Raw genomic sequence first — 57,671 nt, forward strand, 5'->3', positions numbered from 1 at the left:
ACAACGCGACCCGCCTGGTTCGACTGGGTCTGGCCCGGTATCTCGATCTGGACCGCACCAGTCATATCCGGATTGCCGAGTACACGAAGGAGCTTTTGACCTCTCCCTCGGTCGAAGAGACCTGTCGCCACTACCGGGAGGTGCTCGAGTCGGAGAACGGTCTGGAGAAGACGCTCGATGTGCTCGAAGCGCTGATCCGACGCGGAGTGAGCACCGCCTGAGTTCGCGGCAGCCGGGCCCGAACCGCGGGCGGGGCCGCCAGCATTGAGGCGGGCCCCACCTGGTGCCGGCAACACGCCAGCGCATTCCTGGAGTCATTCCGAGGCGAGGAAATAGTCCAGAGCGGCCCGGTAACCGTGAAAGCCGAGTCCGGCGATCATGCCGACACAGGCGGGAGCCGTCAGGGAAAGGTGGCGAAAGGGTTCGCGCTTGTGGATGTTCGAAATGTGGACTTCGATGACGGGCAGACCGCTGCCCTGAATGGCATCGCGCAGCGCCACACTGGTGTGGGTGAGGCCGGCCGCGTTCAGGACGATGCCATTGAATCCACGATCTGCATACACGGCGATCCGGTCAATCAGCTCGCCTTCGTGGTTGGACTGGAAGAAATCGAGTTCGACCTTCCTGCCGGCGACGTGGCCGCGGAGCATCGATTCCAGGTCCCCGAGAGTGGCGGTGCCATAGACCTCCGGTTCGCGCTTTCCGAGACGGTCGAGGTTGGGGCCGTTGATGACCGCGATCTGCTTCATGGATCAGTTGAAAAGGCAAATGCGGGCCATTGACAACCTTCTTCGTGCGGCCCGCCCGGCGGTCGTGCCCTACCGAGGAATTCTCTGGGGGATTTGCCGGCTCACAACGGGCAGCCGGACTCGATGAACTCCCAGGTGATGCCGAAGTGCAGGGCCGCTTCTTCGGCCAGCGCGGCGACGCCGTAGGTCTCGGTAGCGTAGTGGCCGCAGCAATAGAGATTCCAACCGGCTTCCTGGGCCTGGTTGTAGTGGTGCTGTCGCAGCTCGCCCGTGATCAGGGTGGTGACCCCGGCGGAAGCCAGTTCGGCGAGTGCGCTGCCTCCGCCGCCCGTCACGATGGCCAGGCGATCCGGATTCTCGGGTCCGAACTCCATCCGGGAAATCCCCGGCGAAAAGAGGGTCTCAAGGCGTTCCCGCAACTCGTTCCGATCGTAGGGGCATTCGGCGATCACTCCGAGGTCCCTTCCCTCGAAGGGCATGAAGGTATCGACGGGTTTCAGACCGAGCCGAAAGGCGAGCAGGGCATTGTTGCCGATCTCGGGATGGGCATCCAGGGGCAGATGGCACCCGTAGAGAGCGCAGTCGGCATCGAGCAGGGTCTTGACCTTCCGGAAGTTGACGCCGGTCAGCGGGAGGGGCGGCGTCCAGAAAAGGCCATGGTGGACGATCAGGAAGTCGACCCGTTTCTCGACCGCCTTCTGAAACGGAACGAGGCCGGCGTCAACCGAAGCCCCGATACAGGAGACGCGCCCGGTATTGGCGACCTGGAGTCCGTTGAAGGCTCCGGGAAAATCGGGAAACCCGGGGGTTCCGGTCCGTTCATTACAGAAAGCCACGACTTCTTCGAGAGTGGTCATTGCCGGGGCAGACTGGCGGATTGCCGACCGGTTGACGACCGAAAAAAGCGCACGCACCAGTCCTCCACGGTCGCGCGGGAGTGCGACCCGATCGACCCGAGGCGGACTTCGAGGGCGGCGTTCCTATAACCTGGGCAGGCCGCCTCCACCGCCGGACCCGCTCATGCCCGGCATATTGCCCATCTGGCGCATCATCTTCTTCATGCCGCCACCCTTCATCTTCTTCATCATTTTCCGCATCTGGGTGAACTGCTTGATCAGCTGATTCACGTCGCTGCTTTTCGTCCCGGAGCCCTGGGCGATACGCAGGCGCCGGCTTCCGTTCAGGAGGTTCGGGTTGAGACGTTCCTGACGGGTCATCGACTGGACGATGGCCTCGGCCTTCTTCATCCGGTCCTCGGCGTCGTTGCCGATCTTGACCCCGCTCATGCCCGGAAGCATGCCCATGATCCCCTCAAGCGGTCCCATCTTCTTGAGCTGCTTCATCTGGGCGAGGAAGTCCTCGAAATTGAAATCCGCTTTCCGGAGCTTCTCCGCCATCCGCTCCGCTTCCTTCTGATCGATGTTCTCCTGGGCCTTCTCGACCAGGGAAACGACGTCGCCCATGCCGAGGATCCGCGAGGCCATCCGATCCGGGTGAAAGACTTCGAAGTCGGCGGTTTTTTCTCCCACGCCGAGAAACTTGATCGGGCAGCCGGTCACCTCCTTCATGGAAAGCGCCGCACCGCCCCGGGCATCGCCGTCCATCTTGGTCAGGATGAGACCGGTAAGAGGAACGGCCTCGTTGAAGACCTTCGCGACATTGACCGCTTCCTGGCCGAGGGCGCCGTCGGCCACGAGGAGGACCTCGTCCGGCTTGATCCGCGCGCGCAGATCCTTGATCTCCTGGATGAGGGTTTCGTCGATCTGCAGACGACCCGCCGTATCGAAGATGATGGCATTGGCCTCGACCTGGGTGGCCTTCTTCAGTGCCGCCTCGGCGATGGCGGAGACATCGCGGCTTGTCCGGTCCCCGTAAAACTCGAAGGATTCCTGCCCGGCAAGAAACTCCAGCTGGTCAATGGCGGCGGGTCGGTAAATGTCGCAGGCCACCAGCAGTGGCTTGTAGGCCGACTTGGTCAGCAGGCGTCCCAGTTTGGCGGCGGTCGTTGTCTTGCCGCCACCCTGCAGTCCGACAAGCATGATCCGGAGAGGACGGTTCGTCTTGAGCCCGGTGCTGCCTTCGCCGAGCAGGCTGACCAGTTCGTCATTGATGATCTTGACGATCTGCTGACCGGGCGAGACCGACCGGGTGACCTCCTGGCCGAGGCACTTTTCCTTGACCCGGTCGACGAATTCCCGGGCGACGCGGAAATGCACATCGGCCGAGAGCAGGGCGGTCCGCACTTCCTTCAGGGCATCATTGACGTTTTCTTCCGTGAGCTTGCCGACGCCACGGATATTGCGGACGGCTTGGCTGAGCCTCTCGGTCAGTGTTTCAAACATGGGATCGAAGGGAAATTCTGGTTAGCGACGGGAGCGACGTGATCCTGTCCCTAGATCGTTAGGGCCCGGGGCTAAAGCCAAAAAAATCTCCTTTCTTGCGGCAGGCACCGTCATGCGACAGTTCCTTGTGGATGCGGTTGTTGCCCCGAATCCTGGTTTCGTTGCTCATGCTTGGACTGGCGATTCAGACTTACCGGGTGACGCGCCAGCTGACCTTCTATGCGCGAGACCGGATCTCTCCATGGACCATCACGGTCGATCTGGAGGCGGATCGGAATGGACTGGCCAAACTTTATTGGGACCGCGGTCAGGGCATCCGGGAGGTCGACTCGGCGGGGGCGACGGTAATCGGGAAGGCAGGGGTCCGGACACTCCGTTTTCCGGTACCCCACGACGCGTTCAGGTCAGTTCGGTTCGATCCCCTGCGTTCGGAGGGACTGGTTCGAATCCATCGGCTGGAGCTGCGATCGGGGTCGGGGCGGCTGCTTTACCCCGTGGATCTGGCAGGCGTCCGGGCCGGCAACCAGATCGCTTCGCTCACCATGGAGGACGGGGTGCTCGTCGCACGCTTCACGGATGGAGCCAGGGATCCTTACCTGTTTCTGGGCGCGATGGCTCCCACTTCAGGGGCGGCGGCCGGGAGAATCCCCTGGCTCGGGTTGACCGGGATCGCGGCGATGGTCGCGGGTTTGTTCGCGCTCCGTCCTTACACGGGTGAGTGGGTCGACCGCCTCCGGCGGCTCCGGATTCTTCCGCCGGCCTGGGTCCGCTGTATTGAGCGGATCGATCAACCTTGCCGGTTGTCATGGGTTCTTGGCGCGATCCTGGTGGGCCTTGTCCAGGCCTGTCTCCTTTATCCGCTTCACCATGCGATGGACCTGCCTCTCTGGGACGAAGCCCGCACCATGGCGAAAGGAGCTGCATTTCTGGCCGGCGGGGGGTTGGGAAATCCGCCCGATTCGCCGCTGGCATCGTTCATCTACGCGGGGTGGGTGAGTTTATTCAGCCGGATCGGCGCCATTTTCGCCGCTCACTACGCGATCAAGATCGCGCTGGCCGTGGTCGTTTTTCTATTCGCGGCCCGAACGGCTTCATCAATCCTGGCGGGACTCTCCCTGGCCGCGGTCTGGGTGATTTCGGATTTTCAGCTCGGACATCCCATCCTGACCTATCAGGCGGCCCTTTTCTGGTTTCTCCTCGGGCTCCTGACCCTCAAGCGCTTTCCAATCATCGCGATTGGATGCGTGGCTTTGGCCGCCTTGACCCGTCTCGAGTATCAATTCGCCTTAGTCGCAGTGGTGGCAGTCGTGGTTGTGGAACGGGTCCGGCGCGGTTGCGCGCGCTCGGGTGGTCGGGCCTGGCCGACTTGGCTGGGGGCCGGGATGGCCTGGGGCCTGGTCGGATTCGTCCTGCTCCACCTCGACGGTTGGAATTGGGGTGCAAATCGCGGCTGGTTCGCGGTGGAACAACATTATGCCCTGCACCTTCAACAGGAGGGGGAGTTCCCCGGGAACAATCCGTTCCTTGACTATCCCCTGGTGACCGAGCGGGATTTTCCCGGCGCTCAATCCCTGGGACAGGCCGCCCGGGTCAACCCCGGGGCATTGGCCAACCATGTCTGGTGGAACCTGCAACGGGTCCCGGCGGCCTATCTGGGACTCTGGCGACCCAAAGGAGCCGGCGTATCGGGATCGGGCCTGGCCATTCTCATCTGCCTTCTGGTGACTCTGCCCGGATGGGTCGTCTTGATTCGGAGTCCACAAGCGAGTGGTCGGCGAGCCCTTGAGATTCTCCGTGAAAACAGGAGCACCGTGGTCGCGATCCTGAGTGGGGCTCTGGTCATCGCACCAGGGGTGATTGTCTACGCAAAGGAATCCTACCTGCTCCCCGTTCTTCCTCTGGGGCTGGCCGTCATCGGCACACTGCACCGTCTGGGGGAAACCCAACCCTCAGCCCGATGGAACCGCCGCGCGTCAGTGCTGGCGGTGGTCATCGGGATCACCGGTTTGGTGATCAGCCCGCGACCCTTTGTTGCCGGAACCGAGCGATGTCCGGTCCGGGAGACACTGGAGATTCTGGAGGCCGCACTGCCGTCGAAGACCCCGGCAACACTTCTCGGCGTTTCCTCCGGATCCTATGCCGATCTCCTGGGTCCCGATCGGGTCAAGGCGGTCGAACCGCTGACCACCCACGGAGGCAATGCGGTAAATACCGGCGAGCTCAAGCTGGGGCACCTGCTCGCGGTGCATCGCCCGGACCTGATTCTGATCGACAGGAACTGGAGGATGTCGCCCTATTTCGACGCCGCAGGGGCGGCGGCCCTCGAAGACCAGGGATGGACGGCGATACCGGTTCCGGACGGGATCCTGCTGAAGCGACCTTGAGCCCGGCCGCGTTTTCCTTCTGGCCATGCCTCGGAAAAGGCTGGATAACCGACTTTCTATGAACGACGTGCTCAGACTCCTTCTTTCCGGTGAGACACTGGATCGCAGCCAGATGGCGCAGGTCCTCGGGGTTGACGAAGCCTCGATCGACGCCCAGATGACGGCGCTCGAGAAATCGGGAGTGCTCCTGGGATGGCGGCCGGTCCTGAACCCGGAAGTGGAGGAAGACGGATTGGTCCGGGCGGCGATTGAGGTGAGGATCACACCGGAGCGGGGAGGCGGATTCGACCGTCTGGCCGAAAGGATCAGCAAATTCGACGAAGTGGAGTCCTGCTACCTGATGTCCGGCGGCTTCGACCTCCTGGTCTTCGTCAAGGGCCGTTCACTCCAGAGGGTGGCCAGCTTCGTCTCGGAGCGCCTGGCCACGATCGAGGGGGTCCTTTCGACAGCGACCCATTTTGTCCTCCGGGCCTACAAGGAACAGGGCTACCTGATCAAGCACCCCGAGTCGGACACCGGGCGACTCTCGATTTCGCCCTGAGCCCGATCGAACCGAATGACGATGAACACGGCAGTGAACCCTGAAGTGAAAGGCCCCGGCACCTCCGACCCCGGGCGATTTGTAGCCGGCCATGTCGTCGGCCTGCCCCGGTCGGGCATCCGCGATTTCTTCGAGATCGTGGCCAGGATGGACGATGTGATCTCGCTGGGAATCGGGGAGCCGGACTTCGTGACGCCCTGGCATATTCGCGAGGCCGCCATTTTCGCACTGGAGCGTGGAAAGACCTATTACACCTCGAACCTGGGGTTGATCGAGCTGCGCCGCGCGATCAACCGCTACCTGGAGGCACACTTTGCCTTGTCCTACCGGCCGGACAACGAGATCCTCGTGACGGTGGGGGTATCGGAGGCGCTCGACCTTGCCCTCCGGGCCGTGGTCAATCCGGGTGACGGGGTGATGTATCACCAGCCGTGTTACGTTTCCTACAGCCCGAGCATCAGCCTGGTCCATGGGGTGGGCATCCCGGTGCGGACGACGGTGGATGACGCGTTCGGCATTGATCCCGACCAATTGGCCGCCGCCTGGCGGCCCGGCTGCAAGGTGCTCGTCCTGAACATGCCCTGCAATCCGACGGGAGGAATCACCCCCCGGGACCGGCTGGAGCGCATCGCCCGCTTCGCGGTGGAGAAGGATCTGCTCGTCCTCAGCGATGAGATCTATTCCGAACTTACCTACGAGGCGGTTCACACCAGCATCGCGACCCTGCCCGGGATGCGCGATCGCACGATCTTCCTGCACGGATTTTCCAAGGCCTTCGCCATGACCGGATTCCGGATCGGTTATGCCTGCGCCCCGGCACCTCTGATTGAAGCGATGATGAAGGTGCATCAGTACAGCATGATGTGTGCGCCGATCCTGAGTCAGGAGGCGGCGGTGGAGGCGCTCAATCACGGCGAGGACGATGTCCTGCGGATGAAGGAGCAGTACCTGCGGCGGCGTGACCTCATGGTCCGCCGGCTTCGGGAAGCCGGGCTCGGCTGTCATCAGCCGGGGGGCTCCTTTTATGTTTTTCCCGACATCCGGGCGACCGGAATGGATGACCATGCCTTTGCCGTCGGTCTGCTCAACGAGGAAAAGGTGGCGGTCGTTCCCGGCCGCGCCTTCGGACCCGACGGACACGGATTTGTCCGGTGCAGCTACGCGACGGCCTACGACAAATTGATCGAAGCCTGTGACCGAATCGAGCGCTTCGCTGGCAGGGCCCATTCCACCTGATGTCTTCACGTCGAACAGTCGCCATTGTCGGCCGCCCCAATGTGGGCAAGAGCCGACTCTTCAACCGTCTTGCCCGGAAACGGATTTCCATTGTCCATGACCAGCCCGGAGTGACCCGGGATGTGATCGGGACCGATATTGAGGGGCTCTACGAACTGCTCGATACCGGAGGACTCGGACTGGCCGCCGGCGATACTCCGGATCAGATCGTCAAAGCCGTCGACGCACAGGTCTATTTCGCAATCGAGATGGCCGAAGTCGTCCTCTTCCTCATGGACGGGACCGAGGGATTGACCTCGCTGGACCTGGAAATCGCGGAGCGTCTTCGCCAGAGTGGCAAGAAGGTCCTGCTTGTCATCAACAAGATCGACCATGACCGGCGCGATCCTCCCTGGGAGGAGATTTATTCCCTCGGCCTGGGTGAGCCGATCCTCATCTCGGCCGAACACGGCCGGGGGGAGGACGATCTCCGCAATGCCATTGCCCGGGTCCTCGGTCCACCCTCCGTCGAGACCGGCCCGGAGGAGAAAGCCGAGAAGCGCCTGAGCCTATGCATTCTCGGGCGACCCAATGTGGGCAAATCCTCGCTGAGCAACCGGCTGCTGAAAGCGGACCGCATGATCGTCAGCGATGTTCCCGGGACGACCCGCGAGACGATTGAGGCGGACTTTGATTATGTGTCCAAGAAAGGGGAGAGGTGGCCGTTTCACCTCACCGACACCGCGGGCATCAAGCACAGGATGAAGTTGTCGTCGCCGGTCGAGTACTTTTCCCAGGTGCGTTCGATTGATTCCATCCGCCGATCGGATGTCGTGCTCTTCGTCCTCGACGCCCTGGCCGGAGTCGGGCGCCAGGACCAGGCGGTCGCCGGAGAAGTGATCAAGGAAAACAAGCCCATGATCATCGTGGTCAACAAATGGGATCTGGCGATCAAGGCACTCGCCGAAGGCACCCTGCCCGAATACGAGGATGAAAAGGACTTCCGCGATTCCTTCAGCCGGGCGGCCCAGCGCAGTCTCTTCTTTGCCGCGGGCTCCCCGTTCGTTTATGTGTCAGCCCTGACCGGATACGCCGTGCAGACGATGCTGAAGGCAGCCCGGGATCTGGACCGGCGGCTCGACACCGTCATCCCGACCGGCCAGCTCAACCAGGCCCTCACCCGATTGACGGAGCGCAAGCCTCCGCCCCGGATCGAAGGGCGGCGTTTCCGGGTTTTCTATGCGGTGCAGACGGGGAACCGTCCGATTCGCATCCGGATCTTCTGCAATCAGGAACGCCGACTTCCGGAGTCCTACCGTCGCTATCTCGAATCGGGACTGGTCGACGCGTTCCATCTCAGCGGTTGCCCGATGGTCTTTGACCTGGTCGGCAAGGAAAAGCGTTACAAGAACGATTGAGAGGCGCGTGCGCCGTCCTACCCGGATTGAGGTCCAAGTGAGTGTTTCCTGATCATGACGCGCCTGGTTTTCATGGGGTCGGACCCGATCGCCCTGCCGCTGCTCGAGGCTTTGGCGGGGCGGATCGGCGGGCCGGAGATCGTCGCCCTCTACACCCAGCCGGACCGTCCGAGCGGGCGCGGGCAGCAGGTCAGGCCGAATCCGGTCAAGCTCTGGGCGATGGCCCGTGGGATCGAGGTCCTCCAGCCGGACCGCCTTGATGAGACGGAGCGGCTCAAGCTGGAATCGATCCGGCCCGACCTGATCCTGGTCATGGCCTACGGCCATCTCCTTCGTCAGAGCTGGCTGGATACACCTCCGCGGGGCATCTACAACCTGCACACCTCCCTGCTGCCGGAATACCGGGGGGCCTCGCCGATCCAGGCGACTGTTCTGGAAGGTGACGTCGAAGGCGGGGTGACCCTCATGAAGATGGTGGCCCGGCTGGATGCGGGGCCGGTGGTGGACCTTGAGCGGGTTCGCCTCGATCCCCTCGAGACGGCGGCCACGCTGGAGGCGAAACTGGCGGCGGCCTGCGTTCCGCTCGTGCAGCGGAACCTGGACTCAATCGGACAGGGGATCGTGGTCCTGCGACCGCAGGATGATTCCCGGGCCACCTTCACCCGGCGTCTGCGGAAGGCGGACGGGGTCCTGGATTTTTCGGCTTCGGCTGAAATGCTCGCGCGGCGGATCAACGGCCTGTTCCCCTGGCCCGGGGTGAACATCAAGATGGGCGACCTGTCCATTCGATGCGGCCTGGCCGAAGCGCTTCCCGAAGCGGGGGGCGACCCGCCGGGCCGGGTCCTCGGGTTTGATGCGGCGGGGTTGCGGGTGGCCACGGGTTCGGGTGTCCTCCGCATCCGCCGGCTCCAGCGGCCCGGCGGGCGGATGCTTGAAGCGACGGAATTCGCGAGGGGATTTCCGATCCCGGAGGGAACCCTTTTCGATTCCCAGGCCATGCCGGTCCTGGTGGGGAATGAGCCCCTGCGCGCTTGATGCTTGTTTTCGAGGACCGAATAGCGCAGCCTTTTCCCATGAAATCGCGGCTTTTTCATCGATTCTTTCTTTCGGTTTCGGGCATTCTGGCGTTGGCGGCTCTGCCGGCGACCCGGGCTCAGACCGGGTATCAGGGGTTGAACCCCCAGTATCAGGTCGCCAATATGCAGGAAGACATCCGGGTGCTCGACGAACGGACCCGCAGCCTGACGCTGCAGGTGGAGCAGCTGACCCGCGAGAACCAGACCCTCAGGGACCGCATCGACCGCATGGGGGATCTCACCTCCAACGTTGTGACCCTGGCCCAGCTCAATCAGGCGGTGGCGGAGGCGACCCGCGGTTACCAGGCGGGTGATCGTGAGATGCTCCTCAACGTAACCAAACAGATCGAGCAGCTGGCCAAGCAGACCCAGGCCGCGATCGACAGTCTGGCGACCGGCATTTCCCAGCGGCCGGCGACGGTCAAGCCTTCCATCAACTTCACCGATGACTACCCGAAGACCGGGGTGACCTACACGGTGGCTCCGGGCGATACGATTTCCTCGATTGCCACCCGGTTCAATTCAAGCATCAGGGACATCCAGAATGCCAACAAGATCGCTGACCCGAAAGGTCTGCAGGTCGGGCAGACCCTCTTCATCCCACAGAAATAGGCTTCATCATGGCGTCGCCAAAATCACGGCTCGGTCGAGGACTGGGCGCTCTCATATCGGGCGGTTCCCCGACCAGACAGGCTGCGGCCGAGCCGGCGAAGAAGCCGGCAGCCCCCGCGGCAAAGAAGGCCCCGAAGGCTCCGGTCAAGGCAGCGGTGCCTCCGGCGCAACTTCCCGTGAAGCCAGCCTCCACGGCGGCCGGCTTTGAGGATATCGCGGTTTCGGCGGTCGATCCCAATCCCTTCCAGCCCCGCCGGGAGTTTTCTCCGGACCAGTTGTCCGAGTTGGCCGAAAGCATCCGGTCCGAGGGGCTTCTCCAGCCGATCGTCGTGCGGAGATTGGGCGATCGCTATCAGTTGATCGCCGGCGAGCGCCGTTGGCGGGCCTTTCAGCTGATCAAGCTCAAGACCATCCCGGCGCGGGTGATCACGGCGGGCGATTTTTCGTCGGCATCGATGGCCCTGATCGAGAACCTCCAGCGGGAGAATCTCAATCCGATCGAAGAAGCCTCGGGCTACGCGAGCCTGATTCGGGATTTCGACCTGACCCAGGAGAAGGTGGCGGATCGGGTGGGAAAGGGTCGGGCGACGGTGGCCAATGCCCTTCGCCTCCTGCAGCTCGAAGCGGAGATCCAGGGTTACCTGGCCAAGGAGCTGCTCTCAACCGGTCACGCCAAGGTGCTGCTTGGTCTGGAGTCTCCGGAGGAACGACTGGCGATGGCGCGTCGGGCGATCGAGCAGGGGATGAGTGTGCGGGAAACGGAAAAACTGGTTCAGGCCGCCAGGGTCAATCGGGGATCTTCCGGAGGCCGCGTGCGAAAGGCACCCGCCGTCGAGCAGGCGGCCATCGCGGATATCGAGCGGCGGCTCGGCTCACACCTCAATGCGCGGGTCACCCTGAAGCACAGTCCGAAGAAAGGGCATATCCTGATCGAATACCAGGGTAACGAGGATCTCCAGCGGATCCTTGAGAAAGTCGGCGTCCGGACCTGACGGGAAGAAAAAGGCCGAAGGCCGGAGGACGAGGAAGTCAGGAGACGTTTCTTCGGGGCGGCGCGGATGAGCGCGGTGGCCACATCCGGATCCTCGGGCGCAGCGATCAATCCCAGGCGCAGAGGGACTCCAGGTGTGCCGCGGATCCGTCGCGAAGCCACCCGTCGAGTTGAGCCTGGTCCTTGAGCTGCTGGCCGCGGGAACGGGCCACGACAAAGAAGCGGCAATCCAGGTCGGGCAGCACGGTCATGTCGCCCCAGAGCTTCTCGAACTGAGCGACCGGGAAGATATCCTCCTGCCCATGTCCCCAGCGCTTCTTGACGTCTTTGATCGTCACGTAGGTCGGCATGCGCTCGGCGAGGGTACGGACACCTTCCTGAACCTTCCCGGCCTGATCGAGGTCGTCGCGATCCAGGCCGAACCGCCGCAGAACGGCGTCAATTTCGATCCATGAGGTGAGGGTGTTGTAGTAGGAGAGTTTGAACTCGTCTTCCTCGCGGGGCAGGGCGAGGCCCTCGATCAGCCGGAGTTGCCCGTTGATCCGGGCAAGTCCTCCGCCGCGGTCTTCGATCCGCCTGGCAATGACCTCGATACTCAGGGCGGCCCCGGTCGCCAGGTGACGTCCGAGAACGGCCGGATCGAGATCCGCGCCGAGCGTGTCGATATTGTGCAAAAGGAGGGTCGATAGCCCGGGCCGGATCTTCAGCAGGTCGCGCAGGGTGCCGTTGAGCAGCAGATTGGCCACCTCGTACCAATGGCCGACCGGGTGGAGGCACTGGAGGGGGAGATTGTCCCGGTAATCGGTCGCCTCTCCGGTCTGTTGCGCCCAGTCGATGAGAGCCCGGCGAAGGCTCTGCCGCACCTTTTCCTGCTGGGCGTCCAGTTGTTGCTGGGCCACTTCCTCCCAGGCGAAGCGCAGGTCGCGAACGGTCGGGACAAAACGCAGCCCGATCGACCGCCCCGGGGACAGGCGAATGGCTTCCCCGAGCCCGAACCCTTCGTGCCGATCGATGAACCGCTGGATCGGCCCCTGGGTCAGGTAACTGGTGGTGATGAGATGGGGCGGGATGGTCCCATGGAGCCGGCCCGCCCGACGGGTCTTGGCCAGGTGCACCTCGATGAAACTCCGGTGGCGCCCGGCCAGCCGGGCGAAGGGATGGAGCGCCTTGACCGTGCCGGCACCCTGGGTCCAGCGACTGCCGGCTCCGGCCGCCAGGGTAATGACTGCAACCCGGCCCTCGCGCAGGGCCTTTTCGCCCCTCCGGACATCGGAGGAATCACGGTTGGCGCCGGTCAGGTCCTCGACATCGCCGGGACGGACATCGTCGATCTGGGCACTGGGCGGCAGGCGATTCCGGGACAGGCCGATGCGACCGCTCTCCAGGTCGGCGCGGATCCGTTCGTGCTGGACCGGGTCGAATCCGTGGGTGAGGAGGAGCTCCGGGAGGGTCCGGGCATCGCCCTCCTCCTCCAGGTCGGGCTTCGGGACGAGGCGGGCGGCCAGATCGGCCGCCAGGCTGGAATTCGTACTCAAATGTTGGATGCGGAAGGTCTCGAGGTCGCTGCGCTGCGTCTGAGTGAGGAGGCGGGGGTCCTGTCGGATCCAGCGGGGGACCATCATGAGGTAGTATTCCGGAGCGATGGCTGCGTCCCTCCCGGACCGGAGCCGGGCGGTCGTGCCGGTCTCATTGATGGCAAAGTCGTAGACCACCGGGTCCATCGCAAACGGGAGGGCCTCTTCATAGTCCGCCTTGGCCTCGCGCATGATCCGGAGCAGCTTTTCCTGGGTGGCGGCCTTGTCCTGCGGATCAACCATGAATCCCATCCCGCCCCCCGACATCCCGCCGAGCATCCAGAATCCCCGGTAGGCCCGGCCCAGCGCGTTCCGGGCATCGGTGATCAATCGTTCGGTATAGGCGGTGCTGGCCCAGGGGATGATCGTCTGGAGCGGCCCCATGAAATTGCGTGTGGTCAGTTCGCCGAGGGAGGAGAGCTCGCCCTTTTCGAGGGAACGGACGATCCGGTCGAGGATTTCGCCGGCTTCCCGGCGGGCGACGGTTTCGCGATCGAGCTGGAGGAGGTACTTCTCGGTGACCATCTCGAGGATGGGGCCGACGTTCTGGGACATGCCGCCATGAACGAGGACCAGTCCGTCCTGGAGGGCTTGTCGGGATTCTGCGGATACACGGCTGCGGTCGAGCAGGGTGTGGCGGGGCAGCAGCCGGCCCCGGCTGGTTCCGAATTCGACGTCTCCCTCCCGGGCCATCTCCCCTTCAATCAGCTTGATGCCGGGCCAGACCCCGCCCGAATCCTGCCAGCCGCCGCCGGATCCGCCGAGCCACTCGCCGAGAATGGCTCGCCCGGCGACCGTGCGCCGCTCGTCTTCATTGAGCGGGCCGGTGAGCGAGCGGGTCTGGCCGGTGGCCCGCATGCAGAGGGCGATCAGGCAGGCGAGGAGGTTGGTCGACACGGCGAGACGGGATCCTTTCGGGATGTCCCGGACATGGCTGGTCAATTCGAGTCCTTTCCCGGGTCCGAGGATGCGCCCGAGCACCGCGGCCAGCGGCTGGCCCGAGCCTTCGAGGCCGGCCGGGACGATGCCCGAAGCGATGACGGCGGCTTTGAGCAGGCCGAGGTAGTCCTTGGCAAAGTCAAAGACGTCGGCGAGGTGGCTCAGGTCGGCGCTGGCCTCGAGATCGAGACTGGAGAGACGCAGAACCGGTTCGTCAATGACGCGGAGGTAGGCGGAGACAGGGGGGCGTACTTCGGCGTCGCGTCCGTGAACCCCGAGATCCACCGAGACATTGAGCACCCGGGCGCCTTCCGGGAAATCCATCCCGAGAAAAAAGATGTCGCTCCAGGCGCTGTGACTGAGGTCCATGCGGACCGGTGTCTCTTCAAAGAGGACGGGGCGGGGATCGCGCGGCGACTCCCGGGCCAGCATTTCCGGCCGGATGCGCAGGGGGTGGTCGAGGGCGTGCCCCATCCGGAACATCCAGCGGTTGCCCCGGACGGCCCGGACCGACTTCTGGACCTGGCTGGCGAGGGTCTTGAACGCCAGGCTGTGGTAGGCCATGGCCAGGGCGCTGCTCAGGGCGTCGGAACTGCCGTCTGCCTGCTGGACCCGTCGAAAGCTGGCAATGGCCTCCTCGTAGCGGCGGGCCAGGCAATGGTCAAATCCCTCGAACGGAATGCGCCCCACCGTTCGGTCGCCGAGATGAGGGGGCAGGAAGAAGCGGTGAATGGCGTAGAGAAAAAAGATGGACCGGACGCGGTGGTAGAAATTGTCCGCGGTGCGCCGGTAGGTCTCGAGGTCTTCGAGAGCGGCCAGCAAAGCGGGGGCATCGGCCTGCGCGCACCATTGCTCAAAGGAACGGATGGGGCCCTTGACCGGCCGATTCTCGACCAGACTGATAAGAATCGTGTCCACGTTGAAATCTATTGCCCGGGCGCCTGGAGATTTCCGCGGCTCATGGCATGGGCCAGTTCTTCGGTCAGGAGGCTGAGGACCTCCTCCCGATTCGAACCGTGCAGGCCGAGGGCGACCTGAGCCCGGAGGAAGCCGAACTGGACTTCGAGATTGGCCCGCCGGCCGTTGAGTTCGGTCGCCAGAAAACGTTCGCCGGCCGCGAGGGCATTGAGGGAAGGGGAGAGTCCGAACGGTTCGCCGGCCCGGGCATCGGCTTCGGATTGCAGAAGGTCGAAGACGGTCGGGGAAAGGATGTGCATGCCGAAAAAGCAGAGGTAATAGCCGTGGCGCAAGCCCGGCACCACGCACTCCTGTTCCGCCACGGTGGGGGTGGGCTTCTCGAAGATCTTTTCGATCTGATACATCCCGTCGCGGTTGGGCAGGACATTGCCGCTGATGGTGCCGTAGTAGGGAAGTTGACTCTCGTGGGTCGACTGAACGGCGGAGACCGAACAGTCCGCCGCTTCGGCGATCTCGATCAACTGGCGCGTGCAGCTGGTGGGACTTCCGCTGAGGTAAAGATGATCGCTGACCTGCAGGAGGAAAGGCTCGCCCGAGGCGAACTCGCGTCCGTGGAGGACCGCATCACCGTAGCCGAGCGGCTTCTTCTGTTCGATGAAGTGGACCCGCTCCTTGTATTCGACGAGCGCGGCCGCATAATCGCGACGGTCACCGGGCGCGAGAATGAGTCCGATCTCCTCTACTCCGGCCTGGAGGACTTCCTCAACCAGAAGGTGAATGACGCTGGACTGGCGTCCCGCTTCGTCGGTCAGGGTATGGAGGGGAAGATGACGCTGCTTGGGACCGGCAGCCGTGATGATGGCGCGTTTGACCTTGAAGGGCATGGTTGCGGGAGGAAGTCAGGTGAACAAGAATGCGGCAGGTCGGGTTTGGTGGATGGCCTTGAGGATGGGGAAAGCTGAAGGGTTTCAGGGAGAATCGACGCCCCAGGCACGTTCTGCAGTCGATCGGCGCCTTCAGACCGAGATGAAGAGTTTCCCGAGACGCCCGAGACCGGGCCGGGGTTTGCTCACGAGGGTCGGGCCTTCCGTCCACTCGCCTTCGAGGAGGATTGTCTTGGGATTCTCCGGGATGCCGCGTTCATTGCGATTGAGCTGGTCCATGATGGTTTCGACGGCGGCTTCTCCCTGCAGGTCCGGCCGCTGGTTCCAGCCGGAGGCCGGCAAGCCGCCCTCGGTCAGATTGAGGGAAGCGAAACCGACTTCCTCCGGCACCTTGACTCCCCGTTCATTCAACCAGGTCACGACGAAGTCGCGCGGGGAAATGATCGCGTCCGGCTTCCACCGGTCGAACCAGGCATCAAACTCATCTTTGGCGTAGAAATCGGAGACCAGCGGAGGAATCCGGAATTCCTCGGGTATCTGTTGGTTGTACCAGTAGTGTGAAGCCAGCATCTGGTGATTGACCCGCAATTCAGTTTCCCGATCGCTGTAGAGCCCGACGCGGTTGTATCCGAGATCGGTCACTTTCTTGAGGGCGAGCCTCATCCCGCGGCCATGATCGGCGCAGACCCGATGGAGGCGCGGGTGGCGCAGACTGTAGGCGATGGTGGCAAGGGAGAACTGATCGAAGTCCAGTTTCAGCTCCGACAATGGATTGGGCATGGACAGGACGAGGACGCCCTGGATTCCCCGCGCGAGGATGATCTGGTTGATCCGTTCCTCGGTCATGGAATCCTTCCGGAGAGAGAAGACTTCGGTCTTGCATCCCAGGATGGAAGCCCGGTGACTTGCCCCCTCGATGACGCGCCGGTTCCAGGGGGAAACCGACTGAGGTTGGTTGCGGTCGGCGGCATCGATCAGGGCAAGAACCAGGCTGTCGGTGGGCTGCTTGGCTTCCCGCACCTGGGACATCAGCGCGGTGACAAGGGGGTTGGGTTTGTAGTGAAGGCGCGCAGCTGCATCTTCGACCAGCTTCCGGGTTTCGGGCCGGACCTTCGGGCTGTGGCGGAGAGCCTCCGAAACCGTCGAGATCGACAGGCCGGTCTCCGTGGCGATGTCTTTGAGGGATGCTCGGATTTTGTTGGGCATGGGAGATACTCTTTCTGGAGGGGGAAGCCGCTGCCGGATCGGGCGGATTGATCCCAGGTGGCAGTCAGGAATGGATCGAAGAAGCGGGTGAGTGTTCGTGGGGGGGACGGGCGGCCGGAAAGACGACCGGTCGCAGCGAAAGCGCTTTTTTCAGGGCGAGATCGACGGACTCGGCCAGAACGCTGAAGTGTCCCATTTTCCGGCCCGTCCGGGCTTCGCCTTTCCCGTAAAGGTGCAGTTTCAATCCGGGCTCGGCCAACAGAACGGACCAATTGGGTTCGCCCCGGGACCATGCCTGGCCGAGAATGTTCACCATGACGACCGGGCGCAGCAGGTCGGTCGAGCCGAGCGGGAGTCCGCAGACGGAGCGGACATGCTGCTCAAATTGGCTGGTGACACAGGCATCGAAGGTGAAGTGGCCGGAATTGTGGGGACGGGGCGCGAGTTCGTTGACCAGGAGAGCGCCGGTCTCCGTTTGAAAGAGCTCGACGGCCAGGAGGCCGGTCAGATCGAGGGCGTCGGCGATCGTCCGGGCGAGTTCGACCGTGTCCCGGGCGATGCCCGCGTCTACCCGGGCCGGGACGATCGAGAGATCCAGAATATGGTCGGTGTGGATATTCTCGGAGAGGGGAAAAACGGCGGTTTGTCCCTGCGGGTTGCGGGCCACGATTACGGAGAGTTCCCGTTCAAAGGGAATCCAGGCCTCCAACACGCCGCGCGGGGCGTTGAACTCCTTCCAGAGCGCTTCGGGGTCGTCCGGGGGCGCCGGAATCTTGATCTGACCCTTTCCGTCGTAGCCGAAATCGGCGGTCTTCAGGACACAGGGAAAGCCGATCGTTTCCAGAGCCCGGGTCAGCTCGGCGGCGTTGGCGACCACCTGAAAGGGAGCGTGAGGAATGCCGGCGCGGCGGAGGAAGTTTTTTTCCCGTTCCCGGTTCTGGCAGATATGAAGGATCTCGGCGGACGGATGGAGCGCCCGGCGGGCGGCGGCGAAGCGCACGGTGGATGCGGGGATATTCTCAAACTCGTAGGTCAGGACGTCGGCACTCTTCAGGAAGGATTCAAGCGCCTCCTCGTCTTCGTAGGGTGCGGTGAACACCCGGTCCGCCACAGCGGCGGCCGGGCAAGCCGGAGCCGGCTCGAAGATGGAAAGGCCGAAGCCCATCCGCCGCGCCGCGATCCCGGACATCCGGCCCAACTGGCCGCCTCCGAAAATGCCGATCGTCCTGCCGGGTTGGATCATGGATCAATCGAGTCGTGCCTTGAGGACGGTATCTGTCTGATCCCGCCGGAAGGCGGCCAGCCGTTCGGCGAGACCGGGATCACCGAGAGCGAGAATGGCCACGGCGTAGAGGCCGGCATTCCGGGCACCCGCCTTGCCGATGGCGAAGGTCGCCACCGGAATGCCTCCGGGCATCTGGACGATGGAGAGGAGTGAATCCATGCCCTTGAGCGCTGCGGATTCGACCGGGACGCCGAGAACGGGAAGGGTGGTCATGGAGGCTGCCATGCCGGGAAGGTGGGCGGCTCCGCCGGCTCCCGCCACGATGCACTTCAGTCCCCGGGTGGAGGCGGTCCGGGCGTACTCATACAGTTTCCCGGGAGTGCGATGCGCGCTGACGACCTCTTTCTCATAAGGAACGGCGAAGGCATCGAGGACATCGGTCACGTGCTTCATCGTGCTCCAGTCGGAGGTGCTTCCCATGATCACCCCCACCTTGGGCAGGCTGCTCTCTTCGGTCATGGCTCCAGCACACGCATTCCCCCTCACGGGGTGAAGCCCAAAGTTGCTTTTCGGGCCTCATTGAGGCCCCCGGGGGGTGCTTTTCCACGATCTTTCGCACCGGGCAGGCCGGAATCGGTCCTTTACGCCGGCCGGACGGTAGGCACGATCGGCGGCCGTGGATCCACCCCTGGCGACGCTTCTGCTGATTCTGCTCATCGTGTCGGTGACGCACTTTCTGGGTTCTTTCGCCGCCTACGGGTCCAGTCTGCTCGCGATGCCATTTTTCATGGCGGCGACGGGGGACCTGGAGTTCTCCATCGGTGTGCTCATGCTGATGGGAGGAGTCCAGTCTGCGGTCATCCTCCGGCACAACTCCGCGTTCATCGACTGGAGGAAGCTGGGGCTGATCTGTGGGGGAATGATACTCGGGGCGCCGATCGGAGTTCTTCTGGTGGAATCTCTTCCCCGCCGTGAGATTCTCCTGGTGCTCGGCGGTGTCCTCATTCTCTCGGGCCTGCTCGGACTCTTTCACCAGACCGAGCGGCACCGAACCTGGCCGGCCTGGTTGAATTTCCTGGTCTTGATGGGGGCAGGTGCCGTTCACGGAGCGTTCGCTTCGGGGGGCAGTGTCCTCATTCTCTACGCGCGGAATGCCTTCACGCAGAAGGAGACCTTTCGGGCGACCCTGGCGGCGGTCTGGATCTGCATCAATGCCCTGCTGCTGATCAGGCTCGCCTGGAGCGGTCAGTTTCAGATGCGGGTGCTGCCGGCGGCCGCCATGGCGACTCTCGTGGTCATGGGTGCGGGCCTGGCGGCCGAAAGGCTGGTGGCGCGTTTCTCGCATCGGGCGTTCATGATCCTGATTTCGCTGCTCCTCCTGCTCTCCGGTCTGGTGACCCTGTTTCGCGCGGCGTGACCTGCGGCTGCCTCAGGCGTTTTTTTTTTGCTTGGCCCGTCGTCATCGATGCCTGACCGTTGCGCTTCAATCCTGAACCAACTTCCCGATGCAACCTGACGTCATCTCCTTCAGCTACATTCTCCGCGATCAGCAGGGTGAAATCCTTGACTCATCATCCGCCGATTCACCGATCACCTTCCTGACCGGAGCCGGGACCATCATCGAGGGTCTCGAGACTCCCCTGATCAAGACGCCGCTGAACGTCCGCAAGGAGGTCATCGTCAAAGCTGCCCGCGCCTATGGGGAACGTGATGAACGGATGATCCAGACGGTCGAGCGCGATGCCCTTCCGGTCGAGGAAATCAGTGTCGGCGATCAGTTCCAGGCGGGGGAGGATCATCATGCCCCGATCGTCCGCGTGGTGGCGATCGAAGGCAACAAGGTGACCCTCGACGCCAATCACCCCCTGGCCGGCCAGGATCTGTTCTTTGAAGTCGAAGTGCTCTCGCGGCGTCCCGCGACCGAGTCCGAGATCTCCCATGGCCATGTTCACGGACCCGGCGGACATCACCACCACTGAGCCGAAGAAACACAATCGAGCAGGACGCGACTGACCGGCCTGCATCGATCCCGATCATCACACCATGTCCGGTTGGGTCATCCACGCGAAGGCTGTCGAGGAATCGGGGCTGTCCGTTGCAACCGGTGCTATCGAGAGTCCGGCGGACCGCGATACCCTGCAGTGCGGGTGGATCAACCCCTTCCGCGGCTGGGTTCTCCTGGAAGAGACAGCAGGTGGCTCGATCCGCCGACACCGGCCCCAGGCCCTGCGTGTCTACTCCGGTGACCGGCGCGTGGGATCCTGCCAGTGCGGCCTGCCGCGTCCGGATCTGGTCGGTCCGCTGACCGGGCAAGAGGCGGTTGAAGCGGGCTTTCAGGGCTATGTCTACGTGCCGGCCCCGTTTTCCGCCCCACTGCGTTTGATTGCCGTGCTGCGCGACGGCAGCACCCGGCCATTTGCCCGGTGGGACCCGCAGGAAGAACCCGAGCCCGTCGTCTGTTTCGGTTACCTTGATCGCAGGGCGACTCCGATTGTCGGAGGAGGGGGCGAGGTCGAAGTGGCGGGCTGGGCGTTCATCCCGGGTCGCCTGACCTGCGGGCTTCAGGTTTTTCTCGACGATCGACCCTCGCTTGAATGCGCCTTTCCCCTGCCTCGGCCCGATGTAGCCCGACGTTTCGCACGCGAACCCCAGGCCGGCATGAGCGGATTCCGCGCGATCTTTCCCGTGAGGGGCAACGCCGGCAAACCCGTCATCCGGGTCCAGCTCACCGATCAAGACGGCCGAACAGCCGAACTCTCCTGATGTCCGAATCCCCCGTCGTCATTGTCACCGGCATCGAGCATTCGGGTACCACGCTGCTTGCCGAATTGCTGCTTCAGCATCCGGGACTCGCAGGGGGATTTGAGGGAGGACTGCTCCTGGCATCGGAGCCGGCACGGTTTCCTGAGATTGATCCCTGGTATGAATGGATGATGGACTCGGTTGAGGCGGGTTATTGGGGCATCCCGGAATCGCTGATCCACCGCGTCTGCCAGGCCGACAATTGGAGGGCGGCCTACGAGGCGATCCGCGAAACATCGCCCCTGTTCAGGGGGCGCACTTCGCGACTGCTTGACAAGACTCCGGCCTATCAGGCCTGTCTTCCCCGGGTCATGGCCAGGGCACCGGCCGGAACTCCGTGTCTGGTGATCGAGAAGACCCCGGTCGATCTCTGGCGTTCGTTCCGAAAGCGCACGACCTTCGCCGACTTTGAAGAGCGCCGGCGTCACTACCACCAGTCCTGGAGGGAGGCTCAGGAGACCTGCGGCAACCAGTTGCTCCGGATCCGATACGAGACACTCTGCCAGGATCTGGAAGGGGAACTGGAGCGGGCCTTCCGATTCATCGGATTGGAGAGCCCCGCTGCCTTTGCGCGCATGGCGGACAGCGTTCGTGACCGTTTTGAGCACGACAGGGCACTTCCACTCCCGCAGGAGGAACTCGATCGGGTGAAGCGACTCGCGGACGAACTGCGTATCGATTCAGGATTTTCGCGGCAGGCTTGATTGAAGCGGCGCTTTCACCCATCAACGATGCCAATGATCGGCTCCCGATGGGTGTTTCTTCTCCTGATTTCCCTGCTGGGACTATCCGCACGCGGATCGTTAACGACCTTCGATATCCTGGTCCTCAATGCCGAGCATCTCTTCGATGTCGACGGCGATGCGCTTTTCTCTGATTTTTCTCCCGACAAATACGGCCCGGGACAGGTGCTGACCAAGGTCCGGCACATTGCCGAGATTGTCGCCGCAGCAGGCGAAGGGCAGGGTGCGGAAATCATCCTGTTCCAGGAATTCGAGGTCGATCAGACCCCGGGACCAGGTCGTCTGGACCCGGAGTCCTTCCTCGAGCGCTATGCCGCCGTCCCGCTTGTCGATATGCTCCGCGAACCGCTTGACCCGGAGATCCGCAATCTGCCGGTCGAGGCGTTTGTCCTCAAGGCATTGGCCGAAGCGGGACTGGGTCCTTATGACATCCGGGTCAGCGATTACCGGGCCGATCCCACCGGACGGACGATCGCCCACAAGAACGTGGTCTTCTCGCAACTCCCGATCGAGGAAAGCCGGACGCTCCCCACAGACGGCGCTCGCGGCATTCTTGAAGTGGTGGTCCTGGCCGGTGACTCTCGGCTCCATCTTTTCAACAATCATTGGAAATCGGGAGCCGGCGATGCAGAGTTGGAGAAGATCCGGGTCGGAAATGCCCGTGTCCTGCGTGAACGCCTGGATGAGATCTTTGCGGCGGATCCCCTGGCCGATGTGGTGGTCGGCGGCGACTTCAATTCCCAGTACGATCAGAAACTGCGGTATCCCGCGATGACCCGGACGGCGCTGAACGACGAGCTCGGGTCGCAGGGGAACGAGGCCGCCATGCTCGATCTCAAAGGACCCGACCTCTACAATCTCTGGTATGAATTGAGCCCGGACCAGCGGGGCAGCGACACCTACCGCAATGAATGGGGCACCCTGATGCACCTCATCGTTTCCCGGGGGCTCTACGAACGCCGGGGAGTGACCTACATCGACAACTCGTTCCGTGTGATCCGACTGCCGGGGCGAAACGCGGATCCTGTCACCGGTACGCCCATTCGCTGGCATGCCACCAGGGAAAGTGGCTACGGCTACACCGACCATCTCCCGATAGCGGCACGCTTTGCCTTTCCGGAGGCTCCCGCGCCGTCCTGGATCGATCTGACGAATCCGGGCACCGAAGAGCTCACGCCCCGGGTGAGGCCCGCCGTTTCACCCGAACAGGTCGGAGGCCTGCCCGAGAGTCGCAGACTCCTGGACACTGGTCTCCTCGGATTCAGCTTCCGGCTCAAGGCAGAGGTGGCCGCGTTGAACCCGCTATCCGTTCGTCGGGGCGACGAAGTCGTCGCGGTCTGGATCCCGAATCCAGGGTTGCGGGAGCAGATGCTCTCCGTCTGGAAGCCGGGGGAGCCGGTCGAGATCGTGGCCACCCTCGGCTACTACCGGGACGCCTGGCAACTGGTCATCGAAAGCCCGGACTGGATCCTGTCCGAGGCCGCGGCGGCCCGGTGACGGAAGGCGGCGCGCCCTTCCCCGGGGGCGACCCCGGACGTTTGTAACGTATTATGTTACAAACCAAACAAACCGTAGGGTGCTGTAATGGCACTTGGTTGGTGAACGTTGAGGGAAACATCGCGGGCCGCGGCTGTGCTTTCCGACACCATCGAGATGGGCCGTGACGGGTCGATGGCGCGCCCGGCGATCACGCGCTACCGCCAGATCGGTCACCTCCGTGTAGGCGTGAACGCTGGGCGGGCCCTTCCCCGCGGGCGACCCCGGACGTTTGTAACGTATTATGCTACAAACCAAACAAACCGTAGGGTGCTACGTTTGGTTTTTGGTTCGAAAACAAACCCGTTCATGCTACGTTTTGTTTTAGCGGCCGGGGACAACGCCGGCAAGGCCGCCTCGCGGCTACGTCCATTCCGCGGTCGGCCGGGCGGCACGCCTCCGGGCGACTCCGCACGGTTTTCAGGCGGTTCTGCTGATCCGATCGATGACCTTCTCCGCGATCCGCTCAAGTTCATCAAAGCAGCCGGCGAATCGTTCCGGATCCTGCGCTCCTGTTTCCGGGTCATAGGTGTCGGTGAAGTCGTGCCGGCCTTCTCCGATGAATTCGTAAAACAGCATGACTTTGCCTGCAGGAATGCGGTCTCCGAATCGGGAAAGCAGATCCTGCCTGCGTTCGCGGTCTGCCGCCAGAATCAGGTCGGAGTCCACGAGGTGTTGCAGGGTCTCGGCATCGAGCACATGGCGTTCCACGGTTCCGTTCAGGCCCCTGCGCCTCAACTCCCGTTTCACTTCTTCAAGAAGGCGCCCGGCATGCGGGTAGGCGTCGACGGGCGCGCTGCCGCAGGAAAACAGGTCGAGGCTCAGTGATGCCTTTCGGGCATGGTCAGCGAGAAAATGGTGGAGTATCTGGCTTCTGGCGATATTGCCGTGGCAGAGAAGGCATATTTTCATGATCTGGACTCAAACACTCCGGACTGGGGTGGATCGCCGGGTCATGGAATCCGGCGGACGGCTGCTTCCCGAACCTTGAGGGCAGGACCATTCGGTTGTCGCACGGGTGTGTGAAAATGGAAACCGCGGAATTGGGGTGGTTCTCCCGAAGACGCTCATTCCTCGCGATCGGCGGGCAGGGCGGCGCTCCATCGACCGACGGCAAGGGCGGTCAGGGTGGCGCTGAGGAGGACGGCGGCGGTCAGGGCGGCGATGGACCACCATGGAGTGCTGAACATGAGGGTCCAGCCGAAGGTCTGTTTGTTGATGATGTGGATGAGGATCCAACCCAGTCCCAGGCTGAGGATCAATCCGCCGGCTGATCCGACCATGGCCAGGACAAAGCCCTCCCATGCGCTGGAGCGGGCGATTTCGCGGTGGTTCATGCCGAGTGCGCGCAGGGTGGTGAGGGATTCGCGTCGATCAATGAGGATGCTGGCGAGGGTCAGGCCGAGCCCGGCCACGGCGACCACCAGACCGATCAATTCAAGCGCGTAGGTGATGGAGAAGGTCTGCCGGAAGATGCGCAGGATCTCCTCCCTGAGATTTCCGTGGGTGAGGATGCGCAATCCCGGATGGAGTCCGCTCCAGCGGTCGCGGACGGCGGCGGGGTCCTCTCCGGGCTTCAGAAAGACCGTGATATTGGCGGCGCGGTCGTCATCCAGCCATTCCGCGAGGATGTGTCGATCCACGAGGACGGTTCCTCGTTCATTGCCGTAGTCGGCATAGAGGCCCACGACCTCGACCCGGTGAAAGGAGAGTCCGCCGGGAACCTCGAGAAAATCCCCCACGCCCACCTCGAACCGAACGCTGAAACTCTCGCTGATGAGGCCGGGAACGGCGGACGCATCGCGCGGACGACGCGGGCTGACAATCCAGGGGAGCACCTGATGGCGATCGAGGAAGTCGAAGCCAAAGCCGCCGAGCAGCGTGGGCCGGTTTTCGAGGACGATCGGATGGGCGAGGAAGACATCGCCGTCGGCGACTGCGGGATCATTCAGGATGGCCTGCCAGGTGGAGGCAGCGATGCGGTTCTTGGTCGAGGTGTTCTGGGCGCCGTCACTGGCCAGGTAAAGATCGGCCTGAAGGCTACGGCCTATCCAGCCCACCACGGTTTTTTCGAAACTGCCGATCAGGATGATCATGCCGGCCGTCATGCCGACGGCCACAACCAGACCGGCCGTGGCCAGGCGATGCCGGCTGGAGGGTCGGGTCAGGTGACTGAGGGCGAGTCGGGCACGGAGGTTCTCGCGGACCAGAGGGGTCAGGAGCCGGGCGACCGGCCGGATGAAGGCGCCGGACAGGATGGCGGCCCCGAGGATCCAGAAAAATGCCGCCGCATAGCCGGCGAGCGGAAACCGGTTGCCGGCGCCGTCCGAAAGAGGAGGAACCCACAGCAGGAGAAATCCGATCGCGAGAAGGATGCCACCGAGAGGCGTCCGGCTGAAGAAGCGCAGCCCGGAGGGAATGTGGCCCCGGCCCAGACTCTGGGCGGGAGGCACCCGGGTGGCTTCATTTGCGGGAAGCCATCCGGCCACCAGTCCGGCCATCACACCCAGGAGGATGGAGACAAAGTGGTCGGAGAAAACCGGGCGGGCGGCATCGACCGAGGTGGCGTAGTAGAGGGCGTCGACGGTGCGACCGACGAGGCGGACGGTGAGCTGGGCACCCGCCCAGCCGAGGAGGGCACCGAGCACACCGCCGACGGCGCCGATGGAAAGTGCCTCGAGCAGCCAGGCACGGCGGATGGCCGAACCGGTGACCCCGAGGGATCGCAGGATGGCGATCTCCTGACGGCGCCGGACGACGGCACCGTCGAGGGACTGGAGGATGAGGAGCAGACCAACGGCGAGCGCGATGAGCGACAGGACGGTAAGGTTCATCCGGAAAGCCCGCGTCATGATTTCGCCGGTCTCGCGGCGATTGGCGGGGGATTCCACACTCCAGAGTCCCTCGCCCAGATCGACGAGGGCCTTGCGAACAGTTTCGCGCCGAACCTCCAGTCCGGGGCCGGAAGCGACCCGGAATTCGACCCGGTCGATGCGGCCGGTCCGTCCGGTCAGGGTCTGGAGATCGGGCAGATCAAAGAGGATGAGGTTGTCATCGGGCTTTGGATACCCTTCGGCCACGGGGATGACGGCTGCCATGGTGACAGACCGGATCGAGTCGGCGATGACCAGCTCGAATCGATCACCGGGGGCGAGGTTTTCCCGCCGGGCGAGGGCCGGACTGAGCCAGGCCCGCCCGGATTCCCGGAAGAGACTCCAGAAATCGGGAGAGGGGGATTCGGTCCCGGGGGCTGTGCCGGCCTGTTCCGGCTCCGGCAGGCGGGCTTCCGCCGGGGCGAAAAAGCGCGGCGGGCGGTTCCGGCCGTCGAACAGGTTGCCGGCGGCAATCAGATCAAGGCCGACCAGTTGAAGGGAGGTTCGACCAAGAAATCCGTCGCTTTGCGAACGGGGAAAGGCGGCGGTGGATTCCACCACGGGAATAATGTCAACCGCGAGCGGCCCGAGGGCGGTCCGGATCCGCACAAGAACATTTTCGTCAAGGTCGCCCGCCCTGGGTTCAAGGATCCAGTCGCTCTGGCCGGTGACGGTTTCCGTGAAGTTCTGAAAACTGGATACGGCAGCCCGGTTGGCGAGGCGGACGCTGGAATAGACGGCGACGCCCAGGGCAACGATAAGGACGAGCAGGACGGTCTGCCCGGGCGACCGGATCCAGTGCCGGCAGGTGAAACGCCACCAGAGCAGGCCGGCCAGGGCCGGAGATCCGCGTCCCTCAGCCATGGATGACCTCGCTGATGGCGCCGTCGACGAGGTGGAGGGTGCGGTGGCAGATCCGGGCAGCTTCCTCACTGTGGGTGACGAGGAGGAGGCCGGTCCCGGTCTCCTCGGTCAGATCCTGAAGCATGCGCAGGACGATTGCCCCGTTGCGGCTGTCCAGGTTGCCGGTCGGTTCATCGGCGAGGATCAGTGTCGGACGATGGACGAGAGCCCGGGCGATGGCGACCCGCTGCATCTCGCCGCCGCTCATCTGGTCGGGAGTGGCCTCGGACCGGTGGGCGATCCCGACCCGCTCGATCATGGCGGCGACCCGTTCCCGTCTTTCGCCGGCCGCAATTCCGATCAACTGGAGGGGAAGTTCGATATTCTCGAATGCGTTCAGGGTGGGCAGAAGATGGAAGAACTGGAAAACGGTACCGATCCGACGGCGGCGAAGATCGGCGAGCTGATCATTGGTCAGGCTTTCGAGGACGGTGCCTCCGAGGCGGATGGAGCCCCCGTCGTGCCGGTCCACCCCGCCGAGACAATTGAGCAGGGTGGTCTTGCCGCTGCCCGAGGGACCGGTCAGGGCGAGGCGCTCACCGTGGGCCAGGCTCAGGTCGATGCCCCGGAGAATCGCCCGGTCGCCGTAGGATTTGGCCACACCAGTCGCTTCGATGATGGGCGGCTCGGGTTGGGTCGACATGCTTGTGATACGCATTCAGACGGTTTTCGGATCCCGGTCCGCAGAGTCCCTCCGGGCGAAGTAGCGTGCGGCCAGTTGACGGTCGACCGTGTCGGCATCGAGGAGGCCAAGAAAACGTTCCCGCCTGTAGACCGGAAAGAGGCGGTCACAGCCGTTCTGGATCTGATGGACCATCAGGACGAGAGGCCAATCCGCCTGCAGCGGCAAGGCAACCCGGTGGGCGCACCGTCCGAAGGTCCGCTGCTGGGTCCACGATTGCGGATTCTTCGGCCGGTCGGATGATCGGATGGCGGCGACAATCTCGTTTCCGCTTACCGCGACCAGATCGGCATCGGGGGCGGAAACGGCGAGCTGCAGGACTTCCGAATAGGGGGAGGAAGCGGGAAACACGAGGGCCGGATGTTCGACGAGGTCCCCGATGCGCACGTTCTTCAGGAACTCCTCGCGGCGCACGTGCCGGTATTCCAGATCGCCGCCGAGGTAGATGAAGGCGAACAGGGCGGCGGTGAGGAAATTGCCAAAGGCCAGCAGGGCGACGGCCGCACCGGCGGTGGCGAGGATCTTGCCGACGGCGCCGGCCCAGCGGGTGGCGGACAGGTAATCGGTCTTCATCGCGAGGAGGGCCCGAAAGATCCGCCCTCCGTCCATTGGGAAGACCGGGATGAGATTGAAGACCCCCATGATCAGATTGATGGCGGCGAGTGAGTAGGCCAGCTGGCGCAGGGAAAGGGGGAAGGCCGAAACCTGTTCGATGGAGAATCCGCCGAGGATGAGGGCGAGCAGGCCGAAGAGGATGAAATTGACAGCGGGCCCGGCCACCGTGATCGCCAGTTCCCTGGCCGGTTCCCGTGGAATCCGGTCAAACTGGGCCATGCCCCCGATCGGAAGCAGCAGGATACGGTGCACCCGGACGCCGTAGCGCATGGCGGTCAGGGAATGACCGAGCTCGTGCAGGATGACGCAGGTGAATATCGACAGAAGGAGCAGGCAACCCCAGAGGAGACCGGTGCGGCCCGCGTACTCCCAGCCCTGCCGGCCGAAGTAGGCGAGCAGGATGAGGAAGGTGAAGTGAACCTCGAGACGGATCCCCCAAACCCGGAACAACTTAATTGACCAGTCCAGCATATCGATCCAAGTGTGGCATTCCTCAACCCGTTCCCGGTTGTTTGCGACCTGAAAATGCCTTTAGAAATCAAGACTGCTTTGATTCTCGTCATCGACGATGATTCGGAGATCCGCTATTCCCTAGATCGTGTCCTGACTTCACGGGGGTTCACCGTCGTCACTGCGGCCAGCGGCGAAGAGGGACTTGAGAGCGTCAAACATGATCCCCCGACCATTGCCTTTCTGGATATCCGGATGGGCGGGATGAGTGGGATCGAGACCCTCCAGCACCTCCGGACGATCGCCCCGAAACTTCCGGTCATCCTGATGACGGCCTATGGCACGGCGCAGACGGCGATCGAAGCGATGAAGTATGGGGCGTTCGACTATATCATGAAGCCCTTTGACCCGGAGCGGGTCATCGCCCTGGCCGAGAGCGCCATCCGGGCGGTCGAGGACATGCACAGTGCCCGGGACTACGAAAGCCGGGTCAACAGCGACGACTACAAGGAAGGACTGGTCGGAAACTCGCCTGCGATGCAGGAAGTCTTCAAGGTCATCGGTCAGGTGGCGGCAAGCGACGTCACTGTCCTGATTTCGGGCGAAAGCGGGACGGGCAAGGAGCTGATTGCCCGCTGCGTCTGGCAGCACAGTCACCGCAACCGATCCGAGTTTGTGGCGGTCAACTGTGCGGCCATTCCGGACAACCTGATCGAGAGCGAGCTCTTCGGACATGAAAAGGGCTCCTTCACCGGGGCGACCAACCAGCGGATCGGCAAGTTCGAGCAATGCGACCGGGGCACCATCTTCCTGGATGAGATCGGCGACATGGCCCTTGCCACCCAGACGAAGATCCTGAGGGTCCTCCAGGAAGGCGAGATTCAGCGGGTCGGAGGCACCCAGACGATCAAGGTGGATGTGCGCATCATCGCGGCGACGAACAAGAACCTGGAAGAGATGGTCGAAGCCAAGACCTTCCGGGAAGACCTTTACTACCGTCTCAACGTCGTCCGGGTGCGGGTTCCGGCCCTGAGGGAGCGGACCGAGGACATCCCGGCCATCGTCGACTACATGCTCCAGATGCTGGAAAAGAGTCGAAAGACCAAGGTGCGGAAGGTCTCGCCGGAGGCCCTGGGTATTCTTTGCGGTCACCGTTGGCCGGGAAATGTCCGCGAGCTGGAGAATGTCATTTATCGCAGTGCGGTCATTGCCCAGGGCGATGCCATCCTGATCAAGGATCTGCCGGAAGAAGTGGTCCTGTCCGCATCGCAGGCCCAGGCCAGGAATCCGGCGCCCAGACCGGTGCCGGTCGAGTCGGGGGCGCCCGCGGAAGCCGCCACGGAAGCGGCCCCTGTGCCGGCAACCCCAACCGAGGAAGCTCCCGAATCCCTTTCCGATACGATGGACCTGGCCTCCCTGATGGATGCGGTCTTTAGTCGGTTGAAAGATGATGGTGCGGATGGCCTGCTTCAGAAAGTGGAAAGGGAATTGATTACGCGGGTCTTTGCGGACAGCGGCCAGAACCAGGCCAAAGCGGCCAAGGTTTTGGGAATCACCCGGACAACTCTGAAAAAACGCCTGCGGGAATACGGATTGGTGAAATAGCGGGGTCGGGTGGGCGATGAAAAGGCGGGGCCGTTGATCGGCTGGGGACCTGGCAAGATAAAGTTGACGGCGGAGACCCATCGAGTTTTCGTTCAACGGGATAGGTTCAGTTGAACCCCGTGGCCCTAAACGCAACGTGACCTCGACTTACCATCTGCAAATCCCGGCCCGGTGGATCCTTGGCCGATTATTGCGCCTCGGTGCGACTGCGGTGATCCTGACGGCCGGGGGATGCCTTTCGGTGGGTCCGGATTTTGAGGCACCCGTGGTGGCCATGCCGGATGCCTGGCAGCAGGAAGTCTCAAAGGGACTTGAGCCAGGACCCACCAATATCGACCGCTGGTGGGAGCGGTTCAACGACCCGATCCTCACCGGTCTGATCGAACAGGCCCGACAGAACAATCCGGATCTGAGGTCGGCTGCCCTGCGGCTTGAGGAAGCGTTGGCCCTGCGGGGAGTGGCGGCGTCGGCCTATTATGGGAGCGTTGCCGCCGACGCCTCGGCACTGGCGTCGCGGGCAAGTGAGTCGACGACTCCATTGCCGCCCGGGACGGACCCCGAGTACGACTATTACACGATCGGCGCCAATGCCGTCTGGGAAGCGGACGTCTGGGGTCGGGTTCGTCGCAGCGTGGAATCCGCTTCGGCATCTCTCGACGCGTCTCTTGAGGACTATCGTGACATTCTCGTACTGATCCAGTCGCGGGTGGCGGGTTCCTACGTGGGGCTGCGCACCACGCAGAAGCAGATCCTTCTGACAGAAAACAACGTCCGTTCGCAGCGTTCGACCTATCAATTGACCATCGATCGCTTCAACTCGGGTCTGGCGGCCGACCTGGATGTACGACGGGCCGAGTTGAATCTTGCCATCACTGAGGCCACCCTTCCGGCGCTCTATTCCAGACAGGAAGAATTGCTCAATTCGCTTTCCGTGCTGGTCGGAGAGATGCCCGGCGGAATCCGGCAGCAGGTCGGTTCGTCAGCGACAATCCCAATGGCTGAAGCACCGGTCTTCACGGGGATTCCGGCCGATCTCCTGCGGCAGAGGCCGGATATCCGAAGAGCCGAGCGGCGGGTGGCCGCCCAGAATGCGCAGATCGGCGTGGCCACTTCGGAATGGTATCCCCGGTTTCTCCTGGTCGGTGACCTTCGCCTTGAGTCGTTCGATTATGACAATCTGTTCGACGGGGCCAGTCAGGCCTACGGTTTCGGCCCCCAGATCCGGTGGAACATCTTCAGTGGAGGGCGCATTCGGAATCAGGTCCGGGCGGAGGAGGCCCGCACCCGGCTTGCACTGGTCGCCTATGAGCGGACCGTCCTGCAGGCGGTGGGAGAGACCGAGACCGCCATGGCCGCTTATGTCCAGGAAAAGGAGCGCCATGCGATCCTGAAACGGGCGGTCGAAGCGGCCGCGGTTTCGGTCGACCAGACCCAGACCCTCTACAAATCGGGTCTCACCGATTTCCAGAACGTCCTCAACATGGAGCGGGATCTGTTTCAGCAACAGAATGCCCAGGCTTCCAGCGAAGGTGAGATAGCCCTCCGCATGATCGACATCTTCCGCGCCGTGGGCGGCGGTTGGCAGGATGCGCCTCAGCCCACCATTCAGCCGTGAACAACCGCTCCAACCCCGGATTTCAGACCGTGAAAAGCATCGCAACCCGACCACTGATCCTCACCACCTGCCTCCTGGGGCTGGCAGGCTGCAGCCCCAAAAACACCTTCGTGCAACCGCCGCCACCCGAAGTCACGGTCGCTCTGCCGGACCAACGTGACGTCACCGTCTATTCCGAGGTTCCGGGTCGGGCTGAAGCCAGGGACACGATCGAGATCCGGGCCCGCGTTTCCGGCTACCTGCGTTCGGTTGATTTCGTGGACGGACAGATTGTCAGGGAGGGTGACCGGTTGTTCCTCATCGAACCGGAACCCTATGAGGCGGCGGTGAAAGCAGGCGAGGCGAATCTCTCTTCGGCCATAGCGGCCCGGGATATTGCCCAGACCAATTACGATCGCCGGGTCCAGGCGTTTGAAACCAAGGCGGTTTCCGAGATCGATGTCCTCACGGCCAAGGCAAACCTGGATTCGGCCGAGGCCGCCATGCTGGGCGCAGAAGCCGACCTCACGCGGGCCCGTATCAATCTTTCCTATACCGAGAACTTTGCCCCGGCCACGGGGCGCATCGGCCGCAGGCTGGTCAGCGAGGGCAATCTGGTCGGCGGAGGCCAAGCCACCCTTCTGGCCACGCTCGTGGTGCAGGATCCCATCTACGTCTATTTCAATTTGAGTGAGCGGGTGCTCGTCCCCGCGCTTGAGAAGCTCGCCCTGATCGATCGGACCGACCTGCGGAACGCGCCCCCGGTTGATCTGGAGCTGGCCGACGGCTCGCGTTACGGCGAATCCGGGCGAATCGATTATGTGGACAACCGGGCGGATGCGGCCACCGGGACCGTGGCCATCCGGGCCGTTTTCCCCAATCCGCACGGTGCGCTCCTGCCCGGACTTTATGGCAAGGTGCTCATCCCCGAGACGGTCGAAGACGCCCTCCTTGTACCGGATTTATCAATACAGCGCGACATCGGGGGATCCTATGTCCTGGTCGTCGACCATCAAGGCACGGTGGAGGCGCGTTATGTCGAACTGGGCCCGAAGGTTGGATACGACCGCGTCATCAAATCGGGTCTGAACGGGGACGAGAGGGTGGTGGTCAACGGACTGCAGCGGGCCCGTCCCGGCATAACCGTGTCCGCCACGACCCGGGCACCGGATAGAGTGGAGAACTGAGCCGGACAATGTTCACTCACTTCTTCATCAAGCGACCCATCTTCGCCGGCGTCATTTCGCTGGTGATTCTACTCGTCGGCGGTTTCTCCATTTTCTCGCTGCCGATCGACCGGTATCCGGACATTGCGCCGCCGACAGTGGTGGTCAATACGGTTTACCCCGGGGCGGACGCGCAGACGGTGGCGCAGACGGTGGCCACCCCGATCGAACAGGAGGTCAACGGGGTCGAGGGCATGATTTACATGGAAAGCGTCAGCGCGAATGACGGTTCCATGTCCCTTACCGTCACCTTCGAGACCGGAACGGACCTCGATATGGCCAATGTGCTCGTCCAGAACCGCGTCTCGGCGGCCACGCCCAAGTTGCCGGAGGAAGCCCGCCGTATGGGGGTGAAGGTCGAGAAGCAGATGTCCAGCGCCAATCTCTTCATTGCCTTCTCGAGTCCCGATGGCACGCGGGACGATTTCTTTCTCTCCAACTACCTGAATCAGTCGGTCAAGGACGAGATCGCCCGGGTCAATGGCGTGGGCAAGGTGTCGGCATTCGGAGTGGGCGAGTTTTCCATCCGCATCTGGCTGGACCCCCAGCGCATGCAGGCGGCTTCGGTCTCAACCGACGAAGTGATGAACGCCGTCCGGGAACAGAACCAGCAGGTCGCAGCCGGGCAGATCGGCGAACCACCGGTTCCCGCAGGTCAGGCCTACCAGTATGTGATCAACGTCAAGGGTCGCTTGCAGGATACCGACGAATTCGGACGGATCGTCATTCGCACCGGCGAAGACGGGCAAATGATCCGTCTGCGGGACGTTGCCACTGTCCAATTGGGTTCGGACACCTACCTGTTCTCGGCCAGATTCAACGGCCGGCCCTGCGCGGCCCTGTCCGTCTACCAGATACCCGGGGCCAATGCCCTTGCCGTGGCGGACGGCGTCAAGGCGAAGCTGGCCGAGTTGAGCGAGGCCTTCCCCGCCGGAATCACTTACGACATCGCATTCGACAACACCATCGTGATTGAGGCATCGCTGGACGAGATGCTGGTCACGTTGATGATCACCCTGGTTCTGGTCGTTCTCACGGTGTTCCTCTTCCTGCAGAATTTCCGGGCGACCTTGATCCCGGCCATGACCATTCCTGTCTCGCTCATTGGAACCTTCGCGGTTCTTGCGGCGCTCGGCTTTTCGCTCAATCAGTTCACTCTTTTCGGCCTGATTCTCGTCATCGGCATCGTGGTCGATGATGCCATCGTCGTGGTGGAGAACTGCACCACCCATCTGGCCAAGGGAGCCAAGGATTCCAAGGAAGCGGCACGGCGCGCCATGAATGAAGTGACCGGGCCTGTCATCGCCACGACCCTGGTGCTTCTGGCGGTCTTCGTTCCGACCGCCTTCATGGGTGGCATCACCGGTATCCTCTTTCAACAGTTTGCCGTGACGATCGCGGTGGCCACCGTCTTCAGTTCCATCAACGCGCTGACTCTCAGTCCGGCTCTTTGCGGCGTGCTTCTGCGTCCCTCGTCGGGCAAGCCACTTCCTGCCTGGGCCAGGGGATTCAACCGGATGATGGACGCGGGGACGGGAGTTCTCGGTGCGGCCGTCACCACGGTGCTCAAACGTTTTTCCCTTGGTGTCGTTGTCTTTGTTGCGCTGGTCATCGCGGCCGGCTGGGGGTTCGTGCGGCTTCCGGGCGGGTTTGTCCCGCAGGAGGACGAAGGCTACTGTATCGTGGCGGTTCAGTTGCCCGACGCTTCATCCCAGGAACGGACCCGTGCCTTTGTTGAGCAGGTCGAAGCGGTTGTGGCGAAGACCGAAGGGGTGCGTTACAATCTGGCGATCACCGGGTATTCGCTCCTCGATGGAGCCGTTGTTCCCAACGCGGGGTTCTGCTATGTCATCTTCGAGGATTGGAGCGAACGCGGGGCGAACGCCAGCCAGTCAGCCATCATTGCCAATCTGAACAGGGAACTCAGGAAACTACAGGAGGGGCTGTCCTTCGCCTTTGCCTCTCCGTCGCTGCCCGGCTTGGGCCTGTCCGGCGGTTTTTCCGCGCAACTCCAACAGCGTGGCGGCGGGGATCTCAACAACCTGCAACAGGTGGCCGACGAATTCGTCGTGGACGGCAATGCCCAGGCGGGATTGACCGGACTCAACACGACCTTCAGCGCACGGGCACCGCAGCTATTCGTCGATATAGACCGGGATCAGGTCCTGGCCAAGAACATCCCCATGTCGAGCGTCTTCGGGGCCATGCAGACATTTCTGGGATCGGCCTACATCAATGACGTCACCCTCTTCAACCGAGTCTACAAGGTCAAGGCACAGGCGGACCCTCGATTCCGTGGCGAAACCGACCAGATCCTCCAGTACGAACTGAAAAACAGGGCGGGTGACATGGTCCCGCTGGGTGCCGTGGTCAAGGTCGATGAGATCCTCGGCCCGCAGGTGGTCAAGCGATTCAACCTCTATCCCTCCGCCAAGATCATGGGCAACGCAGCGCCCGGCTACAGTTCGGGTCAGGCCATGGAGATCGTCGAGGACATGGGGCGTCAAAAGCTGCCCTCCAGCATGGGGCTGGCCTGGACGGAGCTGTCCTATCAGGAAGCGGCCGCCAGCGGCGGAACCACCGTGATTTTCCTCATCGCCGTGGTCTTGGTTTACCTGGTGCTGGCCGCTCAGTATGAAAGTTGGAGCATTCCCATCTCGGTCTGCCTGGCCGTGCCAACCGCCCTGTTGGGTGCGGTTATCGGACTGGTGGCGCGCGGCTACGCCAACGATGTTTACGCCCAGGTCGGCATTGTTCTTTTGATCGGGTTGTCGACCAAGAGCGCCATTCTCATCTCCGAATTCGCCAAGGCGGAGCGGGAATCCGGAATGTCGACCTTCGAGGCCGCACTGAGCGCGGCAAAGCTTCGTTTTCGGGCGGTCCTCATGACCGCGCTCTCCTTCATTCTTGGTGTCATCCCGTTGCTCATCGCTTCCGGTGCGGGCGCGGAGTCCCGCAAGATCATCGGAACGACCGTCTTTGCCGGCATGATGGTGGCTACCGTAGTCAGCCTGGTGGCGGTGCCCATGCTCTATTATGTGGTGCAGCTTCTGGTGGAGAAGATGTCGGGATCAAGCAAGGCGACGAGACCGGTGGCTGAAGAAGACTCCCCGGTGGCGGACAATTCCTGACTCGCCTGACATGAAGAGACGGTTGGATCTGGTCATCCCCGGGGTTGCCCTCTGCCTGACGGCCCTTCTGGCCGGCTGCAGTACGGTGCTGCTCGGACCCAACAAGAAGGCTGAAAACGTCCCTGGCCTGCGGGTCAATGCCGAGCAGTTGCGGGTCCGGATGCGGGTGATGGTCAAGCCCCTGACCGGAGTGATGATCGAGGCTGCAGACACCATCTACGACGCAACGGATGACCCGGAAGTCCGGCGCGCGGCCGTCCGGATGAAGACCGAGGTGGTGCCCGCCATCCGGGAGACTCTCTACAGGCCGGCACCGGCAATTGCCCTGCTCGATACCTGGGCGCTCAGCTTTCAGCTGATGGATTACTTCCGGACCGGTCCGGGAGCCGAGGTTTTCGGAGATCTTTCGCCGATCGCTTTCGCCGCTGCTGCGGAGATGAACACGACCATCGAGGACCTGGTGGAGAACCTGGCCTCCGGTGAGGTTGATCAAAAATCTGTGGGCGTTCTGCGGCAATGGGCGACCGACAACCCGATTACGGTTTCAATCGCCTCACGGGAATCGGTCACCAACCAGGTCACCGAGATCAGCCTGGCCATCGGTCTTTCCCTGAGCGAGGTGGTGGACAACATGGTGACTTCGGTGGACGACCTGAACCGGAAATTGGATACCTTCAGCGATCAACTGCCCAAGCAGGCGCGCTGGGAGGCCGAGCTTTTTACCATGAACTTGGTTGATGCCTATCGTTTCGAGGAAAGCCTCCAGCGGGTTCCCGCGCTGCTGGACCAATCCGTTGCCACCCTGGAGGTCGTCGAGAGCATTCCGGAGGTGGTCGCATCCGAGCGGGCAATTGTCCTCGAGACCGTGCAGGATGAAATGGCGAGGGCATTGACGACGCTCCGGGAAGAGCGGATTGCCGTCATGGATCAACTTTCCCGTGAGCGTGCCCTCATCCTGGCCGAGGTGGAAGCTCAGCGGCTCGCCGTGACCATGGATCTCCGCAGGGAGCTGATGGCAATCGAGGCGATGTTCGCCCGCGAGCGCAAGACCGTCCTTGAGGGAACCGAGGATCTTCGGGAACGTCTGATTGCGGATGCCTTCAACAAGGTGCTGGTGGTCCTGCTGCTGATGGGGATCTACCTGGCCGGTCTGACCTTTGCCATCCTCAGGTTTGTCGGTCGGCGGAACAAGAACCCGGCGACCTGATAGTCCGAGCAGACCGGGAATCGGATCCAAAGGGACCCGGGAGGCAACTTGAAGGAACGATTTCCCGGCCTTTGCCCTTGCTGAAGATCCAAGGGCGACATCCCGGGTATCGGATTGTTATCTGCCGATGCTCACGTCATTTTTACCAGAACCATGAAATCCAGCCTCACTCGTCCCGCTCCGGCACTCATGGGCCTGCTCCTGGTCCTCAGCGGACCGGCTTCGGGGCAGGTCACCGTTTCCACCTCCGAGTACATCTTCGGCAGCGAGATCGAACTGGGTGGGTTCTGGCCGGCACTCTCGACGGAGATTCGCCTCGATTCCAATGATGGCCAGACGGGAACCGGCGTCGACTTTGAAAATGACCTGGATTATTCCGACCGGAAGGCACTCCCGATGATCCAGGGGTCATGGCGGGCCTCGAAGAGCTGGCTGTTTCAGATCGACTACATCAACTTGGACCGCAGCAATTCGAAAATCCTCGAGAAGGAGATCCACTGGCCCCCGGGCGAGGACGGGGAGACCTTCCCGGTGGGTGTCCGGGTCAATTCATTCCTGAATTTCGAGGCATCGCGGATTTCGGCAGCTTACGTCGTGAGGACGAGCAAGGAATCCGAGCTGGCCGTATCGCTCGGATTTCACCTGACACGATTCTCCTCAGGTATTGGCCTGGCGGTTTCGGGCGGCGGCCAGGAGGGCTCCGTGGCGGCGGATGTGGAACTTCCCCTTGTTCCCCTGCCAACGTTGGGACTCTATTGGGGCATCCGAATGAGCGAGAAGTGGGCCCTGCGCCTGCGGGGTGATTATTTTGCCCTGACCTATGACAATTACTCGGGCAGCCTGATCTCGACCCGCGCCGACATCGTTTACGAGTTCGCCGAGCATTGGGGGTTCGGCGCGGGCATGAACTAACACAATCTATCGCTCAAGGCGAAGAAAGAGAGATTCACCGGGAAGGCCGAATACGGCTATTGGGGTCCGTCTCTTTTTGTCCGTTGTCTTTTTTAGTCGGCAGCCGGCCGGCGCGGGGGAGGGGGTCGGAACGACGATTTCGATCTTCAATCCGACGTGGTGATTGCGTCAGGTATCGGGGCGGCTCATGATCGGTGGTGAACAGGATCACCATGACTTCCCGCGAACGCATGCTCACCGCTCTTTCCAACGGGCGTCCGGACCGGCTCCCCTGCCAGGTTCACGGCTGGATGCAGTATTACCTGGACACCTACCTGGGGGGGATGGACTGGTGGGAGGCCAATGACCGCTTCGGTCTGGATGGGGCCGTTTATGTGTCCCCCACCTATGTCTATGAACCGCATGAAAATTGGCGGATCGAGCACCGAGATCTCGGTTTGGATCGCGATGGCAATTCATGTTGGGAGGAGACCATCCATACGCCCGACGGCGACCTGCATCATGCCGGCGCAAGCAATCCGATCACCCCCTGGACGACCGAGTACCTGATCAAATCGCCCGCAGATTTCTCCATCTGGGAAAAGCACCATCCGGAACCCGGCGGAGTCGATCTATCCGCGGTCAATGCCGCCAGCGAGCGGATGGGGGATCGCGGCATTATTCGTTCCCATCCCTACAGCCCGGGGCAGGGCAGCCCGTGGCAGAGTTTTTGTACGCTCTACGGAACCGAAGAAGCCATCCTGCTGGGTATGGATGAACCCGATTTTCTCCATCATGCGCTGGAGTCGATCCTTGAGCGGACGCTGCGGGTGACGCGCCTGTGGGCGGGGACGCGTGCCGACATGGTCGAGTTGGGTGGCGGGGCCGGATCCAGCACGGTGATCAGCCCCAATTTCTTCAGGGAATTCTGCCTGCCCTACGACCAGAGACAGATCAAGGTATTCCATGAGATCGGGGTCAAGGTGGTCTACCATCTCTGCGGCGGCCTGATGGAGATGCTGGATCTGGTGGTGGAGACCGGGGCGGATGGACTGGAGACGATGACTCCGCCCTCGATGGGCGGAAACTGCGACTTGCGCAAAGCCTCTCAGCAGGTGGGCGACAGACTGTTTTTCATCGGCGGTTTCGACCAGAATACCGGTTTCGAACACGGAACTCCGGCGGTGGCCCGGCGGCAGGTCAGGGAACTCTTCGAGGCCACCCGGGATCACGCCGGCTATATCTGCTGTCCCTCCGATCATTTCTTTCACGGTGCCCCCGCGAATCTTCAGGCTTTCGCCGAGGCCTGCGCCGAATGTGTTTACTGAGTGAAGCGGTGCTTCCCGAAGGTGGAGGACGGAAGATGAGGATTCTCGCGCAGAGACGCAGAGACGCGGGGTAAAGAGAGAGGCACTATGGGGCGGGTGTTCTGGAGGGTTGTCTCAGGGAGGCACAGAGGCAGAAAGAGGATTGTAATCCTGATCAATTCCCTGGGATGAGTCTCACTGCCAAGGTAAAAGAGGTGACGAAGGGCCATGATCGTGAGCTGGATCCTGAGTCTCAGCTTCTTCATTCTTTTCCTTTGTGCCTCCGTGTCTCTGTGAGGATATCCTTCCGAAAGCATCAACCGGAACCCACATAAACGTCCGCGTATTCTCGCGAAAGCCAAACCTCAGACCCCTCATCATGACCCGCAAACTGAAATGGACGCGCCACGAAGACCTGGCGATCAACCGCCGGCCCTGTGTCGGACGGCAGGAATACCTCGATCACATGACCTTTGTGTCGAACAAGCGTCCGCTCTTCACCGAGCCCTTCGGCCCCCTCATCGGTCTGAAGGAAGAGTGGGAGGAACAGGGGGCGACGCCGGAGGAACTCGACTTTTCCGCCTTTGCCTATCGCTGTGAGAAGCAGGTCTTTCTCCCCCACATGACCGGGCGCATGGGCGGACATCCGGTCGAAGTACTTGAGGACAATGACGAGTATCGACTTTATCGCGACGACCTGGGCCGGACCATGCAATTGCCGAAAGCCACGGCCACTCTGGCGCTGCCGTTGGATTTCCCGGTCAAGACGATGGACGACTGGCTCAGGATCAAACCCTGGTATCAGTTTTCTGAAGACCGCATGCAGACAAACTGGGAGGCGGTGGCCCGGGCCGCCCGGGCGGAGGATGCCGTGGTCTCGGCGGGCATCCCGGGAGGGTTTGACGAGATCCGGGAGCTGATGGGCGAAGAGGAACTCTGCCTGGCCTATTACGAGCAGCCCGAGCTGATCCATGACATCCTGGATACAATCGGGGATTGTGCCCGGCGGGTCCTCGACCGGATCTCTTCGAAGGTGACCATCGACGTGCTTCATGTGCACGAGGATATGGCGGGAAAATCCGGTCCGTTGGCCGGGCCGGTTCAGGTGAGGGAATTCATCCTGCCCTATTACCGCAGGATCTGGAGCATGCTCAGCGAGCGCGGAACCCGTCTCTTCGATCAAGACAGCGACGGCGACATGAATCCGGTCATCGAGGTCTTCCTGGAGGCCGGGGTGAACTGCATGCACCCGATGGAACCGGCGGCGAACATGGACATCGTGAAAGTCCGGGAGAAATTCGGCAACCGCCTGTCATTCTACGGAGGGCTGGACAAGCATGTCATCCGCAAGGGCCATGCAGCCATTGACGCCGAGCTCAACTACAAGCTTCCCCCGATGATCCGGTCGGGTGGGTGCGTGCTGGGTCTCGATCACCGGATACCGAACGGGACGCCGCTGGAAGCCTATCGCTACTACCTGAAGCGGGCTTGGGAGATCCTCGAATCCGCGATTCCTTGAACCGGCGCGTTCACATCCTGAACCTCGGTTTCTCCGGCTTGCGCTTTAGGGAATCCCGCCAGACGATGGCGGCACTCAATCAGCTGATCCGAATCCATGAACGACCTCTTTAGAATGACGGCCGAGATGGCCACCGGCTATATGGAATCACTCACCAGCCGGCCGGTGGCACCCTCCGAGCAGGCCGTCGCCGCGACAACGGCTTTCGACGGACCTCTGCCGGAGGACGGCACCGATCCGGAGGAAGTCATCCGGACATTGCACGCCCTGGGAACACCGGCCACCATTGCCATGGCGGGTCCGCGGTTCTTCGGATTTGTGATTGGAGGAGCCCTGCCGGTCTCGGTGGCCGCCAACTGGCTGGCCACCGCCTGGGATCAGAATACCGGCAGTTACCTGACGGCCGCGACGTCGGTTCCCGAGCAGGTGGCGCTCAAGTGGCTGCTTGAACTCCTGCATCTGCCCATGGAGTCTGCCGTTGGTTTCGTCACGGGCGCGACCGTGGCAAACTTCACCGCATTGGCCGCGGCCCGACATTCCGTACTGAAACGGGCGGGCTGGAACGTGGAGGAGGAAGGACTCTGTGGTGCTCCGGAGATCAAGGTGGTGGTGGGCAGGGAATTCCATCCATCCGTGATGAAGTCGCTCACCATGCTGGGTTTCGGGCGCAATCGCCTGATCCGCTGCCCGGTCGACGGTCAGGGCCGGATGATTCCCGACCGGTTGCCCAACCTGGACGGCCCGGCCATTGTCTGCACTCAGGCCGGCAATATCAACACGGGGGCCTTTGATCCGATCGGCGAGATTGCCGATCGCGTCCACCGGTCGGGCGGCTGGGTGCATGTGGACGGAGCCTTCGGCCTCTGGGCGGCGGCCACCCCGACGCGAAGCCACCTGACCGCAGGCATGGAGAGGGCGGACTCCTGGGCGACCGACGGCCACAAGTGGCTGAATCTTCCCTTCGACAGCGGATTCGCCTTCGTCCGGGACGCCGAGGCGATGGGGACAGCCCTCGCCATCACGGCCGAATACCTTCCTCCGCCCGGCGAGAAGCGGTTTCCCGCCAACTTCACTCCCGAACTCTCGAGACGGGCCCGCGGGGTCGATGCCTGGGCGGCCATCCGCCACCTGGGCCGCAAAGGAGTGGCTGAGATGATCGAGCGTTGCTGCCGTCATGCCACTCGGTTTGCCGAAGGTCTGTCCGAGGCCGGTTTCGAGATACTCAACGACGTCGTCCTGAACCAGGTGCTGGTTTCTTTCGGAAGCCCGGAACGGACCGACCGGATCATCGAGCGTATCCAGAAGGACGGCACCTGCTGGTGCGGCGGAACGGATTGGCAGGGACGGCATGCCATGCGCATCAGCATCTGCTCCTGGATGACCACGGACGCGGACGTCGAGATGAGTCTGGAGGCGATGATCCGGGCCGCAGACTCCGAGCCGGAACGACCGTGAATCACTGAGACCTTGCAGTCTTCGCGGTTCCGGGCATGACTGAATGCAATCATCTGCCCCGACTTCCTTCATGCAGCGACTCTACAAGCCCTTCTTTATTGTCTACGGGATCCTCCATGTGGCTGGCGGCCTGGTCCTTCTGGTCACGCCGGATTTTTTTGATCTGATCGTCGATCCGCTTCCGGGTGCCGGACCGGCCGTTCTGATCGCCGTCCTGAGCATCTTTACGGGTCTGGCTCTCATCGGCAGTGCCTTCGTCGAATCGCTCCGCGCCCGGCGGGTGATTCTCAAGCTGATCATGGTCGGCAGTCTGTGCAATGCGCTGGCGCATATCACGAACTCCATCCGGGGAGACGCGCCGATTTATACCGGACCGGTCGCCGCCGTCTTCCTCGGTCTGGTCATCATCCTTCTCATCTCCATCGATCGAAGCCTGCGGGACATTCCCGCACCGGAAGCCGTCTGATCCAGCCATGAACGAAACTGCATCTCCACCGGATATGTCCGTCCCGGCGGTTCCTCCGCTGCAGGAAAACCACGATGTCCTTGATGTGATCCTGGGTTTTCTCTTCCGGGATTTTCAGGTCGGCAATCTGAGCTTCACCCCGCTTTCGCTGCTCATCGGTCTCGGACTGCTTGCCACCCTGATCGTCTTCAATTCAATGCTCAAGCGGGTGTTGCGCCACCGGGTGCTTCCCAAGGCGGGCCTGGCTCCGGGAGTCAGCGCCGCGATCTCCACCCTGATTGGATACATCGTCCTCGTGGTCGGCATCCTGGTCATCCTGCCGATTTCCATCCAGGGGTTCAATATGGGCACCCTGTCGGTGCTGCTCGGTGCGGTTTCCTTCGGCATCGGTTTTGGACTGAGGAATATCGCGGACAATTTTGTAAGCGGCCTGATTCTCCTGATCGAACGGCCGATCAAGATCGGCGACCGGATCTCGGTGGAGGGTGTTTTCGGCACGGTCAGGGAAATCCGGGCCCGAAGCACCACGGTGGTCACCAACGACAACATTTCGATCGTCGTGCCGAACTCGCAATTCATCGCGTCGCAAGTGACCAATGTCAGCCACAGCGACAACCTTGTGCGATTCCGTATTCCGGTGGGCGTGCATTACAAGAGCGATGTCCATGTCGTGACCAAGGCCCTTCTGGAGGCCGCCGATGAATGCGATATCATCCTGAAGAATCCCGAGCCGGGCGTGCGCTTCATCGAGTTCGGAGATTCCTCGCTCAACTTTCAGCTCTGGGTCTGGACCGACTCCTTCTTCGACCGTCCGAACAACCTCAAGAGCCAGGTCAATTACCTGATCTGGGACAAACTGAAGAAGTACCAGATTGAGATCCCGTATCCGCAGCGGGATCTCTACATCAAGGAAATGCCCGGCCCGAGGCCGGACTGAGCATGCACCCGGCCCTGGCTTTCACCCGCAACCAGCGTCTCCCCCTCAACCTCCGGCGCCTGGTCGGCGGGTGGTTTGTTCCCATGTCGGGCCGGACGTTCACACTCGACCTCGAGCCGGTCTTCCACGGTCGTCTGGACAACTATATCGAGTGGGTTGTCTATGTGACCGGTCAGTTTTTCGAGTTTCCCTACATCAATCTGGTCAGGCGGTTGCACAAGGGCGGGGTGGCCCTGGATATCGGAGCCAACCTCGGCAATCACGCCCTGGCATTTTCCGCGATTTTCGATGAAATCCACGCCGTCGAGCCGTATCCTCCGGTCTATGAACGGTTGGCCGCCCGTCGGGAGATTACGGACCGGATCCACCCTTACCGGGTCGCTTTGAGCGACCGAAGCGGCTCGCTCTCCTTTCAGGAGCCCCGGACGGACAACCTTGGGATCGGGCGGATTGCCGAAGGCGGAGGCATGAGGGTCGAGGCTCTGCGCGGCGATGACTTTGTCCGCGCCGAGATCCACTCGCGCATCGATTTCGTCAAGGTCGACGTTGAAGGCCATGAACTCGAAGTCATCCGTGGGCTGGCCGGAACCCTGGAGAGCAATCGCCCCACCGTCATCTTCGAGGCTTCAAAGGCGGTCATGAAGACAAGTGACTCGATCCGGGCGTGTTTTGACCTCTTTCCACAGAATTACGTATTCCACAGCCTGAGCGGCCAGAGCAGCTGGCCGCTCCAGCGGGCGACAGCCAGGATGTATCCAATGTGTCGTGACGCCCCGCGGTCGGGGCGCCGCAGCGTGGATCTGATCGCCCGCCCCCGTGAGAAAGTCACGGGGGATCAAAGGTAAACCCGGCATCAGACAGTTGCTTGTCCGTGACCAAGCCTGGTAGCGGTTCGGGCGGCTTGAGTGTGGGGGAGTGGCTTACCTGCTTCGCCGCAGCCAGGCGGAGACGGTCCGCGCCTCCCCGCGACTGTCCCGACATGGGGCTTCGAATGACAACTCCAAGAGCCTGGCAGCCTGCGGGCACTCCTTGGTGACTCTCGCCTGAGCGAAGGCCGGAAGGCTGATGAGTTGCAGCGGCGGCAGTCTCAACCCGCAAACCTGCGTTGATCCACCCCAAGGGACCGGGGCAACTGAACCACAGGATTCGGCGAACAGGAAATGCCAGGTCTGAGCCGAAGAATCGACTGAACGCCGTGCGATCCGGAGAGCCCAAGTTTCGACTGGCCGGATCCCGGGGTTTCCCCACAATCTGGAGGTTTTCCCAAGGAGTTTTCATGATTCTTCCCAAACAGAACCGCTTGACCGACGAGCAGTTGACCGAAGTCACCTCCATCGTGAAGGAATTCGGCTGCGACATCATGGTCATTGTCGGGGCGGTCCGCACGATCTACGCCATCATCGGTGATGAGCGCCACGACCTCATGATCAAGCGGATCGAGGGTCTCGCCTACATCGACCGGGTGGACAATATCCAGTCGCCCCACAAGCTGATGGATATCCGGTCCGATCTGGCCACCCACAGGGTACAGATTGGTGGCATCACGGCCGGAAAGGAACTGTTGATCATAGCGGGGCACTGCACGATCGACCCGAAGAACCCGGAGCTGTTCTATGAAACCGCCCAGGCGGTCAAGGAAGCTGGTGGTCATGTCCTGCGGGGAGGGGTCTGGAAGCCGCGGACCAACCCCTATTCGTTTCAGGGCGATGCCAGGTCCATGGAGATCCTGATGGAGGCATCCGCCCGCACGGGCCTGCCGGTCAATACCGAAGTCATGGACGAGTTTCACCTCGAAATGGCCCTCGAGGCGGGCGTACAGATGCTTCAGGTCGGCACGCGAAACGCCCTCAACTATTCACTCCTGCGGAGTATCGGCAAAGCCATCGCCGGGCGCGAGACGGTCGTCTTGCTGAAACGCAGCCGCCACATGGGTCCGCTCGATGAATTCATCGCGGCAGCTGAGTACATCGCCAATTTCGGCAACCCCAACGTCATGCTCTGCCCCCGTGGCACCATGCCGACGCTTGAAGGCTACCGGAACCACCCGGATGAGTCGATCACACCCCTACTGAAAGAGAGAACCTGGGCGCCGGTCATCGTCGACCCATCGCATTCGGTCGGGAAATCGGTCTATGTGGAAGCTTGCGCGATGGCGGCGGTAGCCTACGGTGCCGACGGACTCTGCATCGAGGCCCACATCCGGCCGGCAAAGGGCATGGGCGACGACCCGAAGCAGGCCGTAACCCCTGAGGCACTCCGGCGGATCATCGAAAAGGCGCGCAAGATTTGGGCCTTGCGGACGGAGTCTTAATTTGTAGATCGAATGGTCGAATCAGTCAGCAGGTATGCCGTTGTACGAATACTACTGTCCCGACAACAACAAGATCTACCAGTTCTACGCGAAGACGATCGCGCAGGGCGAGACGATCCCGAAGTGTCCCGACAATCCGAAGTTTCGGATGGTCAAAATGATATCGGAATTTGCCATCGGCGGAACCCGGAAGAAGACCTCTGAGGGGTCCGAAGGGTCGGCCGGCGGGGAGCCTGGTGGAGAGGGGATGGACGTGCCGGACGGCATTGATGACTCGCGAATGGAATCCGCCCTCGGCCAGCTCGAGAAGGAGATGGAGAATATCGATGAAAACGACCCCAAGGCGATGGGGCGGATGATGCGTCGGATGGCGGAATTGACCGGTGAGCGGTTGGACGGGGAGATGGAAGAGGTTGTCCGGAAACTCGAGGAGGGCCAGGACCCGGAGAAGATCGAGGAAGAAATGGGCGATGTGCTCGGCGACCCGGATGACGAAGAGGGCGGGGGATACGGCGGAATGGGTGGAATGGGCGGTCCCCCGATGCGGGATCCGACCCTTTACGATTACTAGGGCGAACCCGATCGGCCCTCCGTTTCCGGTTGCCACGGATCCCGGGTCTTTCAGGGTGGCCGAGTGGATATGGATTTGACCGAACGGATAAGGACGGGGCGCGCCGTAGTCACGGCCCAGATCGAGCTGCTGTTGGAAGGGTTCGGAGAATCGGTCAGTCATTGGAAGCACGACGGCACCCGGGTTACGGAAATCGACCTGCGGATCTCGGAGCGGGTTTTCGCCGCTCTCGGAGCCGCCTTCCCCGACGACGATCTCTGCAGTGAGGAAGGAGACCCTGCAGCGGGTCCGCGGTCCCTGGAGAGCCGCTACTGCTGGATCCTCGATCCGGTCGACGGAACCAACAATTTTGCCATCGGGATCCCGATGGTCGCCATCTCCCTGGCTCTCCTCGAAGATGGCGAGCCGGTTTATGGATTTGTCTACGATCTGGGTGGACGGCGACTGCACCACGGAGGGCCCGGTCGGGGGCTCTGGGTGGATGATCAACGCATCGAACCCGGAATTCCCGAGGAGCGCGATGCCCGGATCGTCGCATTGCACAGCCCGATCGACGGTCGCCACCTACCGCTCCTGAAGGCGATTCTGAGGAAATTCAAGATCCGGGCCTACGGGAGCGGCGCCCTGCATCTGACGCACGTGGCCTATGGCCGGATCGATGCGTGTCTCGATTTCACGATCAAGGTCTGGGATATTGCAGCGGCGGTCGCCTTCTGCCGGGAATCCGGGACGGCGATCACGTTTTTTCAGAACAACCCGTTTCCGGTTCGGCGGTTTGATGTCCGGATGCGACCCACGCCGTATCTGGCAGCGTCCCCGGCCATTCACCAGGAGATGCTCCGCGATATGCCGATACCCGGCAAAAAATGACTCGCCGCACCCGGCCACCGGGGGTCACCATGTCCGTCAGCGATGACACCTGAATTCGAAAATCCACCCGAGTCAATTGACGCCAAGGATTACTATACGGTGATGATCCATTTTTACCGGGGAGAACTCGGGCGGATCATGATCTGGAGACAACGGCTCGATATCACCACGAATTGGGCGATCGTCGGTTCGGTCGGCATGATCACGTTCGGTCTCGGGTCGCAGACCCATACCCACCTGATATTCCTCTTCGCCAATTTCCTGATCTTCCTGATGCTGACGATCGAAGCCCGACGCTATCGGTTCTACGATGCCTTCCGCGCCAGGGTACGTATGCTCGAAGCACATTTCATCATGCCGGTCATGATGCGGGAGGCGCGTCTTCTTCAGGGAGACTGGAAAAAAATCATGGCGGAAGACCTGATCATCCCCAGTTTCAAAATGAGCCGGCTCAACGCCACCCTGAAACGTTACCGACGCAATTATGTCTGGATTTTCCTGATCATCGCCGGAGCCTGGTTCATCAAGATCTGGCTGGATTTCCCGGATGCCCACAGTTTCCCGACGTTCATCGCCGCTCTTTCCAACAACCAGCCGATGCCGAAGGGGGTGTTCTGGGTATTGTTTGCCCTATGCTACCTGACCCTGGCCGGCCTTACCGTTGGTTCCTTCCTGATGAAGGAGAAATCCGGTGAATTTTCCTCCAAGGCGATGCGCCGGAAAAAATGGCTGAAGTGACCGGCCGGGCTGGCGCCGGCTCGTCGATTCCGCCGAAGTCCCAACCCTTCCATTATTCAGCCTGATCAGTCGTCACCGATCCCCAGCCAAGTCTTCGTCCCGACACGCCCCATGCCTCCTGGATCCCATTCACCGATACTGCAGCCGGAGAGACTTCGCCGGCTATACATTGACGCCCTCGAGTCGAGGGCGGAGGCCATCCTGGCGTCAGGCCACCCCGGCGGGCGGTTTGGGACCGAGCCCTGGATTGTCCGGGATCAGGATGTGATCCTGCCGCTGGCTCTCCTCTACAAATTCGGGCCGGAGCACCGGAAGGGAAACCCCGAGTTGCTCGGGACGATTGCCGCCGCCGGATGTTACCTGCGGGAACGTCAGGACGCCAGGGGTATGTATCTCTTCAACAAGAAGGACGGATCGGAATGGGGCATGATCTTCATGCCCTGGACCTACCTGCGGTGGATGATCACCTATGACCTGCTGGCGGATGATCTTGCCGAGGAGGACCGGCAGACCTGGGAAGAGGGTCTCCGCCTCGGCTATGCCGGCATTTCCGAGACCGAACTTTCCTCCTCCAGCAACATCTATCCGGGGCCGCTGCCCGGTCAGGCCCCTCCTCCGAAAGGGGAATTCATCCCGTGGATTCACAATATACCCTGTCATCACGCTGCCGGATTGTATCTGGCCGGAAAGCGCTTCGGGCGGGAGGATTGGATGTCGCAGGCCCGGAGCTACCAGCACCAGGTCGTGGCGGCCCAATCCCCCCATGGCTGGTGGACCGAGCACAGCGGCCCGGTCGTGCTCTACAACCGCGTCTATCTGGAAGCCCTTGCCATCTATTTCCAATACAGTGGCGACCCGGTGGTCGGGGATGCCCTCAGGCGCGGCAACACCTTTCACCTGCACTTCACTTATCCCGACGGTTCGAGCATCGAGACGATCGACGAGCGCAATCCGTATCCACCTATCGAATACAAAACCGAGGCGGACGGATCGCCGAGGTGGCTGCCCCGCCTGATGTTTCCCCATCCGGGCCTTTATGCCTCGGCGGATGGAGTCGTCCTGCTCAAGCGCCTGCTCGATGCCCTTGAAGCGAGGGGGGCAAGGGACCTGGACAACGCGGAATATCTCTTTCTCTGTCTCCCGGATGGCGGATTACCGGAAGGAGCGGCCGGCGCCCCGGCGTCGCAATACGCCATGGGCGACAAGGCCCTCGTGGTCAATGAAGGCCCGTGGACGCTCTGTCTCTCCGCCTATTGCGCAACCCGCACGCCCAATCGATTCATCCAGGATCGCCAGAACCTGGTCAGTGTTTTTCACCGGGACCTGGGTATCATCCTGGGAGGCGGCAATACCAAGATCCAACCGCTCTGGAGTACGATGACGGTGGGAGACACCCGCCTCGTGTCTCCTGCAGGGTCGACCCGTGAGACCGATCTGGCTCCGGAAACCGCCCTTTCGTATGTACCCTACACGGCGGTGATTGTCGGGGAAGGGGGAAGAGGAGTCGGACTGACCATCGGAACCGGGGGTGCCCTGCTGAGAATCGGCCTGCGGGTCATTTCGGACAACGCCCTGGAATGGAAAGTCTGCCTGGAAAAGGCCGCTCCCGACGGTAGTGAGGTCGCAAATCACCTCACCTTCATCCGTTACCCGGAAAGCCCGGTGATATTTTCGGACAGGAGTTCCGCCGATCTCGGGATGGACGGGTGGTCCCGTTCCGGACTGGAGTGGATCGGCCATCATGGCTGGAGGCTGACCCTGCCGTCGGCCGCGCGGATCTCATGGCCGGTTCTTCCGCACAATCCCTATACCGGCGACGGGAAGGCCGCATGGAATGAAGGCCGATTGGTGGTCACCCTGCCGTTTGAACGCGAAGGAGACACCTTCACTCTGCATCTGAGCAGGGAATGACCGGGTCTGCGATTTGCAGGATTGTTGAAAGGCCGGATTTGTGCCTGAATTCCGGGGATGAAAGTCGACACTTGTTTTATCGCGGCGATTTTCGCCGTTTTGCCAACCGTCCTGATGGGGGCGAAGACGCCACCTTCGCCCATGGATTACCAGGCGCCGGTCTATCCGGAGGCCCTGCTGGACAGCGGCAAAGACGGCATGGCCAAGATCACTTTCACCGTCAACGAACGTGGCCTGGTCGAGGATCCTGTCGTCGCGGAGGCCTCGGAACCGGAATTTGGCGAGTCGGCGCTGGCGGCGGTTCGTGAGTGGCGTTTCCGACCGGGAACCGAGGATGATGTCGCGATCTCGATGAAGGTGTCCCTGCCTTTCCAGTTCACCGCTTCTCCGGAGAACAAGATCAATGCGGCCCTGCACCGAAAGGTCTTCAAAGTGATTGACGAGACCATTGTGCCGGCGAAAGACCTTGATTCGCGACCGGTCGTGGCCACCCGCAAGCGGGTTCCATATCCGGCGGCCCTCAAGGGATCGGGAACGGAGGAGCGAATCACTCTGGCGGTAGTGATCGGGCCGGATGGTCTGATCTACAATCCCGAGATCATCAAGTACACGGTGAAGGAATTCTATATTCCCGCTCTGGTCACGGCGGCCCAGTGGACGTTTGAGCCGCCGATGAAGGACGGCAAGCCGACCTATGCCCAGTTCGATTTGACCATCTGGGTAATGGAAGGCGACATGCCTGCCGGTCGTGGAGAGACCGGCCGCAAGACACCGCCACCATCGAATTGATCGGGAACAGCGGCTGAACTGATGCTGCCACGCCGGAGGATAACCGGCGCTGATATTCTCTCCCGGGATTGATTTGCGGCCCGCCATCCGCTAAATTCGAGCCATGACGCGGATGGCGGTGGTTCTCCTGTCAATGCTCGCATTGCTTGCCGGGAACGGTCATGCGCGTGCATTTCGGGCTCCGATACCCGAGAAATACCCATCCCCAAGCTATCCGGATGAGATGGAGGGATCGGGTCTCGACGGGCGGGCCGAGCTCATCTTCACCGTGCTCGAAGATGGTTCGGTCGAGAATCCGAGTGTTCGTGAAGCTTCGCATCCGGCCTTTGCCCAGGCAGCCCTGGAGGTGATCGAAGGGTGGCGTTTCAAGCCGGGTCTGCGAGACGGCAGGATTCAGGCAATGAGGGTAGCCCTTCCATTTGTGTTTTACGCCGGTCCGGCCCGGAAGGCGAATGCGGTTCTCGGCCGGGTCGTCTATACGGATATTGACGACATCATCTACAGTCCGGTTGAAGTGGGCGGTCTCCCGGAGATCACCTATCAGCCCATGCCTCCTTACCCGAAAGCGATGCTGGGAAGCGGCCGGACTGAAATCGTCAACCTCACAATGGTGGTCGGTCCCGACGGGCGCGGATACAATATGGAGATTGAGGGGTATCCGCCCAAAGGCTTCGCGTTCGTCGCGGTGGTGGCGGCCAGTCGGTACCGATTCAAGCCCGTGATGTATCGCGGAAAGCCGGTTCACGTCTACACACGCCTGAGCATCGTCATCTCGGAGGATCCGGACCTGGCCCGACGTTCGGGGTCCGACCGGGACGTGGTCGGAGAGACCTTCGATCCACTCGCGGACTATCCGGAACTCTAGCGATCAGACACGCATGATCTGACGGGTTGGGCAGGAGAGGCTTACGCCTCGATTCTTGTCCAGACCGGCTCTGGATCGAGGCGTAAAGCCTCTCCTACACACTCTCGTGGATACCTGATACCCATCAGTTGATCAGCGTCAGTCCACTAGTGTGGCATCAGGCACCCGCAGGCTGCTTTCCGAGACCTACGTCGTGGAGGCACACCAGGTGCGCGCCCGATAAGCCGCGTTGCGCGACAAGCCGCGGACAGGCCACGCCTCCACCGTCGAGCCGCCGGTCCGCCAGCTGGGCACGAGAACCGGAAAGGTGCATGGCAACTTGCAGGGGTGAGTCGCACGGGCAGCTCTACCGCTGCTGACTCAGGGCAGGAGGAAAATCGCCGCCACCCCGGCAAATCCGAGGAACACACCCGTCGCTCTTCTCCATCCAATCGGTTCGCGGAGAAAAAGCGCCGCAAGGATGATGATGAAGATGATCGATGTCTGATTGAGGATCGAGGCCGTCGAGGCTTCCGTGTACTTGAATCCCGCCATCCAGACAAGGAGGGAAAGCCAGGAGCCGAGCGAGGCTCCCAGGAAGATGCTGACCCAGGGCAAGGGACCCCGAAAGACCCGGATGGATTGTTTTGTCCGGCCGGATACGAGAATCCAGGCCACGCATCCCAGGAATCCGACCATCAGGCGCCAGGCCGAAACGGCGAGGGGAGAGGTATCCGCAAGAATCGGTTTGGAGAGAATGACTCCCGAGGCCATCAGGAACATGGCCAGGGCACCATACCCCAATCCCTTCCAGAGAACACCGGTGGGCAGCCGGTCGAAATGGGTGCTGGCCGTCGCAAGCAGAACGCCACCGATGATCAGGATGAAGCCGGCCAGATGGCCCCATCGCAACGATTCGTCCAGGAAGAACACCGAGAGGACGATGACGAACGGACTGTAGAGGCAGTCGACAACCGCAGTCCGACTGGCGCCCAGGAGGTTCAGCGCTTTGAGAAAAAAAGTGTCCGCGACGGTGATGCCAAGCAGGGCTGACAGGCTGAGCAGCCCCAGCTTCTCCGCCGTGAGGTTGTGAAATTCATCCCACCCGACCACCACAAAGGAACCCGCGAACAGAAAAAGGCCGACCACGTTCTTGAGGACATTCAGTTCGACGGCAGGAACGCTGGCCGAGGCCGTGCGCAGGAAGATCACGGCGATCGCCCAGAGCAATGCGCAGGTGACGGAATAGATTTCTCCCAGGTGGCTGACCATTTCGGAAGTTGAGCAGAAGCCGGCGGATCGGCTAGCCTGAAAATGAGCCGGCGACTCACATCCGGCGGAATTCCGCGCCATCGTTCGATTTTGCCGGGATTGGGTTGGCCCGCGCGGAAGAACCGGGCAGACTCCGGTTCCAATGGAACCCCCCATGGAACGCTTCATCGCCATCGACAACGTCTGTGCCTGGCCCAACCTGACCCGAATGGCCGACGGCACACTCATCGCCACGATCTTCAATCAACCCACGCACGGCGGTTGGGAGGGCGATGTGGAATGCTGGGCCAGTCGCGACGAAGGTCGCACCTGGAAGCTGCGCGGAGTCCCCGCGCCGCATGAACCCGGAACCAACCGCATGAATGTGGCGGCCGGCCTGGCTGGGGATGGTGCCCTCGTGGTCATCGCCTCGGGATGGAGTCGGCGGAACAAACCGGGCAATTATTCGAGTGCCCATGAGGGTGAGGTGCTCACCCCCTGGGTCTGCCGTTCGGAGGATGGCGGAATCACCTGGAAACGTACCGGTTCCGTCAAACTGCCGAGGATTGAGCTCTACCGTGGTGTTCCTTTCGGGGACGTCGTAAGGCATGCGGACGGAGCCCTTGGTGTCTGCATTTACGGCGGGGACAAGAACGGAAACCATTCCGAATACTTCACGAGCGACGATGACGGCCTGAACTGGAGGCGGAAGAGTGTGATCGAAGGGGATTCCAGCAATGAGACCGCACCGCTGGTCCTGCCCGACGGCACCCTCCTGGCGGCCGCGCGCACCCGGACGGACTCACGTCTCGAACTCCACCGATCCCGGGACCAGGGGTGCTCATGGGAGGCGCTGGGAGCGTTGACTCTGGCCGGTCAGATCCCGGGGCATCTGCTCCGCCTGGCCGACGGTCGGATCCTGCTTTCCTTCGGCATGCGCAACAAAGGGATGCACGGAGTGGGGGTACGCCTGAGCAGCGATTCCGGAGAGACCTGGGGTGCCCCGCGGGTGATCGTCAACTACCATGCCGAGACGGACGGGGGCTACCCCTCAAGCGTCCAGGTGGAGGACGGGACAATTGTGACGGCCTATTATTGCGGCGGGATCGAGACACATCAGCGGTACCACATGGGCGTTGTCCGCTGGAAGGCGGAGTAAGTGGATCTACATTCGCGCAGAAGCCGCACCCGCGGGTGGTTTCTCCGGATTCAGGGCATCCGGCAGCCTGGTTGCGGGGAAGAGTAATCGGAATACCTAGTCGAGTGTCTCCAGGAACTGGATCGCCCGATTCTCTTTCCAGCCCCGGTCGTCCGGTTCTTTTCCAGGAAACCCGACGTGTCCACCCGTGTCCGGGAACTCGAGACGGAGTGCGGGGTTAACCGCGTCCTCCCCTTCAGGAAAACACTCCGGACTGAGAAACGGGTCGTTGCGCGCATTCACGAGAAGGGTCGGCACCCGGATCGCGGGCAGGAACTGGCGGGAGCTGCACCGGGTCCAGTAGTCGTCGGCATCCCGAAATCCGTGCAGGGGGCCGGTATAGCATCCGTCGAATTCGCGAAAGGTCCGCATGGAATCGATACCGGATAGATCGATTGAACCGGGGTGCTCCCGGGCATAGTGGCGGATCTTGGCGACGAGAGTGCGCAGAAACCGCTTCATGTAGATGCGGTTGAGGGGCCGGGCGAGGACGGACGCGCTGGAAGCGAGGTGGCAGGGGACCGAGAAGGCAACAGCCGCCTTGATCCTCTGATGGACCTGATCGGGCGCTTCACCAAGGTACTTCAGCGTGATATTGCCTCCCAGACTGAAGCCGACGAGGGCGATCTTGTCGTAGCGTTCCGCCACATGGGCGATGACCGAACGGAGGTCTTCCGTTTCACCGCTGTGGTAGAACCGCCGGGTTCGATTCGGCTCACCGCTGCAGCCCCGCAGGTTGAGGGCAAGCACATCGCGCCCCGGATCAGCCGTCCAAAGCGCCCGGGCCATGGCAATGATATAGGGGGAACGGGCGGAACCCTCGAGCCCATGAATGAGCAGGCCGAGGTTCGCTGATCCGGACGCGAGCCAATCCAGGTCGACAAAATCGCCGTCGGGCAATTCGAGACGTTCCCGGCGGTAGCCGGGATCCCGCCGACTTCCGGCCAGGGCCGGCTCGAGGGTCTGAAGGTGGCCGCCGGGCAACCACCAGGGGGCCCGGTAGAAGGAAGGAGAAGTCGCCGGCACGATGGAAACGACCTCCGGGGCTCAGGAATTCACGGTCAGGACCTTGCCGGCGAAAGCGTGGAGCAGCTTCACGTATCCGATCCGGCCGCGTTCAAGACTCTCCAGGTGGATGTACTCGTTGGGGGCGTGGATATTGGTATCCGGCGTTCCCCAACCACAGACCAGCGTGTCCACGCCGAGGACTTCCCTGAAGACGGGCAGGACGGGAATGCTCCCCCGATCCGGCACGCGTAGGGATCCTTCCCATACAGATCCTGAAGCACAGAGCGCGCAATTCGGATGGCCGGATGATCCAGCGACATGGAATAGGCATCCGCCCTCACTCCGCCGAAATGAACTTCGGCCCGGACCCCGACCGGAGTCTCACGCTCCACATGCTCCCTGATCAGGTGAAAGATGCGGTCGGGGTTCTGGGAGGCAACAAGGCGGCAGGTGATCTTGGCGTGGGCTTCGGAAGGGATAACCGTCTTCATGCCTTCGCCCTGGAAACCTCCCCAGATTCCGTTGATCTCAAGGGTGGGGCGGGATGTCCGCCGCTGTTGGGTGGAAAATCCGGGTTCGCCGTGCAGTGCCGGCACTCCGAGCCTTTCCGTGTATCCGGTTTCATCGAAAGGCACCCGGGCGGCCAACGCTTCCGCCTGGGGGTCGATCGGATCGACATCGTCGTAGAATCCGTCGACCGCAATCGTGCCGTCCGGAAGCCGCATGGAAGCCAGGATCCGGGCGATCGCCTCCAGCGGATTGAGGACGGCTCCTCCGTGCATCCCGGAATGCAGATCACCGGAGGGTCCGGATACATGGAGTTCAAGACTGGTCGCCCCCCGGAGTCCGAGAATCAGGTTGGGGGTGTCGAGCGACCATTGGCCTCCGTCGGCACTGACCACCAGGTCACCGGCAAATCGCTTCCGCTCCTTCAGGAGGCAGGCCCCGAGTGAGGGACTTCCGATCTCCTCTTCGCCTTCGAAGCAGATCTTCACGTTGACGGGCAGTCTGCCCTCGACCGCAATCAGCGTCTCGAGTGCCGCCAGGACTGTAATCACCCCGAGTTTGTCGTCCGAGGCGCCGCGGCCGTAGAGGCGGCCGTCCCGCACTTCCGGTTCGAACGGGGGTGACTGCCAGAGATCGAGCGGATCGACCGGCTGAACGTCGTAATGGGCGTAGAAGATCACGGTCGGTTGTCCGCCGGCGTGAAGCCAATCGGCGTAAACGACCGGATGTCGGTCCGTCTCAAGAACCGTGGCATTCTCCATGCCGATCGCTTCGAATCGATCCCGCAGCCACGCTGCGGCGTTCCGGATATCCTGCCGGTTCCGACTGTCACCGGACTGGCTGGGGATCCTGATCAGTTCCTTCAATTGCTCGAGGTGGCTCTCCCGGTGCTGTTCAAGGTATTCGGATGTGGTCATTGGCTGATGGACGCATGCTCCTCATGCCGCCGGCGGAGGCAAGAACAGGATGCCCCGGATTTTCCACCCTGCCGGCTCGAAATCGTTCAGCCTGGGAGGGAACGCGGGGGTATTGCCTTGTCCTCGGCGGGTTCTCTGGAAAGATCCCGTCCACATGAGGCGTTCCAAGGTTCTGGCAAAAATCCGGGCGGGCGAAGTTGCCCGAATCTGCAATTTCGGTCACTTTCTACCCTACGCGCCGAAGCAGGCGGCTCTCGCCGGATTCGACGGGGTCTGGATGGACGGCGAACACCGGGCCTGGAACCCACGGGAGGTCCAGGCAATGATCGCTTTTCATCATCTGGCCGACATCGACTGCCTCTGGCGTCCGCCAACCCTCGAGAAAACTGGGCTCTACCGGTTGCTGGAGGACGGGGCTTCCGGAGTCATCATCCCCCATGTCTCGACGCCGGAGAAGGCCGCCGCCATCGTGGAGGCGACCCGCTATCCGCCCATCGGCGACCGGGGCTTTGACGGAGTCGGCCTTGACTGCGGGTTTGACTTTCAGCCCTTCGAATCGACCCGGGACAGTAATCGGGAGACCGTGGTATCCGTGCAGTTGGAAACGCCCCTGGCGCTGGAGAATGCCGATGCCATTGCCGCGATCGAAGGGGTCGACATTCTCTTTCTGGGTCCCGGAGATCTTTCCCTTCGTCTGGGTTGTTCCCCCGCAGCCGGAGATCCCACCATGCTGGAAGCCG

General features: G+C 62.2%; 49 protein-coding genes (2 of these 49 running past the window's edge). 34 read left to right on the forward strand and 15 right to left on the reverse strand.

All coding sequences use genetic code 11. The features are described from left to right. Window positions 1-221 carry the end of a glycosyltransferase gene (locus R3F07_12265; GenBank protein ID MEZ5277146.1) on the forward strand. Its footprint begins 1,042 nt before the window's first position, so the window shows 221 of its 1,263 coding nt (coding positions 1,043-1,263); the start codon falls outside the window, past its left edge; it ends in the stop codon at window positions 219-221. Window positions 222-314: 93 nt separating this feature from the next. On the opposite strand, the gene aroQ is transcribed toward R3F07_12265, so the two are convergent. From aroQ to ffh, 3 genes are all read right to left on the reverse strand, one after another. Then, the gene (gene aroQ, locus R3F07_12270) at window positions 315-749 is read right to left on the reverse strand and encodes a type II 3-dehydroquinate dehydratase (protein MEZ5277147.1); all 435 of its coding nucleotides are present in this window, start codon (window positions 747-749) and stop codon (window positions 315-317) included. Window positions 750-850: 101 nt separating this feature from the next. After that, a complete protein-coding gene (locus R3F07_12275; GenBank protein ID MEZ5277148.1) occupies window positions 851-1,606 on the reverse strand; it encodes a Nif3-like dinuclear metal center hexameric protein in 756 nt (251 codons plus the stop codon). A gap of 123 nt (window positions 1,607-1,729) precedes the next feature. Continuing rightward, window positions 1,730-3,091, reverse strand: a complete 1,362-nt coding sequence (gene ffh, locus R3F07_12280) for a signal recognition particle protein (protein ID MEZ5277149.1) — start codon at window positions 3,089-3,091, stop codon at window positions 1,730-1,732. Window positions 3,092-3,231: 140 nt separating this feature from the next. On the opposite strand from ffh, the gene R3F07_12285 reads away from it, so the two are divergent. From R3F07_12285 to R3F07_12315, 7 genes are all read left to right on the forward strand, one after another. Beyond that, window positions 3,232-5,475, forward strand: coding sequence for a hypothetical protein (locus R3F07_12285; protein ID MEZ5277150.1), 2,244 nt, complete (start codon window positions 3,232-3,234; stop codon window positions 5,473-5,475). 58 nt (window positions 5,476-5,533) lie between these two features. Next, window positions 5,534-6,016: an Lrp/AsnC family transcriptional regulator gene (locus R3F07_12290; GenBank protein MEZ5277151.1), complete on the forward strand. Its 483-nt coding sequence runs from the start codon at window positions 5,534-5,536 to the stop codon at window positions 6,014-6,016. Between the two features lie 21 nt (window positions 6,017-6,037). Beyond that, the gene (locus R3F07_12295; GenBank protein ID MEZ5277152.1) at window positions 6,038-7,252 is read left to right on the forward strand and encodes an aminotransferase class I/II-fold pyridoxal phosphate-dependent enzyme; all 1,215 of its coding nucleotides are present in this window, start codon (window positions 6,038-6,040) and stop codon (window positions 7,250-7,252) included. Next, window positions 7,252-8,649 carry a ribosome biogenesis GTPase Der gene (der, locus tag R3F07_12300; protein ID MEZ5277153.1) on the forward strand — a complete coding sequence of 466 codons (1,398 nt, stop codon included), beginning with the start codon at window positions 7,252-7,254 and terminating at the stop codon, window positions 8,647-8,649. Before R3F07_12295 ends, der begins: the two co-directional genes overlap by 1 nt. 54 nt (window positions 8,650-8,703) lie before the next feature. Then, a complete protein-coding gene (gene fmt / locus R3F07_12305; protein ID MEZ5277154.1) occupies window positions 8,704-9,684 on the forward strand; it encodes a methionyl-tRNA formyltransferase in 981 nt (326 codons plus the stop codon). A gap of 38 nt (window positions 9,685-9,722) precedes the next feature. Further along, a complete protein-coding gene (locus R3F07_12310) occupies window positions 9,723-10,337 on the forward strand; it encodes a LysM peptidoglycan-binding domain-containing protein (GenBank protein ID MEZ5277155.1) in 615 nt (204 codons plus the stop codon). 176 nt (window positions 10,338-10,513) lie between these two features. Beyond that, a complete protein-coding gene (locus R3F07_12315; GenBank protein MEZ5277156.1) occupies window positions 10,514-11,329 on the forward strand; it encodes a ParB/RepB/Spo0J family partition protein in 816 nt (271 codons plus the stop codon). Window positions 11,330-11,435: 106 nt separating this feature from the next. Here the strand turns inward: R3F07_12315 and R3F07_12320 are convergent, their stop codons facing one another. From R3F07_12320 to purE, 5 genes are all read right to left on the reverse strand, one after another. Beyond that, on the reverse strand, window positions 11,436-14,759 hold the full coding sequence (locus R3F07_12320) for a UTP--glucose-1-phosphate uridylyltransferase (GenBank protein ID MEZ5277157.1): 3,324 nt from the start codon (window positions 14,757-14,759) through the stop codon (window positions 11,436-11,438). A gap of 8 nt (window positions 14,760-14,767) precedes the next feature. Further along, a complete protein-coding gene (locus R3F07_12325) occupies window positions 14,768-15,643 on the reverse strand; it encodes a sugar phosphate nucleotidyltransferase (protein MEZ5277158.1) in 876 nt (291 codons plus the stop codon). A gap of 132 nt (window positions 15,644-15,775) precedes the next feature. Beyond that, entirely contained in the window at window positions 15,776-16,849 is a 1,074-nt protein-coding gene (locus R3F07_12330; protein MEZ5277159.1) for a LacI family DNA-binding transcriptional regulator, read from the reverse strand. A gap of 64 nt (window positions 16,850-16,913) precedes the next feature. Continuing rightward, window positions 16,914-18,092, reverse strand: coding sequence for a 5-(carboxyamino)imidazole ribonucleotide synthase (locus R3F07_12335; protein MEZ5277160.1), 1,179 nt, complete (start codon window positions 18,090-18,092; stop codon window positions 16,914-16,916). Window positions 18,093-18,095: 3 nt separating this feature from the next. Next, window positions 18,096-18,593 (reverse strand): 5-(carboxyamino)imidazole ribonucleotide mutase, encoded by a 498-nt coding sequence (gene purE / locus R3F07_12340; protein MEZ5277161.1) that lies wholly within the window; start codon window positions 18,591-18,593, stop codon window positions 18,096-18,098. 157 nt (window positions 18,594-18,750) lie between these two features. Between purE and R3F07_12345 the strand changes: the two genes are divergently transcribed. The 5 genes from R3F07_12345 to R3F07_12365 all read left to right on the forward strand — a co-directional run bounded on the left by R3F07_12345 (window position 18,751) and on the right by R3F07_12365 (window position 23,116). Further along, window positions 18,751-19,491: a sulfite exporter TauE/SafE family protein gene (locus R3F07_12345; GenBank protein ID MEZ5277162.1), complete on the forward strand. Its 741-nt coding sequence runs from the start codon at window positions 18,751-18,753 to the stop codon at window positions 19,489-19,491. An 88-nt stretch (window positions 19,492-19,579) separates the two neighbouring features. Beyond that, window positions 19,580-20,053, forward strand: a complete 474-nt coding sequence (locus R3F07_12350; GenBank protein MEZ5277163.1) for a peptidylprolyl isomerase — start codon at window positions 19,580-19,582, stop codon at window positions 20,051-20,053. A 64-nt stretch (window positions 20,054-20,117) separates the two neighbouring features. Next, window positions 20,118-20,837: a hypothetical protein gene (locus R3F07_12355; GenBank protein ID MEZ5277164.1), complete on the forward strand. Its 720-nt coding sequence runs from the start codon at window positions 20,118-20,120 to the stop codon at window positions 20,835-20,837. Beyond that, window positions 20,837-21,580 (forward strand): sulfotransferase, encoded by a 744-nt coding sequence (locus R3F07_12360; GenBank protein ID MEZ5277165.1) that lies wholly within the window; start codon window positions 20,837-20,839, stop codon window positions 21,578-21,580. Before R3F07_12355 ends, R3F07_12360 begins: the two co-directional genes overlap by 1 nt. Window positions 21,581-21,613: 33 nt before the next feature. Further along, window positions 21,614-23,116 carry a hypothetical protein gene (locus tag R3F07_12365; protein MEZ5277166.1) on the forward strand — a complete coding sequence of 501 codons (1,503 nt, stop codon included), beginning with the start codon at window positions 21,614-21,616 and terminating at the stop codon, window positions 23,114-23,116. Window positions 23,117-23,575: 459 nt separating this feature from the next. Here the strand turns inward: R3F07_12365 and R3F07_12370 are convergent, their stop codons facing one another. The 4 genes from R3F07_12370 to R3F07_12385 all read right to left on the reverse strand — a co-directional run bounded on the left by R3F07_12370 (window position 23,576) and on the right by R3F07_12385 (window position 28,699). Beyond that, window positions 23,576-24,067, reverse strand: a complete 492-nt coding sequence (locus tag R3F07_12370) for a hypothetical protein (protein MEZ5277167.1) — start codon at window positions 24,065-24,067, stop codon at window positions 23,576-23,578. Between the two features lie 155 nt (window positions 24,068-24,222). Further along, window positions 24,223-26,892: an FtsX-like permease family protein gene (locus R3F07_12375; GenBank protein MEZ5277168.1), complete on the reverse strand. Its 2,670-nt coding sequence runs from the start codon at window positions 26,890-26,892 to the stop codon at window positions 24,223-24,225. Continuing rightward, complete coding sequence (locus R3F07_12380; GenBank protein MEZ5277169.1) at window positions 26,885-27,589, reverse strand: ABC transporter ATP-binding protein; 705 nt, start codon at window positions 27,587-27,589, stop codon at window positions 26,885-26,887. The genes R3F07_12375 and R3F07_12380 overlap by 8 nt, the downstream gene beginning before the upstream one ends. Then, window positions 27,590-28,699 carry a site-2 protease family protein gene (locus R3F07_12385; GenBank protein ID MEZ5277170.1) on the reverse strand — a complete coding sequence of 370 codons (1,110 nt, stop codon included), beginning with the start codon at window positions 28,697-28,699 and terminating at the stop codon, window positions 27,590-27,592. It abuts the gene before it with no gap. Between the two features lie 54 nt (window positions 28,700-28,753). Here R3F07_12385 and R3F07_12390 point away from each other — a divergent pair, with 54 nt between their 5' ends. From R3F07_12390 to R3F07_12480, 19 genes are all read left to right on the forward strand, one after another. Next, complete coding sequence (locus R3F07_12390; protein MEZ5277171.1) at window positions 28,754-30,283, forward strand: sigma-54 dependent transcriptional regulator; 1,530 nt, start codon at window positions 28,754-28,756, stop codon at window positions 30,281-30,283. 136 nt (window positions 30,284-30,419) lie between these two features. Next, window positions 30,420-31,898: an efflux transporter outer membrane subunit gene (locus R3F07_12395; protein ID MEZ5277172.1), complete on the forward strand. Its 1,479-nt coding sequence runs from the start codon at window positions 30,420-30,422 to the stop codon at window positions 31,896-31,898. 29 nt (window positions 31,899-31,927) lie between these two features. Then, window positions 31,928-33,064: an efflux RND transporter periplasmic adaptor subunit gene (locus tag R3F07_12400; GenBank protein MEZ5277173.1), complete on the forward strand. Its 1,137-nt coding sequence runs from the start codon at window positions 31,928-31,930 to the stop codon at window positions 33,062-33,064. Window positions 33,065-33,072: 8 nt separating this feature from the next. After that, entirely contained in the window at window positions 33,073-36,234 is a 3,162-nt protein-coding gene (locus R3F07_12405) for a multidrug efflux RND transporter permease subunit (protein ID MEZ5277174.1), read from the forward strand. Between the two features lie 10 nt (window positions 36,235-36,244). Continuing rightward, entirely contained in the window at window positions 36,245-37,441 is a 1,197-nt protein-coding gene (locus R3F07_12410) for a hypothetical protein (protein MEZ5277175.1), read from the forward strand. Window positions 37,442-37,594: 153 nt separating this feature from the next. Continuing rightward, window positions 37,595-38,353 (forward strand): hypothetical protein, encoded by a 759-nt coding sequence (locus R3F07_12415; GenBank protein ID MEZ5277176.1) that lies wholly within the window; start codon window positions 37,595-37,597, stop codon window positions 38,351-38,353. A 212-nt stretch (window positions 38,354-38,565) separates the two neighbouring features. Continuing rightward, a complete protein-coding gene (locus R3F07_12420) occupies window positions 38,566-39,660 on the forward strand; it encodes a uroporphyrinogen decarboxylase family protein (GenBank protein ID MEZ5277177.1) in 1,095 nt (364 codons plus the stop codon). 358 nt (window positions 39,661-40,018) lie between these two features. Then, on the forward strand, window positions 40,019-41,158 hold the full coding sequence (locus R3F07_12425; GenBank protein MEZ5277178.1) for a uroporphyrinogen decarboxylase family protein: 1,140 nt from the start codon (window positions 40,019-40,021) through the stop codon (window positions 41,156-41,158). Between the two features lie 96 nt (window positions 41,159-41,254). After that, window positions 41,255-42,613 carry a pyridoxal-dependent decarboxylase gene (locus R3F07_12430; GenBank protein ID MEZ5277179.1) on the forward strand — a complete coding sequence of 453 codons (1,359 nt, stop codon included), beginning with the start codon at window positions 41,255-41,257 and terminating at the stop codon, window positions 42,611-42,613. Window positions 42,614-42,656: 43 nt separating this feature from the next. Next, window positions 42,657-43,079, forward strand: a complete 423-nt coding sequence (locus R3F07_12435; GenBank protein ID MEZ5277180.1) for a hypothetical protein — start codon at window positions 42,657-42,659, stop codon at window positions 43,077-43,079. A gap of 7 nt (window positions 43,080-43,086) precedes the next feature. Further along, window positions 43,087-44,016 (forward strand): mechanosensitive ion channel, encoded by a 930-nt coding sequence (locus R3F07_12440; protein ID MEZ5277181.1) that lies wholly within the window; start codon window positions 43,087-43,089, stop codon window positions 44,014-44,016. A 2-nt stretch (window positions 44,017-44,018) separates the two neighbouring features. Beyond that, window positions 44,019-44,861: an FkbM family methyltransferase gene (locus R3F07_12445; protein ID MEZ5277182.1), complete on the forward strand. Its 843-nt coding sequence runs from the start codon at window positions 44,019-44,021 to the stop codon at window positions 44,859-44,861. A 431-nt stretch (window positions 44,862-45,292) separates the two neighbouring features. Next, window positions 45,293-46,327 (forward strand): 3-deoxy-D-arabino-heptulosonate 7-phosphate synthase, encoded by a 1,035-nt coding sequence (locus R3F07_12450; GenBank protein MEZ5277183.1) that lies wholly within the window; start codon window positions 45,293-45,295, stop codon window positions 46,325-46,327. A 34-nt stretch (window positions 46,328-46,361) separates the two neighbouring features. Then, a complete protein-coding gene (locus tag R3F07_12455) occupies window positions 46,362-46,898 on the forward strand; it encodes an FmdB family transcriptional regulator (GenBank protein MEZ5277184.1) in 537 nt (178 codons plus the stop codon). 69 nt (window positions 46,899-46,967) lie between these two features. Then, the gene (locus R3F07_12460; GenBank protein MEZ5277185.1) at window positions 46,968-47,768 is read left to right on the forward strand and encodes an inositol monophosphatase; all 801 of its coding nucleotides are present in this window, start codon (window positions 46,968-46,970) and stop codon (window positions 47,766-47,768) included. 42 nt (window positions 47,769-47,810) lie between these two features. After that, window positions 47,811-48,506: a DUF2270 domain-containing protein gene (locus R3F07_12465; protein MEZ5277186.1), complete on the forward strand. Its 696-nt coding sequence runs from the start codon at window positions 47,811-47,813 to the stop codon at window positions 48,504-48,506. Window positions 48,507-48,617: 111 nt separating this feature from the next. Continuing rightward, on the forward strand, window positions 48,618-50,417 hold the full coding sequence (locus R3F07_12470) for a hypothetical protein (protein ID MEZ5277187.1): 1,800 nt from the start codon (window positions 48,618-48,620) through the stop codon (window positions 50,415-50,417). Window positions 50,418-50,474: 57 nt separating this feature from the next. Continuing rightward, entirely contained in the window at window positions 50,475-51,206 is a 732-nt protein-coding gene (locus tag R3F07_12475) for a TonB family protein (GenBank protein MEZ5277188.1), read from the forward strand. A 103-nt stretch (window positions 51,207-51,309) separates the two neighbouring features. Beyond that, window positions 51,310-52,071 (forward strand): TonB family protein, encoded by a 762-nt coding sequence (locus R3F07_12480; protein MEZ5277189.1) that lies wholly within the window; start codon window positions 51,310-51,312, stop codon window positions 52,069-52,071. Between the two features lie 360 nt (window positions 52,072-52,431). Here the strand turns inward: R3F07_12480 and R3F07_12485 are convergent, their stop codons facing one another. Beyond that, the gene (locus tag R3F07_12485; protein MEZ5277190.1) at window positions 52,432-53,322 is read right to left on the reverse strand and encodes a DMT family transporter; all 891 of its coding nucleotides are present in this window, start codon (window positions 53,320-53,322) and stop codon (window positions 52,432-52,434) included. A gap of 154 nt (window positions 53,323-53,476) precedes the next feature. Here R3F07_12485 and R3F07_12490 point away from each other — a divergent pair, with 154 nt between their 5' ends. Continuing rightward, on the forward strand, window positions 53,477-54,460 hold the full coding sequence (locus tag R3F07_12490) for a sialidase family protein (protein ID MEZ5277191.1): 984 nt from the start codon (window positions 53,477-53,479) through the stop codon (window positions 54,458-54,460). A gap of 96 nt (window positions 54,461-54,556) precedes the next feature. On the opposite strand, the gene R3F07_12495 is transcribed toward R3F07_12490, so the two are convergent. Both R3F07_12495 and R3F07_12500 read right to left on the reverse strand, forming a co-directional pair. Then, window positions 54,557-55,525, reverse strand: coding sequence for an alpha/beta fold hydrolase (locus R3F07_12495; protein MEZ5277192.1), 969 nt, complete (start codon window positions 55,523-55,525; stop codon window positions 54,557-54,559). A gap of 68 nt (window positions 55,526-55,593) precedes the next feature. After that, window positions 55,594-56,931, reverse strand: a complete 1,338-nt coding sequence (locus tag R3F07_12500; protein ID MEZ5277193.1) for a dipeptidase — start codon at window positions 56,929-56,931, stop codon at window positions 55,594-55,596. Window positions 56,932-57,085: 154 nt separating this feature from the next. On the opposite strand from R3F07_12500, the gene R3F07_12505 reads away from it, so the two are divergent. Further along, window positions 57,086-57,671 carry the 5' portion of an aldolase/citrate lyase family protein gene (locus tag R3F07_12505; GenBank protein ID MEZ5277194.1) on the forward strand. 191 nt of this gene lie beyond the right edge of the window, so only the first 586 of its 777 coding nucleotides appear in the window; its start codon is at window positions 57,086-57,088; the stop codon falls past the right edge of the window.

The sequence above is a fragment of the Opitutaceae bacterium genome (assembly GCA_041395105.1).
In the GTDB taxonomy this organism is placed as follows: domain Bacteria; phylum Verrucomicrobiota; class Verrucomicrobiia; order Opitutales; family Opitutaceae; genus B12-G4.

Excerpts from the sequence above, each read along its gene's own strand:
- aroQ (MEZ5277147.1), bottom strand. The coding sequence starts at position 749 with ATGAAGCAGATCGCGGTCATCAACGGCCCCAACCTCGACCGTCTCGGA.
- R3F07_12275 (MEZ5277148.1), bottom strand. The coding sequence starts at position 1,606 with ATGACCACTCTCGAAGAAGTCGTGGCTTTCTGTAATGAACGGACCGGA.
- ffh (MEZ5277149.1), bottom strand. The coding sequence starts at position 3,091 with ATGTTTGAAACACTGACCGAGAGGCTCAGCCAAGCCGTCCGCAATATC.
- R3F07_12290 (MEZ5277151.1), top strand. The coding sequence starts at position 5,534 with ATGAACGACGTGCTCAGACTCCTTCTTTCCGGTGAGACACTGGATCGC.
- R3F07_12295 (MEZ5277152.1), top strand. The coding sequence starts at position 6,038 with ATGAACACGGCAGTGAACCCTGAAGTGAAAGGCCCCGGCACCTCCGAC.
- der (MEZ5277153.1), top strand. The coding sequence starts at position 7,252 with ATGTCTTCACGTCGAACAGTCGCCATTGTCGGCCGCCCCAATGTGGGC.
- fmt (MEZ5277154.1), top strand. The coding sequence starts at position 8,704 with ATGACGCGCCTGGTTTTCATGGGGTCGGACCCGATCGCCCTGCCGCTG.
- R3F07_12310 (MEZ5277155.1), top strand. The coding sequence starts at position 9,723 with ATGAAATCGCGGCTTTTTCATCGATTCTTTCTTTCGGTTTCGGGCATT.
- R3F07_12325 (MEZ5277158.1), bottom strand. The coding sequence starts at position 15,643 with ATGCCCTTCAAGGTCAAACGCGCCATCATCACGGCTGCCGGTCCCAAG.
- R3F07_12330 (MEZ5277159.1), bottom strand. The coding sequence starts at position 16,849 with ATGCCCAACAAAATCCGAGCATCCCTCAAAGACATCGCCACGGAGACC.
- R3F07_12335 (MEZ5277160.1), bottom strand. The coding sequence starts at position 18,092 with ATGATCCAACCCGGCAGGACGATCGGCATTTTCGGAGGCGGCCAGTTG.
- purE (MEZ5277161.1), bottom strand. The coding sequence starts at position 18,593 with ATGACCGAAGAGAGCAGCCTGCCCAAGGTGGGGGTGATCATGGGAAGC.
- R3F07_12350 (MEZ5277163.1), top strand. The coding sequence starts at position 19,580 with ATGCAACCTGACGTCATCTCCTTCAGCTACATTCTCCGCGATCAGCAG.
- R3F07_12355 (MEZ5277164.1), top strand. The coding sequence starts at position 20,118 with ATGTCCGGTTGGGTCATCCACGCGAAGGCTGTCGAGGAATCGGGGCTG.
- R3F07_12360 (MEZ5277165.1), top strand. The coding sequence starts at position 20,837 with ATGTCCGAATCCCCCGTCGTCATTGTCACCGGCATCGAGCATTCGGGT.
- R3F07_12365 (MEZ5277166.1), top strand. The coding sequence starts at position 21,614 with ATGATCGGCTCCCGATGGGTGTTTCTTCTCCTGATTTCCCTGCTGGGA.
- R3F07_12370 (MEZ5277167.1), bottom strand. The coding sequence starts at position 24,067 with ATGAAAATATGCCTTCTCTGCCACGGCAATATCGCCAGAAGCCAGATA.
- R3F07_12375 (MEZ5277168.1), bottom strand. The coding sequence starts at position 26,892 with ATGGCTGAGGGACGCGGATCTCCGGCCCTGGCCGGCCTGCTCTGGTGG.
- R3F07_12380 (MEZ5277169.1), bottom strand. The coding sequence starts at position 27,589 with ATGCGTATCACAAGCATGTCGACCCAACCCGAGCCGCCCATCATCGAA.
- R3F07_12385 (MEZ5277170.1), bottom strand. The coding sequence starts at position 28,699 with ATGCTGGACTGGTCAATTAAGTTGTTCCGGGTTTGGGGGATCCGTCTC.
- R3F07_12390 (MEZ5277171.1), top strand. The coding sequence starts at position 28,754 with ATGCCTTTAGAAATCAAGACTGCTTTGATTCTCGTCATCGACGATGAT.
- R3F07_12405 (MEZ5277174.1), top strand. The coding sequence starts at position 33,073 with ATGTTCACTCACTTCTTCATCAAGCGACCCATCTTCGCCGGCGTCATT.
- R3F07_12410 (MEZ5277175.1), top strand. The coding sequence starts at position 36,245 with ATGAAGAGACGGTTGGATCTGGTCATCCCCGGGGTTGCCCTCTGCCTG.
- R3F07_12415 (MEZ5277176.1), top strand. The coding sequence starts at position 37,595 with ATGAAATCCAGCCTCACTCGTCCCGCTCCGGCACTCATGGGCCTGCTC.
- R3F07_12420 (MEZ5277177.1), top strand. The coding sequence starts at position 38,566 with ATGACTTCCCGCGAACGCATGCTCACCGCTCTTTCCAACGGGCGTCCG.
- R3F07_12425 (MEZ5277178.1), top strand. The coding sequence starts at position 40,019 with ATGACCCGCAAACTGAAATGGACGCGCCACGAAGACCTGGCGATCAAC.
- R3F07_12430 (MEZ5277179.1), top strand. The coding sequence starts at position 41,255 with ATGAACGACCTCTTTAGAATGACGGCCGAGATGGCCACCGGCTATATG.
- R3F07_12435 (MEZ5277180.1), top strand. The coding sequence starts at position 42,657 with ATGCAATCATCTGCCCCGACTTCCTTCATGCAGCGACTCTACAAGCCC.
- R3F07_12440 (MEZ5277181.1), top strand. The coding sequence starts at position 43,087 with ATGAACGAAACTGCATCTCCACCGGATATGTCCGTCCCGGCGGTTCCT.
- R3F07_12445 (MEZ5277182.1), top strand. The coding sequence starts at position 44,019 with ATGCACCCGGCCCTGGCTTTCACCCGCAACCAGCGTCTCCCCCTCAAC.
- R3F07_12450 (MEZ5277183.1), top strand. The coding sequence starts at position 45,293 with ATGATTCTTCCCAAACAGAACCGCTTGACCGACGAGCAGTTGACCGAA.
- R3F07_12455 (MEZ5277184.1), top strand. The coding sequence starts at position 46,362 with ATGCCGTTGTACGAATACTACTGTCCCGACAACAACAAGATCTACCAG.
- R3F07_12460 (MEZ5277185.1), top strand. The coding sequence starts at position 46,968 with ATGGATTTGACCGAACGGATAAGGACGGGGCGCGCCGTAGTCACGGCC.
- R3F07_12465 (MEZ5277186.1), top strand. The coding sequence starts at position 47,811 with ATGACACCTGAATTCGAAAATCCACCCGAGTCAATTGACGCCAAGGAT.
- R3F07_12470 (MEZ5277187.1), top strand. The coding sequence starts at position 48,618 with ATGCCTCCTGGATCCCATTCACCGATACTGCAGCCGGAGAGACTTCGC.
- R3F07_12475 (MEZ5277188.1), top strand. The coding sequence starts at position 50,475 with ATGAAAGTCGACACTTGTTTTATCGCGGCGATTTTCGCCGTTTTGCCA.
- R3F07_12480 (MEZ5277189.1), top strand. The coding sequence starts at position 51,310 with ATGACGCGGATGGCGGTGGTTCTCCTGTCAATGCTCGCATTGCTTGCC.
- R3F07_12485 (MEZ5277190.1), bottom strand. The coding sequence starts at position 53,322 with ATGGTCAGCCACCTGGGAGAAATCTATTCCGTCACCTGCGCATTGCTC.
- R3F07_12490 (MEZ5277191.1), top strand. The coding sequence starts at position 53,477 with ATGGAACGCTTCATCGCCATCGACAACGTCTGTGCCTGGCCCAACCTG.
- R3F07_12500 (MEZ5277193.1), bottom strand. The coding sequence starts at position 56,931 with ATGACCACATCCGAATACCTTGAACAGCACCGGGAGAGCCACCTCGAG.